Origin of the sequence: Curtobacterium sp. 22159, from assembly GCF_052045775.1 — a bacterium.
GTDB lineage: Bacteria > Actinomycetota > Actinomycetes > Actinomycetales > Microbacteriaceae > Curtobacterium.
On sequence record NZ_JBQEPN010000011.1, the window covers coordinates 56428 to 114098 of the forward strand.

The following is a 57671-nucleotide window of genomic DNA, read 5'->3' on the forward strand; positions in this document are numbered from 1 at the left end:
GAGGCCGCCCATCTGGGTGGCGTTCGCGCTCTCGGCGGCGTCGCCCACGGTCGCGCCGAGCAGGCCGTGCGTCGCGGACCCGTTGTCCTTGATCTCGTTCGCCACCCGCTTGACGAGGTTCGACGGGATCGAGAAGCCGACACCGATGCTGCCGGACTGGCTCGAGGATTCCGAGGAACTGCTCGCGCTCGCGATGGCGACGTTGATGCCGATCAGCTTGCCCTTGGAGTCCAGCAGCGCGCCGCCGGAGTTGCCGGGGTTGATGGACGCGTCCGTCTGGATCACGGGCAGCGACACGGTGCTGTTCGACGACGAGCTGCTGCCGTTGTCGCCGTTGCCCCAGAAGTCGAACGGACCGCCGCTCGAGCCGTTGCCGCCCTCGTTCGAGTCGCCGCCCTGGCTCGGGGCGCTCGACGTCACCTGGATGCTGCGGCTCAGGGTCGAGACGATGCCGTCGGTGACGGTGTTCGACAGGCCGAGCGGCGCACCGATCGCGACCGCGGTGTCACCGACGTTGAGGTCGGACGAGTCCGCGAACGTGATCGGCTTCATGTCGGTCGCGTCGATCTTGATGACCGCGAGGTCGACCGTCGGGTCCGTGCCGACGAGCTTGGCCGGGTAGATCTTGCCGTCCGAGGTCGTGACCGTGATCGTGCCGTTCGAGCTGTCGCCGTCGAGCGTGACCACGTGGGTGTTCGTGACGATGTAGCCGTCCTTGCTGAACACGACGCCCGAACCGGTGCCGGCCTCGCTGCTCGCGGAGACGTTGATCGTCACCACGGAGGGCGTGGCCTGCGCCGCGACCGCCGTGACGACGGTGGCGTTGTTGTAGTCGTTGACCGTGAGGTTGCCGCCGCTCTGCGAGGACGAGGAACCGACGACGGTGCTGCCGCCCTGCGAGGAGGCGGCGAGCCATCCCGCGCCACCGCCGACGAGCCCGGCGACGACGATCGCCGCGACGAGCGGGAGGACGAAGCGCCCACGGCCGTCCCGCGAACGGGTGGCCGTCGTGGTGCCGGCTCCCCCTGCCCCGCCGGCAGCGGCGGCGCCGAAGTAGTGGCCGTTGCGCTGGTTCGACCCGTCGACGTCGCCGAAGGCGCTCGTGGCGGAGCTCGGAGCCTGCGCCGAGGCCGGCGCGGACGCGGGCTGCGAGTACTCGCCGTAGCGGGGCTGCTGACCGTACCCGCTCGGGGTGCCGTACTGGGACGTCTGCGGCGACTGTCCGTACGGGGTGCCGTAGGGGTTCGCCTGCTCGCCACCGTGGGGCGTGGCGTGCTGGCCGTAGCCACCCGCGCTGGGTGCCTGGCCGTACTGGCCCTGGCCGTACTGGGAGGTCTGGCCCTGGCCGTACTGGTCCTGCTGGCTGTGGCCGTACTGGGAGGTGTGCCCGTACTGGTCCTGCTGGCTCTGGCCCTGCTGGCGCTGGCCGTACTGGTCCTGCTGGCCCTGGCCGTACTGGGAGGTCTGCCCGTACTGGGACGTCTGGCCCTGGCCACCCGTCGGGTAGGGGGCCGTGTACCGGTCCGTGGGGTGCTCGGCCGACGCGGCGATGACGTCGGTCTCGTTCTCGGGGGCGGCGTCGATCACGTCCGTGTGGTCGGCTCGCGCATCACTCCGGGGAGCGTCGTCCGTGTGCCGGGAGTCGTGCGACGTGGCGTCCCCGGATGCGGCCTGCTCGGCCGTGTCGTCCGGACGGAAGTCGTCGCCCTGCCCGTGGGGCGTGGTGTCGGTCATGCTGGACGTGCTCCTTTCAAGCTCGTGCAGTCTGTCGCACCCACCTGAGCGGTGCTCCTGGTGACGCTGCGAGCCACCTATGGCGATCTTATGCGTGCTCTGTGTCGGCGTCCCGCGCACGGCGTCGAGCGGACGCTAGGTTGGGTCCGTCCGACGCGCTCTCATGTGCCGTCGACACGCGGAGGGATGCACATGCGACGGTCAGGACCCTGGTTGCGAGCCGCCGAGGGAGCCATGCTCCTCAGCGCCGACGGCGTCCCGGCACCGACGGTGTTCGCCGAGATGAGCGCGCTCGCCGCCGCGACCGGGGCCGTCAACCTCGGACAGGGCTTCCCCGACGAGGACGGTCCCGCCGAGGTGCTCGAGGCCGCCGTCGCCGCCGTCCGGGACGGTGTCAACCAGTACCCGCCGGGCCGCGGCGTCCCCGACCTCCGAGCGGCGATCAGCGAGCACCAGGCGCGGTGGTACGGCCTCGCGGTCGACCCCGACCGTGAGGTCCTCGTCACCGCCGGCGCCACCGAGGCCCTCGCCGCCACGCTCCTCGCGTTGGTCGAACCGGGCGACGAGGTCGTCACGTTCGAACCGTTCTACGACGCGTACGGCGCGCTCGTCCGGCTCGCCGGCGGCACGCACGTCACCGTGCCCCTCACGGCGCCGGACTTCCTCCCGGACGAGGAGACGCTCCGCCGGGCGTTCTCGGACCGCACCCGCGCGGTGCTCGTGAACACGCCGCACAACCCCACCGGCCGCGTACTGCCCACCGACGTGCTCAGCACGATCGTGGAGCTCGCCGCACGGCACGACGCCGTCATCGTCACCGACGAGGTCTACGAGCACCTGACGTTCGACGTCCCCCACGTCCCCGTCGCCACGCTCCCGGGCGCCGCAGAGCGGACCGTGACGATCTCGAGCGCTGGGAAGACCTTCAGCACCACCGGCTGGAAGATCGGGTGGCTCACGGCTCCGGCGCCGCTCGTCGACGCGATCACAACCGTGAAGCAGTTCTTGACGTACGTGAACGGCGCCCCCTTCCAACCCGCGATCGCGACCGGGCTCCGACTGCCCAACGCGGTGTTCCGCGGCATCGCGGCGGACCTGTCCGCCAAGCACGACGTGCTGTCCGCGGGGCTCGAGGCGGCGGGGTTCGACGTCATGCGACCCGACGGCGGGTACTTCGTGATCGCCGACGTCGCACCGCTGGGACACGACGACGCGCGCGCGTTCTGCCTCGAGCTGCCGGAGCTCGCCGGGGTGGTCGGGGTACCGGTGTCCGCGTTCGTCCGCCCCGAGCACGCTGCCGGGTACCGGTCGCTCGTGCGGTTCGCGTTCTGCAAGCGCCGCTCCGTGCTCGAGGACGCCGCGGCACGGCTCGCGGGCCTCTCACTCGCCGGCTGATCGGCGCGGCGTCGCGGACGGGTCGGGCCGCGTACGGGGTCGGTCAGTCCCGACGGACGACGTCGTACCGCCGAGCGGCGAGCGACGGGTTCGTCCGTCGCACGGCCTCGGTCACCGCGGTGTCGACCGTCGCGACCACGGTCGTCGGCACCGATCCCCCAGCGGCCACCGCCACACCGGACGGGTCGAGCACGACCGTCCCGCCGATGCCGATCGGCGGCGTCTGCCCCACACCCGCCACCCAGACGGTGTTCTCGATCGCCCGCGCCGTCAGGAGCGTGCGCCAGTGGTGTTCCTTCCCCGGACCACGGACCCACTCGGCGGGGACCAGCACGAGGTCCGCGGCGCCGTGCTCGGGCGCGGCGAGACGGCGCGTGACCTCGGGGAACCGCAGGTCGTAGCACGTCTCGAGTCCCACCCGGAGTCCTCGGAGCTCGAAGACCGACAGCTGCTCGGGATCGCCCGGCTCGATCCGGTCCGACTCCCGGGACCCGAACGCGTCGTACAGGTGCACCTTCCGGTACGACGCAGCGATCGACCCGTCGGGCAGGACGGCCACGAGCGTGTTGCGGAAGCGACCGGGCACCGACGCGGCCTCGGCGACGCCCACCACCAGGGCGACGCCGGTCGTGCGGGCGACGTCCCGCAGGCCGGTGACGAACGGGCCGTCGAGCGGCTGGGCGGCCGCGACGAACCGGTCGTCGATGTCCGCGGTGAAGTAGGACGTGTACTCCGGCGTCACGAGGAGGTCAGCGCCCCGGCGGGCAGCGTCCTCCGCGGCAGCCCGCACGGTCTCGAGGTTGGCGACCGGGTCGTCCACGGGGGCGAACTGCGCTGCAGCGACGGTGAGGGAGCCCATCCGCCGAGCGTACCGGGGTGGGCCGCACACGACGAAGGCCCCGGTCCGACTGGACCGGGGCCTTCGCTGTGACGCGCGGACGTCATTGTTCGAATTCGTGGCAATCCCCAGGAGCGCCCGCTCCCACCGAGAAGCCCTGGATGGCGGATCACCTGCAGCCGCGCATCGCTTCCCAGTGTTTCGCATGGCTGCTCGCGCATCACGGGCAAGAGCGATGGTGCCTGGCATCCCTCTGACCCCGGACGTCGAGAACGAGATACTGAAACCAACGACCGTGCTGAGATCGCAGCGCTGGCTCGATGCGCGATGATCGGATCACAGGCTATTGCTGCCTGGCGTCTCGCCTTGAGCCTGCTCGGACAGAGCTTTGTGCGCATCCCATTCGGCCAGACGCTTCTGGTACTCGTCGTGGATCATCTCGTTGATGCCGCTGCCGAAGAGCATGCGCAGAGGAGGCTCCTTCATGTCGACGAGCTCTAGCATGACGGACGCCGTCGCAGTCGGATCACCAATCGAGGCAACGCTGTGTTCGCGAATCTGCGCCATGGAGTCGCGCAGTCGCCGATACGCCTCGAGCGGCTCCGCGTGGGCGGCGGACGCCGTCCCCCAGTCCGTGCTGTACCCACCAGGTTCGACGAGGGTCACTTTGATGCCGAAATCGCGGACCTCCTGACTCAACGACTGGCTCAGGCCTTCGAGGCCCCACTTGCTTGCGTGATACAGGCCGAGCCCCGGGAAGGCGTTCACGCCTCCGATCGAGGACACCTGGATGATGTGCCCTGCATGCTGTGCACGCATGGTAGGAAGTACGGCCTGCGTCACCCACAAGGCGCCGAACAGGTTCGTTTCAAGCTGTGCTCGCGCCTGCTCTTCGCTCACCTCCTCGACTGAACCGAACAGGCCGAAGCCAGCGTTGTTGATCAGCACGTCGATCCGGTCGAATCGTTCCTTGGCCTGCACGATCGCCCTACCTACAGCTTCCCGGTCGGTCACGTCAAGCGGGAGAGTCAGCGCATTCTCAGGGAAGGACTCTCTGAGCGACGCGAGGCTGTCCACCTTCCGAGCCGTCGCGACAACCCGGTCGCCCCGTTCGAGTGCTGCAAGCGCCCAAACTCGACCGAAGCCCTTGCTCGCCCCGGTGACCAACCATGTCTTCATTTCACTTCTCCTTGTACTCTTTGTTGATCTCAAGCGCAATGTCGAAGCTCTTCAGGCTTATGGCTTGGGCTTGTTCCGTATTTCCGCGCGCGATCGCACGCCAGTAAGCGACCTTCCCGTCGAGGTATTCGAGCTGACGTTGCAGTCTGGCCATCTGCCGTCGAAGTCGCGCTCCGTGATCCTCAAAAAGGTCAATCTGGCCCTGAGCAGCAACAGGGCTCGCGTCGGTTGCCCCGAGGTACTGACGCATCTGTTCAATTGACATTCCGGTGGCACGGAGACACGCGAGTGTGACGACCCTGTACACGTCCGATTCGTTGTAGTACCGGTGCCTGCTCGAGCTATCACGACCGATCCGGCTGAGCAGCCCGACTTTCTCGTAGTATCGGAGCGTGTGTTCACTGAGCCCTGAGCGCCGCACCATCTCTTTCATGGAAATGAATTCATCAGCACCTGAGGAGTCCACCTTCTGCATGTCGATCAGTATCGGAACCTAGAGCGCTCTAGGTCAAGGGGCGGTAGCGGCGAAATGTGAGGACATGCAGGAATCAATGGACTCATTCGAATGTCAATCGCATCACAAAAAGTGACGAACGCGGTGAGCCACGTGTGCTTCGAATTGTGATCCGAAACGCGAAACGTCACGCCTCTACGCCGAGAACCTTCGAGTGCCTCCGCCATCATGTCCCAATGGCGGAGGGAAACGGGTACCTCGACTGAGCACCCGCGGGAACCAGCGTCCAAAATCCAGAGAAGCAGTTCATCACTCCGCACCACCGCTATGGCACCGTGTCGTTCACTCGTCCCACGGTGAAGAACGACTGCACGCTCCCCGCCGCCCGCGCTGCGCTCCGTGGCGATGGTCGATTGTCACCTGGCCCGGTGGACTCCGGGATAGAGCAGTTCCGCCGCCGAGCGATCGGGGAGGTCGACAACGTCAGCCGAACCAGCGGCACAGGCGGAACCACGGTTCTGGCCGAGGAGGATCCCGTACCCAGCTCGATCATGGTTCAGAACCTCCTGGCGCCGATGCCGAACGGCGAGCCAGGGTGGCCTGGGGCAGATGCGCGTCATCGAGACGTCCGCAGCCCGATCCGCGATGTGGGCGCACTCCACCGAACAGGTTCCGAGCTGCGGAAGAGCTCGACCACGTGCGCTCGCTACTGACCAGCCCGAATCGACGCCACACCCATACAGGGGCGATGCGCGGCCGCAACATGGAGCGGAGCGCTTCGACTCGCATCTACACCGACGTCGCGACCGAGCCGTGCCGCCTCTTCCGGCTCGGATTGCCCGAGCTCGACCCGATACGCGAGCGGAAACGGATTCAGAGGCCGCTCGTGAGGACCGACGGTCTCGGAGGATGACGGATGTCCCTGACTTCACCCCGAAAGACTGTGCTCGTGGCAGGAAGCGGGCCGGGCTCGTCCCGAACGGCGTCTCACGTTGATGTCCGATCCAGAGCCCGTCCTCCGGCCTGCTTCCAGCAGAAACGAATGGGCCCCGGTCCGACTGGACCGGGGCCTTCGCTGTGACGCTTGGTTGCGGGGGCAGGATTTGAACCTACGACCTCTGGGTTATGAGCCCAGCGAGCTACCGAACTGCTCCACCCCGCGGCACGTTGAACAGCCTACACGCGGCCGTGGCGGGGCACAAATCGAGTGCCCCGCCACGGTGTGTCAGTTGTCGCCCTCGGCCTCGGTCGCGGCCTTGATCGCTTCCTGCAGGCGCTGGTCCGCTTCGGCGGCGGCGACCAGGTCGTTCTCCGCGTAGGCGTCCTGGCGGTCCTGCAGCGCCTGCTTCGCGTCGTTCAGGGCCTTCTGGAGCGCGGCGTTGTCGACGGCACCCGAACCGCTGGATGACCCGGAACCCGACGACGAGCCGGAGCCCGCGTCGGACGACCCGGAACCGCTCGACGAACCGGAGTCGGAGGACCCGGAGCCCGAGGACCCGGAGCTCGACCCGGCAGCGCCCTGGTCACCCGCCGTCGCGCCCGAGTCGCCGCCGAACAGGCTGTTGAGCGCTTCGTCGAGGGTGTCCTCGAACGCGATCTTGTCGCCGAAGGCCACGAGGACCTTCTGCAGCAGCGGGTACGACCCACTGGACGTCGACTGCACGTACACCGGCTGCACGTAGAGGAAGCCGCCACCCACGGGCAGGGTGAGCAGGTTGCCCTGCTTCACCGTCGAGTTCCCCCGCTTCAGGATGTTGAGCTCCTGGGAGACCGTGGTGTCCGAGTTGAACAGGTTCTGCACCTGGGCCGGCCCGGGGATGTTGTCCGTCTTCGGCATCGTCAACAGGGTGAGCTTGCCGTAGCCGGACGCCTTCTTCCCCTTGCCGGCGCCACCGGCGTCCGAGTCGACCGCGAGGTACCCGGTGAGCACGTTGCGGTTGTTCGACCCGGCCGACTGCTGGGGGATGTAGGTCGTGTACAGGGTGTAGGCGGTCCCCTGACCCGGCACCTTCATCGTGAGGTAGTACGGGTCCTGCAGGTTCGCGCGCGTCGTCGTCGTCGTGGTACCGAGCGCGTTCGCCCCGGAGTTCGTCGTCGTCGAGTCGGACGAGCCGGACGAGTCGGACGAGTCGTTCGTCCCCGAGGTGGGCTCCTGCGGCGTGTTCCACGCGTCGTCACCCGAGTAGAACGAGTTCGCGTTGGTCACGTGGTACGTGCCGAGGATCGAACGCTGCACCTTGAACAGGTCGGTCGGGTACCGCACGTGGTCGAGCAGCTGGGCGCTCATGGACGAGACCGGCTTCACCGCGGTGGGGAAGATCTTCTCCCACGTCTTGAGCACCGGGTCCTTCGTGTCCCACGAGTACAGGGTGACCTTGCCGGTGTACGCGTCGACGGTGGCCTTCACCGAGTTCCGGATGTAGTTCACCTGGTCCGTGCGGTAGGCGGAGGACTCCGAGCCGGCGATGCTGTCCGACAGGCTCTGGCTCTGCGAGTACGGGTAGGCGTCACTCGTCGTGTAGCCGTCGACGACCCACTGGATGCGGTGGTCGACGATCGCCGGGTACGCGTCGCTGTCGAGCGTCAGGAACGGCGCGACCTTCTGCACGCGCGTGAGCGGGTCGCGGTCGTAGAGGATCTGCGAGTCCTTGTTCACCGCGTTCGACAGCAGGATCTGCTCCGACTGGAACTTCGCGGCGTACACGAGCCGGTTGAAGAAGTTGCCGAGGCTCGGTCCGCCGTTGCCCGCGTACGTCGTGGTCGCGTTGCCGCCGTTGTCGTCGTCGGAACCGGACGGGTAGTCGAGTTCGACGTTCTTCGACCCCTTCGGCGCACCGACGATCGAGTAGGGCGGCGAGGTCTCGCCGAAGTACACACGCTGCTGGAAGTCGCCGAGTGCACCGCTCGACGGGATGCCGGACTCGAGGAACACCGGCTTGCCGTCGCTCGCACGCTGGTTGCCGTACGCGGCGGTCACGCCGTAGCCGTGGGTGTAGACGAACGCCCGGTTGTACTGGGTGTTCGCGGCGGCGCTGAGCCCGTTGAGGTCGATGTCACGAACGGCGATGACGGTGTCCTCCGTCTGCCCCTTGACGTCGTAGCGGTCGACGTCGAGCTCGTTCGGGAACTGGTAGTACTGCCGGTACTGCTGGAGCTGGCTGAACGTGTCCGAGACGATCTTCGGGTCGATCAGGCGGATGTTGGCGGTCGTCTGCGCGTCCTTGCCGAGCGCGCCGGAGGTCGCCTCGGTCGTCGCGTCGTAGTTCTGCTCCTTGACGTCCGAGACCCCGTAGGCGTCACGGGTCGCTGTGATGTTCCGCTCGATGTAGGCGGACTCGTAGCTGCGCTCCGAGGGCTTCACCTGCAGGCGCTGCACGATCCACGGGTAGATGCCGCCGATGACGATCGCGGCGACGAGCAGCAGGCCGGTGCCGACGATGGAGATGCGCCAGCGGCCGATCACGGCGGTGACGATGAAGAGGATCGCGACGATCGCCGCGATGCCCGCCATGATCTCGCGCCCGGGGATGACCGCGTTCACCTCGGTGTACTGCGCACCGGTGATGAGCGAGTTCGACTTGGTCAGGGCGGCGTACTGGTCGAGCCACAGGCTGACCGCCTGCAGGGCGATGTAGACCGCCGCGGTCACGGCGAGCTGGACCCGTGCGGCACGGGAGATGCGGACCTCACGCCCGCCGAAGCGCATCGCCCCGTAGAGGTAGCAGGCGGCGAGCGCGGCGAGACCCGAGATGAGCACGACCGCCGACGAGTACGCCACGATCGAGCGCCAGAACGGCAGCTCGAACACGTAGAAGCCGATGTCGAGGCCGAACTGCGGGTCGGTCTTGCCGAACGGCGTGCGGTTGAAGTACTCGAGCACCATGCTCCAGCGACCGGCGGTCGAGAGCCCGGCGAAGATGCCGAGCACCACGGGGATCCCGATCATGACGGCGCGACGCAACGGTTCGATGACCTGCTGGTACCGGTCGAGCTGCGAGTTGAGCTTCGCGTAGACCGGCCGGAACCGGAACGCGATCGCGATGCTCGCGTACACGGGTACGGCCATGCCGAGGAACCCGGCGAGGAACATCAGCGTGCCCGCGATCCACCGGGTGGTCAGCACCTGCTGGAAGCCGAGCTGCGCGAACCACGCGTAGTCGGTGTACAGGCTCGCGAAGATGAAGAAGCCGATCACCAGTGCGGCCAGCACGATGATCGTGACCACGATCGGGACCCGCGGCGAACGCCGCCCCGAGGTGGACGAGGTTGTCGTCACTTGATGTGCTCCAGACGTGTCGAACCGGCGGGCCCGGCGCGGCGGGCCGTCAGTGCATCGATCCTATGTGGCACGAGCACCCCTGAAGCTGTACGGACGATCAGGAAGTGCAGCGGGCGAGCTTCGCCGTGCTCCCGCCGGACGCGATGGTCTGCAGGTCGGTCACGGCCTGGTCGAGCGTCGAGACCTTGTAGACGTCGAGTCCGCCCGGCACGTGGCCGACGACCTCGTCGCAGTTGCCTGCGGGTGCGAGGAAGACCGTCGCCCCGGCGTCCTTCGCGCCGAACATCTTCTGGCGGATGCCCCCGATCGCGCCGACCTCGCCGTCGGCGCTGATCGTCCCGGTCCCGGCGACGTGCTTGCCGCCGTTCAGCTGGCCGGGCGTGATCTCGTCGATGATCCCGAGCGCGAACATCATCCCCGCCGACGGGCCGCCGACGTCCTGGAGCTTGATGGAGACGCGGAACGGGAAGTCGTAGTGCTCGACCACGCCGACACCGATGAGCGCGGTCCCCTGCTGCTCCCGCGGCGTCAGCTCGACGGTCTTCTCGGCGCCGCCACGCTCGACGACCACCTTCGCGGGGCTCGACGTCCCGTGCTTCGCGACGAGTTCGCGGAGCGAGGTCGCGTCGGCGTTGGTCGTGAGCTCGGTGCCGTCGAACGACCGGATGACGTCGCCCTTCTCGATGACGCCGTCCGCTGCCGACCCCTTCTGGACCGTGCCGACCTCGAGTTCGGTGGGGACGTCGTGGCCCTGCTGGATGAGCGCGGCGGCGACCGCCGACTGCTGCGACTGCTGCATGTCCGCGGTGTCCTGCTGGTTCACCTGGTCGGTCGTCGTGCCCGCGGGGTAGACGGCCTCGGCCGGGATCACGGCCTCGGACGGCGTGAAGAGGGCACGGATCACGCTCGTCCAGGACGGCCGGTGGGTGGCGTCGCCCTCGATCCCCACCGTGAGCATGTCGAGCGCGCCGGACGTCGGGTAGGTCGGGTGCCCGTCGATCTGGATGAGCTTGACGTCCTTCGCGTCCTTGCCGCTCCCCTGCTTCTGCGTGCCGATGGTGTTGTAGACCGGTCCGGGCACCTCGATGAGGTACGGACTCGGCAGCAGGCTGGCGAACAGGCCCAGCACGACGGCACCGATCACGAACGCCCACCCGATCGTCCTGGAGCGCGGACGTCGACGGGGTTCAGGGGCGAAGAGGGTCACGCAGCGTCCTTCCACGGTGGGCTGTTCGCCCTCGGCGCAGCGGTTGGGGCGTTCCCACGGGGGCGTCCCAGGCGCGGCCCCGTGAGCAGCGATTAGCGTAGTCGCCATGCCTGATGAACCGCAGCCGGGGCCGGACGACGACTTCCAGGAGATGCTCCGGAAGCTCCTCTCCGGAGAGGGCCAGATCGACCCGTCGCAGCTGGCGGGTGCCGCGGGTCTGCCGAACGACCCGGCATTCGTCGCGAACCTGATGAGCCAGCTGCAGCGCGCGGCCCGGTCGGGTGTCGACGGCATCGACTTCTCCGTCGCGGCCGAACGCGCCACCGCCATCGCTCGTGACGGCGGTCACCCGGTGGACCCGGTGACCTCCCAGGCGGCCGACCAGGCGTTCCAGGTCGCCGCACTGTGGCTGGACGAGGCCACCACGGTGGCCGAGCTCACCGCGACCCCGAGCCTGTACACGCGGGAGCAGTGGGCGAGGGCGACCACGCCGGTCTGGGCACAGATCGCCGAGCCCGTCGCGTTGAGCATCGCGAACGCGTTGACGGAGGCCATCGAACAGCGCGCGCCGGAGCAGCTGAAGGCCATGCTGGGCGACGTCTCGAAGGCGATGCGCGGCGTCGGTGGCGCCCTCTTCGCGATCCAGCTGGGCCAGGTCGTCGGACAGCTCTCGAAGGAGGTCGTGTCCGGCGGGGACGTCGGCGTGCCGCTGCTCGACGAGCAGGTCGCCGCGCTCCTCCCGCAGAACGTCGCCGAGTTCGCCGAGGGGCTCGACGTCCCCGAGAACGAGGTCCGCATCTACCTGGCCGTCCGCGAGCTCGCGCACGCTCGGCTCTTCCGGTCGGCGAGGTGGCTCCGGCTGCACATCATCTCGTCGATCACGGACTACGCGCGGGGCATCCACATCCCGTTCGACCGCGTCGAGGAACTCGCGTCCGAGATCGACCCGACGAACCAGGAACAGCTGCGCGACGCGCTCGCCTCCGGCGCGCTCATCCCGCCGCGGACGGAAGAGCAGGAGGCCGCGCTCGCCCGTCTCGAGACGATGCTCGCGCTCGTCGAGGGCTGGGTCGACACCGTGACCGCCGCCGCCACGGCCCGCCTGCCGAAGTCGGGCGCGATCGCCGAGATGGTCCGCCGCCGCCGCGCGGCGGGTGGTCCCGCGGAGTCCGCGTTCGCGACCCTGGTCGGCCTCGAACTCCGCCCCCGTCGTCTGCGCGAGGCCGCAGCGATGTGGCAGCGGGTGACCGACGAGCTCGGTGCCGAGCAGCGCGACGCCCTCTGGTCGCACTTCGACGCGGTCCCGACCTCGGAGGACATCGACGCGCCCGACGCGTTCGTGGCGCGGCTGCGGAACCCGGGCCGCTCCGCGGAGGACGACGAGTTCGACCGTGCACTCGAGGACCTGCTGAACGACACGACCGGCGATCGTCCCCGCGAGGACGAGTCCGGTCACGTCGACGAGGACCCCGGCGACGAGCCGCGGTGAGTTCTCCACAGATCCGCTGACCCGGCCCCGTGCGGCCGCCCCGTCGGCCAACGTTGGGGCATGGGCATCCGAATCGATCCGGCTCTCGAGTTCGTCTGGCGCGACCCGACGACCGTGCAGCTCGGCGTGGACCCGCCGCGCGCCGTCGTGCCCGTCCCGACGACGGCGGAGGAACGGTTCCTCGGCGCGCTGCGACGGGACACCGGGCGTTCGGCGCTGCCGGGACTCGCAGCGGCGACCGGGTGCACGCCCGCGGTCGCCGCACGCGTGCTCGGGGCGGCGTCGACGGCGCTCGTGGACGTCCTTCCCGGTCCCCTCGTGCGGGTCGAGGTGCACGGTCCCGGTGCCCTGGCGGACACGCTCGCGGACATGCTCGCGGGCGAGGGCGAGGGCGTGACCGTCGCCCGGACGACCGCACCGCCGGGCGGACCGATCGCCGTCCCCGACCCGGACCCCCGGCTCGCCGTCGCCGTCGCGGACCACGTGGTCGACCCGGCGCTCCGCGCCGCTTGGACGCGTCGCGGCGTGCCCCACCTGCCGGTCGTGGTGGGCGACGGCCGGGTGCGCGTCGGCCCGTTCGTGGTCCCGGGTGCCGGCCCGTGCCTCCAGTGCGTCGAGTACGCACGCGTCGACGACGACCCGGCGTGGCCCGCCGTCGCCGCGCAGGTGTGGGGCCGCCCAGCGGCACCGCTGTCGCCCTACCGGCGGGCGGCCGTCGCGGCGGCGGCCGCGCGACTGGTCCTCGAACGGCTGCCGTCCACGACGCAGCGCCCGCGGGACGAGCAGTTGGTCTTCGAGCGCGACGACCTGTCCGTCAGCGTGCGGGCGGTGGCGTTCCATCGGCGCTGCGCGTGCCGAGCGCTGCCAGGAACCGACTCGCCACCCGGGCGCCCCCACGCGTGGAACCCTGCCGTGACCACGTGACGGTCACCGAGCGCCGGGCGCGGGTGATCCCGACGTAGAACAGCCGACGTTCCTCGTCGATCTGCGCGTCGGTGGTCGCGTACGAGATCGGGAGCAGCCCCTCGGCTGCCCCGATCACGATCACGTGCGGCCACTCGAGCCCCTTCGACGAGTGCAGCGTCGCGAGCGTCACCGCGTCGAGTTCGGGCTCGTGGTGCGTCGCCGCGCGGTCGACGAGGTCCTGGGTGAACTGCTGCATGGTCGTGCCGGCGGGAGCGTCCTCGGCGAGCCCCATGATCGCCTGCAGTGCCTCCCACTGCTCACGGACGGCACCGGCCCCCTCCGGCGGCGTGGGGGTCCAGCCGCTCACCTGCAGGACGAGCCCCACCCGCCGTGTGAGCTCGTCGTCGGTCTGACGCACCGCTTCCCCGCGCATGTGGTGCACGGCGAGCTTCACCTCGGGCCGGTCGAAGAACCGCGTGCCGCCCTGCACCCGGTACGGGATCCCCGCGCGGCCGAGCGCCGACTCGATCGCCGCGGCCTGCGCACCGAGCCGGTACAGCACGGCGCAGTCGCCGTACGCCGCTCCGGCGGCGACCAGGTCGGCGATGCGGCGAGCGACCGCCTGCGCCTCGTCGCCGTCGTGGGCGGAGGCGATGACCTCGGGCTCCGGGCCCGGTTCGGCGGTCTGCGCGACGAGGTCGAGAGCGCCCGGCTGTCCGCGCATGAGCGCGTTGGCCGCGTGCACGACCTCGGGCGTGGAACGGTAGTTGCGCTCCAACCGCACGACCGAGCCGCGCGGGAACTCCGAGCCGAACCCGAGCAGGTACCGGCTCGACGCCCCCGCGAACGAGTAGATCGTCTGGCTCGCGTCCCCGACGACGCAGACGTCGTCACGCCCTCCGAGCCAGGCCCGCAGCAGGTCGTGCTGCACGGGCGAGACGTCCTGGTACTCGTCCACCACGAAGAAGCGGTACTGCTGGCGGACGTACGACGCCACGCGTGGCTCGGACTCCACCATGCCGAGCGTGGCGAGCAGGACGTCCTCGAAGTCGAGCTGCCGGCGGTCGTCCTTGAGCTGCTCGTACGCGCGCATGAGGTCGAGGACCCGACGGGGCGGCGTGTCCCGCGGCATCACCCGTTCGGCCGCCGCCGCCTCGTACTCGTCGTAGGAGAGCATCTGGACCTTGCGCCACTCGACCTCCGCGGCCAGGTCGCGCAGGGTCGGGGTGTCGACCTGCATGCCCACGGTGTCCGCGGCGTGCGCGATCATCCGGCCCTTCGACTCGACGATGCGCGGGGCGTGGCCGCCGACGGTGTCCGGCCAGAAGTAGCTCAGCTGCGCCATCGCCGCGGCGTGGAAGGTGCGGGCCTGCACGGTGCCGGCGCCGAGCGCGCGCAACCGTGACCGGAGTTCACCGGCCGCCCGGGTGGTGAACGTCAGGGCGAGGACGTGGTTCGGCGCGTAGGTGCCGGTGGCCACGCCGTAGGCGATGCGGTGCGTGATCGCGCGGGTCTTGCCGGTGCCGGCGCCCGCGAGCACGGCGACGGGACCGAGGAGGGTGCGGGCCACCGTGCGCTGCTCGGCGTCGAGCGCGGCGAGGAGTTCGTCCGGCGCCGGCGGCCGGGCGCCCGACGCCGACGGCGCCGCCCCGGAGGCGTTGCTCACGGCAGGTCCAGCGGGCCGCCGTACCACTCCTCGATGATGGCGCGGGCGATCGACGTCCGACCGGGCAGGAGCAGGGTGTCCCCGGCTCGTTCCCGGATCTCCTCGCGGGAGAACCAGCGCACGTCGAGGATCTCGACGCCGTCGGGCCGCGCGGTCGTCGGGTCGCCGTCCACCGCACGCGCGCGGAACCCGAGCATGAGCGACGCCGGGAAGGGCCACGGCTGCGACCCGAGGTACTCGGGTTCCTCGACCCGGACGCCGGACTCCTCCCACACCTCGCGACGGACGGCGTCCTCGAGCGACTCCCCCGGCTCCACGAAGCCGGCGAGCAGCGAGTACCGGTTCGCGTCCCACGCGGCGTTCGAGCCGAGCAGGATGCGGTCCTCGGCGTCCGTCACCCCGACGATGATGGCGGCGTCCGTGCGCGGGAAGTGCTCGTGACCCTCGGGGTCCCGCCGCACCCACCCGCCGCTCACGACGTCGGTCGCCGAGCCGGTCCGCGGCGAGAACCCGTGCACGGCGTGCCAGTTCGCCATGGCGACCGCCTCGACCGCGAGTCCCTGGTCACGCGGCGAGAGCTCGGTGCCGAACATCCGCAGGCTCTCCCACGCGTCGTCGGACGGCTCGATCGCGGCGGCGGTCACGGTGTCGACGAAGGCGGCCACGAACCGCGTGCCGACGGGGGCGTCGGAGGCGTCGGACACCGAGCGGCCGAGGTAGAGCGTCACGGTGCCCGCGGGCACAGCGTCGGCGGACACGAAGCGCAGCGTGCCGTCGGCGTTGCGGAGCATCTCCGACCCGCGCACGGGCAGGTACCGGGTCGACGGGTCCTCGCGGAGGACGCGGTCGATGTCCGCCGTCGTCCGGAACTCCGCGTCGCGGTCGAGGTCGTTGCGGGAGAGGGGCAGCCGGGCGGCGAACTCGACGGTCACGGCAGGGGGCTCCTCGGGTCGGATCGGGTCTGGGTGCAGGACGCCCGGGCTGCCCCGGGCCAGCGTGGCGCACGCTCGACCACCGGCTGCGGACCTACCCTGAGGGGCATGGCGGGATCCCAGTTCACTCTAGCCGCGTTGGCGACGACGGCCGTCCCAGGCCTGGTCGTCACGGGTACGCGCACGCTCGGCTCGGCAGCCTCCGGTGACTACGAGTCGGCCGTCCTCCGCGATGCCGACGGTCCCGAGATCGCGATCCGGCGACCGCGCAACCAGCGCGCCGAGGCACGCCAGTCCGCCGACCTCGTCGCGATCCGTGCGCTGAGCGCCGGGATCCGCACGCGCCTCCCGTTCGGCGTCGCGGAGTACCGCGGACAGGCGCCGATCGGGTCCACCCGCGCGATCGTCACCACCTACCTGCCGGGCACGCACCCGAGCCTCCGGACGCTCGTCGAGCGACCGGACCTGGCCACCAGCGTGGGCCGGGCGATCGCGGCGATCCACCAACTGCCGACGAGCTTCGTCACCGATGCCGGTCTGCCGTCGCTCACCCCCTTCGAGGTGCTGCGGTCCGCCGTCTCCGTGATGGACCGTGCCGTCGCCACGAAGCTCGTCCCGGCGGCGCTCAAGGAGCGGTGGGAGGGCGCGGCCCGCGACCAGCAGCTCTGGCAGTTCACGCCGACGGTCGTGCACGGGTCGCTCGGCACCGGCACGATCCTGGTCGACGGCGACGCCGTCACCGGCGTCATCGACTGGGGCGAGCTGCGGCTCGGCGACCCGGCGAAGGACCTCGCCTGGGTGCTCGCCGGCCGCCAGGACGCCTTCGACACCGTGCTCAGCGCCTACGAGGCGAACGGCGGCGGTCGGGACCGGCAGCTCGCGCAGCGCGCGCGGGTGCACCACGAGCTCGAGACCGCGCAGTGGCTGTTGCACGGGGTGCAGGTGAAGAGCACGGAGGTCGTCGACGACGCGGTCGCGATGATGCACCGGTTGGTGGACACGGTCCGGACGCCGAGTGCGGCGCCGCTGCAGTCCGTGTCGCCGGAGACGATGGAGATCGGCGAGGTCGAGGAGCTGCTGTCGTCGACCGAGCGTCGGCACGGCTGACCCGTCGGCCAGGAGGCGCGGTGCGGCTCCGCCACGTCGGCGCGCCTGGCGCGGGTGGTGGTGTCAACCGATCGCGTCGCGCCACGCGCGTTCCAGCCCGGCGCGGTCGAGCAGCTCCCGCGGCCGCACCTCGAGGTCGTCGGCCACGAAGTAGAACACCGCGTCGACCTCGTCGATGGGCCGCCCGGTGAACTCGGCGTACGCGACGCGGTACAGCGCGAGCTGCAACTGGCGCTTCGCCAGGTCGTCGTCGCCCGCCGGTGCCTTGCCCGTCTTCCAGTCGACGACCTCGGCCCGGCCGTCGATGTCGTAGACGGCGTCGAGCTTGCACACGACACTGTGCCCGAGGAACGGGATGTGGATCTCGCGCTCCACCTCGATCGGCGTCAGGTCCGCCCATCGTGACCGGGCGAAGGTCGCCTGGAACGTCGCGAGTCGGCGGGCGTCGTCGTCGGTGACCACGCCCTCCGTCGATGCGTCCACCAGGTCGTCCTGGTCGAGGTCGAGCTCACCGTCCCATGCGTCGAGCGTCTCGAGCGACCCGCCGCTGCGCGCACGCCGTTCGACCCACTGGTGGAACAGCGTGCCGAGGCGCGTCGCACGGTACGGCCGTTCCGGCATCGGCCGGCGCAGGCGCTCCGCGACGACGTCCGGTTCGGCGAGGTAGTCCTTGAACCCGGACGCGGGGACACGGTGCGGCACGACGACGGTGTGCCGGGCCTTCCGGTTCGCCGCGCGCTCGGCGAGCAGCAGGTCGATGTCGGCGCTGAAGCGTCCGGCCGCGCCGGGGTTGGCGTTCCGCACCCGTTCGGCCGCGGCGAGGACCCGACCGGCACGCTGTCCGAACGGCACGTGCGGCCAGCGCTGCGTCGCGCCGGCGTCCCCGAGGGGGTTCTCCTCGTGCTCGGTCGCGTCGGGCACCACTCCGGCTTCGACCACCCCGGCGTCGACCAGGTCGCGCAGGTACCGGCTCGGCTCCGTCGGTCGTACTCCGCCCGCCCAGAACGACCCCGACACCAGCAGGTCGTGCTTGGCGCGCGTGAGCGCCACGTAGGTCAGCCGTCGTTCCTCGTCCTCGTTGCGCGCCTTCACCTGCTCCTTGTAGGCGTCGATCGCGAGCGTGACGGACTTCTGGTCGTCGTGGCCCCGCCAGTCGAGTCGCGGGAGTTCGTCGGCGTCGCCCCGGAACTCGTAGGGCAGCCGGCCGAAGCCGATCCACCCCGACGAGCCCTCCTGGGCACGGGCGGGCAGCGAACCCTCGACGAGGCGCGGCACCGCGACCGCGTCCCACTCGAGCCCCTTCGAACCGTGGATGGTCAGGATCTGCACGGTGCCGGACTCGGGTTCCTCCGAGCGGGGCCCCATGTCGTCCCGGCGCGCCGCGGCGTCGATCCAGCCGAGGAACGCGCCGAGGTCGGCGCGGTCGTCGGTGGCCACGAACCCGGCCAGCTCGTCGATGAAGGCGTCGAGGAACGCCCCGCTCCCCTGCTCGTGCGCGGCGACCTCGATGTCGAGCCGCAGCTCCTGCACGACGAGGGTCACGAAGTCGACGAGGTCACCGCTCGCACGCGACCGCAGCGCCGCGAGCTGACGACCGAGTTCCCGCATCCGCGCACGACCGACGCTGCTGATGTCCGCGAGTGCGCCGTGCTCGTCGGGGGCGGTCGCGACGAAGTCGAGCGCGTCGACGATCGAGCCGTGCTCGCCCGCGGCGACCGATGCCCGGAACGCGGCGGTCAGGTCGTCGTCGAGCCGTTGCTGCGTGTGGTCGCGCCCGAACAGCCAGCGGGCGAGGGCGTGCAGCGCGGCGATGTCCGCTGCGCCGATCCGCCACCGTGCTCCGGCGAGCAGCCGGATGAGGTCGTTGCCCGCGGCGGGATCGTGGAGCACGCGCAGGCACGCCACGAGGTCGACGATCTCGGGTCGCTGCAGCAGACCGCCCGTGCCGAGCACGTGGAACGGCACCCGCTGCTCGCCGAGCGCGGCCGTGAAGGCCGCGAGGTCCTTCCGGGAGCGGAGCAGGAGCGCCATCGACTGCGTCGGATCGGCTGCACGACGTTCGGCGAACCAGCGAGCGACGGCCTCGGCCTCCTCCGGGAGCGTCTCGGGGAACACCGCGTCGACGGTGCCCGCGTCGGCGCCCGGCCGGGGTACCAGGCGTTCGACGTCGACCTCGGACGCCTCGGAGAGCGGTGCCACGACGGCGTTCGCGCCCACGAGCACGTCGACGGGGTTCCGCCAACTGGTGGACAGGGCGAAGGTCACCGGTCGCGTCGGTGCGGTGCCCGCGTCCGGGTCGGTGGGAGCCGCCGCGAAGTCCCGCGGGAACCGGGCGAGGTTCGCCGCGCTGGCCCCGCGGAACCCGTAGATCGACTGGTGCGGGTCCCCCACGGCCATCACCGGGTGCCCGCGGAACAGCCGCGCGAGGAAGCGCGTCTGCACCACCGAGGTGTCCTGGTACTCGTCGAGGAGCACGACGCCGTAACGCTGTCGCAGGTCCGACACGACACGCGGCGCCGACTCGGCCGCCGCCAGGGCGAGCGCGATCTGGTCGGAGAACTCGACGAAACCGCGGTCGACCTTCTGCCGCCGGAACTCCTCGACGAGGTCGACGAGCGGTTCGAGTGCGCCGATCGCGGCGACGGCGTCGGTGACGGCCTTGTACGGCGCCCCGCGGTTGTTGCCGGGCAGTTCGAGCAGACCGGCGAACTCGATCGCGAACCGTCGCAGCCGTGCGGGTTCGACGAGGTGCTCGGACACCGCCCCGGCGAGCGCCACGACCGCCGCGGTCACGGTGTCGACGTCGCGGTCGAGTCCGGCGAGCCGGTCGTCGCGGGCGCCCACCACGACCCGGCGCGCGAGTTGCCAGGCCGACGGTTCGGTGAGCACCTGGGACTCGCCGTCACGGCCGACGAGCAGGGCGTTCTCGCGGAAGACCGAGTTCGCGAAGGCGTTGTAGGTCGACACCGTCGGAGCCTCGAAGGCGTCACCGGCCTCGAGCAGACCCACGTCCTCGAGCGCACGGATGCGGTCGTTGATGCGGACGGAGAGTTCCCCCGCGGCCTTCCGGGTGAAGGTCAGGCCGAGGATGCCGTCCGGTCGGACCATGCCGTTCGCGAGCAGCCAGACGACCCGCGAGGCCATCGTCTCCGTCTTGCCGCTGCCGGCACCCGCGACCACGAGCGCGGGCGCGAGGGGCGATTCGATCACGGCGCGCTGCTGGGGGGTCGGCCGGGGCCGTCCGAGGGCGTCCGCGATCGCGTCCGCGTCGTGCCGCGGCGCGTCGACGGCGTCACCGTGCGCGGTGTCGAGCAGCCGTTCCCCGGTCACCAGGTCACCTCTCCCACGACGTGGATGCGGCACTCCACGCCGGTCCGGGCCTTCTCGCAGTGGTCGTCGACGTTGGCCAGGAACGTTCGCCCCGCCATGCCCTCGGCGACCGCGTGCAGCCGCTGACGGTAGGCGTCACGGGCGTCGTCGTCGAACGCCTGCTGCGTCCGTTCCGAGTAGGCACGGCCGCCACGCGGGTTCTGCACGAACACCAGGCGCGCGTCGGCCATCCTCGCCCCGGCGGGGACGCCGTCGACGGCGCCGTCCTCGACCGCGAGCTGGTACGCGCCGAGCTGCGGGTGCCCGGGCATGTCGTTCTTCTCGCTCGGCATCGAGCGTCCGGTCTTGAGGTCGACGACGCTGACCCGTCCGTCGGGGTCGACCTCGATCCGGTCGATGCTGCCGCGCATGCGTGCCGGGCCGGTCACCAGGGCGAAGGAGGTCTCCGCGCCGAGCAGCCGTCGTCCTGCGCTCGCGAAGGTGCGCAGGTAGTCGCTGAGCCCCTCGATCATGCGGCGGGTCCGGGCGCGCTCGCGGTCGGCGATCCACGGCGACTCGAAGGTCAGCTCGTCCCACCGGCCCTCGACGTGCTGCCACAGCGACTCGACGTCGATCTCTGTGGCGTGCTCCATGGCCTCGTGCACGATCGTCCCGATGCCCATGGCGGGACTCGGGGCACCGCCGCCGAACGTCTGCACGAACCAGTGCACCGGGCACTCCTCGAAGGTCCCGATGCGTGACGGCGAGACCGAGACGGTCGGCGCGACGGGCTCGCCGCCCTCGTGCTCGGGTGCCGGATCGGCGGTGAGGTCGACGAGCGGCTCGTCGGTGGACGGCTCGGCGAGCCCGTACCAGTCGTCCGGCGCGGCGCCCGGCACCTCCGCCGCGGCGAGGCGGGCGAGGGCCGAGGCGGCCTCGGGATCCCCCGCCGAGACGACGCGGCGCCGGAGGGACCCCGCCAGCCCCCGGAGCGAGAGCGGGTGCACGGTCGGTTGCCGGTCCGGCGGGACGGGCACGAGCCGGACGAACGGCGAGGGCGCCTCGTCGTCGTTCGCCACCGTCCCGATCACGACCTGCGTGGTGGCACGGGACACGGCGCGGGCGAACAGCCGGAGCTCGTCGGCGATCACGGCGGCGCGGTCGTCGACCGCTGCGTGCGGGACGCCGGCAGCGGCACGGACGAGTCCGTCCGGGTCGAGCAGGCTCCCCCGGACCCGGGTGTTCGGCCAGACGCCGTCCTGCAGCCCGAGGACGACGACCACGTCGCACTCGAGGCCGATGGTGGCGGACGGGGTGAGCACGCGGACCCGACCGGCCGTCCGGTCCGGGCCGATGGAGTCCTCGGGCAGATCCGAGCCGAGCAGGTCGTCGACGAAGACCCGGGCCGGGGCGTCGGGGGTGCGCTCGACGAACCGCTTCGCCGCGGTGAACAGTCCGACCACCGCGTCGAGGTGCCGGTCCGCTTCGGCCGCGCCGACACCGCCCGCCGCGGACTGTGCACCCCAGGTGGCCGCGAGTCCGCTGCGTTCCCAGAGGCCCCAGAGGATCTCCTCGATGCTGGCACCCCCGTCGGCGTCCGTCCGGGCCTGGACCAGGCTCCGGGCGAGCCGCGTCGCGCGGCGTGCGAAGCCGGCGTCGACGGTCGCCAACCGCTCCGGAGCGCCGAGCGCGTCCACCAGGAGTTCGTCGGCGGTGCGTGTGCCGCCGCCGGCGAGTTCTTCACGTCGGAGTGCGAGCCGGAGCCGCCGGATCGCGAGGGTGTCGAGCCCGCCGAGCGGTCCGGTGGCGAAGGACGTGGCGAGCGCCGCGTCGAGCGGGAGCACGCCGAGCGAGACCGCCGCCGCGTCGAGGAGCGCTCGGGCAGCGGTGTCGTCGCGCGGCCGGACGGGTGCGGCCCCGGCGGTGGCGGGGACCTCGGCGACGGAGAGCGCGCGGACGAGTTCGGGGATCGCCGCACCGCTGCGGGTGACCACGGCCATCCGGTGCCACGGCACGCCGTCCAGCAGCCGGTGCTCGCGGAGTCTGCGTGCCACCGCCACCACGAGCGCAGCGCGACTGGCGCCCTCGAGGTGGACGACGGCGTCGGGGCGGGCGTCGTCCGCGGTGGCCGTCGCGGTCCGCTGTCGACCGGCCGCTGCGGCGCCGATGCGCGCGGTGACGCTCGAGACGAGTTCCCGGATCGGGGCGGGGTGCCGGTGCACGGTGGTGAGCACCAGTTCGTCCACGTGGTCGACACCGAGCCGCGACCCGAGCCGCCCGAGCACGTCGGGTTCGGCGCCGCGGAACGCGGAGGCGGCGATGTCCGGGTCGCCGAACGCCACGACCTGGACGCCGGAGCGGGCGAGCGCCCCGAGCAGGGCGATCTCCCCCTCGACCAGCTCCTGCGTGTCGTCGACCACCACGAGCTGGAGCGCGGCGACGCTCGCCGGGACCTGTCCGCGGAGCACCGCGGCCGTGGCGTACGCGACGAGTTCGGCAGCGTCGAGCCCGGTCTCGCGGAACGCGGTCACGGCGGCGCGGTACTCGTCGACGAAGTCCCCGACGGCCCGCCACTCCGGCCGCCCGGAGTCGTCGCCGAGCTCGCGCATGTCGTCCGGCTCGACCCCGGCCGCGACGGCCCGCATCATCACGTCGCGCAGCGCCGTGCGGAAGCCTGCGCGTTCGCGCACCACGCTCGTGATGGGCTCGGGCCACTCCGGACCGGTGCCGTCCAGTTCGTGCCCTTCGAGCAGGTCGGCGATGATGCGGTCCTGCTCACCACCGGTGAGCAGGGTGGGCGGTTCCTGCCCCTGCACGGCCGCCGCGTGGGCGACGATCTGGAACGCGAGCGAGTTCACGGTGCGGGCGAGGGCGCCCGGCACCACCCGCCCGACGGCGGCGGCGAGGCGGTCGCGGAGGGCGGTGGCAGCGGCACGCGCGGACGTCAGGGCGAGCACGGTCGTGTGGCCGTCGGTCGAGATCGCGTCGCCGCGGCTGAGCCGGGCGGCGACGAGTCGCGACAGGGTGGTGGTCTTCCCGGTGCCGGGCGCACCGAGCACCGCCGCGTGCCGTCCGTCGGGCAGGGACAGGACCGCTGCCTGCGACGCGTCCGCCGCGAGCGCCCGCAGGACCCCGGTGTCCGCGGGGGCGGGCGTCAACGTCGTCTGGGGCACCCTCGTACGGTAACCGGAGCGACCGACACCGCACGGCAGCCGCGGCCGGGCGAGGCAGTGCGCCTGCGGCGAACGTCCGATGGTCCCCGCAGCCGCTCGGATACGCTGTGCTCGTGGACATCAAGATCGGCATCATGAACAGCCCGCGCGAGATCGCGTTCGAGACCGCACACACCGCGGACGAGATCGAGAAGGCCGTGTCGGAGGCCCTCGCCGCAAAGTCGACGCACCTGTCGCTGCAGGACGAGAAGGGACGTCGGTTCATCGTCCCCGTCGCCGCGCTCGCCTACGTCGAGGTCGGCGCGGAGGAGTCCCGCCGCATCGGCTTCGTCGCCTGACGACGTGGAACTGCTGTTCGCGGTCCTCGGTGGCGTGATCGTCGGGGCCGTCGCGCACGCGGTCCTGCCGTGGCGCTCCACCCGGGGCTCACTGCTCGGACCGGCGGTCGGCGGCATCGTCGCCGCGGTGCTGTGGGAAGCGCTGACCTGGGCCGGCTGGGCGTACGACGCGACGTGGATCTGGGTCGTCGCGCTGGCCGGTGCGGCCGTGGTGGCGCTCGTCACCGAGTGGCTGCTCGGGCGACGCCGCACCGCAGCCGACACCGCGTACTACGAGCGCGTCAAGGCGCAGGGGGCCTGAGCCTCCCCGCGCGGGCGCCCTTCGAGCGTCAGGCCGTCAGGCCGAGCGCGTCCATGCGTCGGGTGTGCGCGGCGATGAGTTCCGTCCAGACCGGCTCGAGCCGTTCCTGGTCCTCGCGCGCGTGGGACGCCAACGCAGAACGCGCGACGAGCAGGGTGTCCCCGACGAGCCGCCGGCCCCACATCGCGAGCCGTGAGCCGACCCGGGGTTCCTCCTCGATGCGGGCGGTGAGTTCCTCGACCACGGCGGCTTCCTCACGCGAGTCGAACACCGTGCGCAGCCGCTGACGGACGTCCGCCGGGAGCGAGCGGAGCAGGCTGCCGAACAGGTCGTTGAGGATCCCCGCGGTGACGTAGCCCGTGAGCATCGACTCGTACCAGTCCGCGCCGCTCGTGCGCTCGAGGAAGCGGTCGATCGCCTCGCGGTGGGGCGCCATCAGGGCTGCGGGATCACCGCCGGTGCGTTCGATCTCGCCGACGATGGTCCGGTGCCGCTCGAGCGCGGTCGTCGCGAGCACGCCGGTGACCAGGCGGCCCGACAGGGTGGGGGCACCGGCCCCGGCGCGGCCCATCGTCTCGTAGAACGACAGCTGGAGGTACGCGGCCTGGCCGAGGTAGACGTCGAGCTCGGGGCTGACGTCGTCGAGCTGCAGACGTTCGACGGGCGACGCGTTCCGCGGGTTCCGCGACGCGAGCCACGCTGCGGCGAGCTGCGCCGCGCGCTTCCGGTTCCACCACGACACCACCCGACGAGCATAGCGGGAACCGCCCCGCGCCCCGTCCGTCCGGGCCCGTCGGTAGACTGGTCCGGACTTCCACCAGAACTAAGGTGATCCTTTGACTTTCGCAGACCTCTCCATCGAGCAGGACATCGTCGACGCGCTCGCGACGAAGGGCATCCTCGAGCCCTTCCCGATCCAGCAGCAGACGATCCCGCTCGCCCTCACCGGCCAGGACATCATCGGCCAGGCCAAGACGGGTACCGGCAAGACCCTCGGCTTCGGCCTCCCGCTCGTCCAGCGCCTCGGCGCCGACCCCGCGCCCGGCGTGAAGGCCCTCGTGGTCGTCCCCACCCGTGAGCTCGCGGTGCAGGTGACCGAGGACCTCGAACTGGCCACCTCGAACCGTTCCACGACGATCGTGTCGATCTACGGCGGCAAGGCGTACGAGGGCCAGATCGAGCAGCTCAAGGCCGGCGCCCAGATCGTCGTCGGCACCCCCGGGCGCCTCATCGACCTGCAGCGGCAGCGCCTGCTCGACCTCTCGCACGTGCAGGAAGTCGTGCTCGACGAGGCCGACCGCATGCTCGACCTCGGCTTCCTGTCGGACGTCGAGCGGATCTTCCAGGCCGTACCCGCCGTGCGGCACACGATGCTGTTCTCCGCGACGATGCCCGCACCGATCGTGGCACTGGCCCGTCGCTTCATGACGCGTCCCGTCCACATCCGCGCGACCGATCCGGACGAGGGCCTCACCCAGGCCAACATCAAGCACGTCATCTACCGCGCGCACTCGCTCGACAAGGACGAGGTCATCGCCCGGATCCTCCAGGCGGAAGGGCGCGGCAAGACCGTCATCTTCACCCGGACGAAGCGTGCCGCGGCGAAGCTCGTCGAGGAGCTGAAGGACCGCGGGTTCAACGCCGCGGCCGTGCACGGCGACCTCAACCAGGAACAGCGCGAGCGCGCCATGGCCGCCTTCAAGGCCGGCAAGCGCGACGTGCTCATCGCGACCGACGTCGCGGCCCGGGGCATCGACGTCGACGACGTCACGCACGTGATCAACCACACGATCCCGGACGACCCGGACACCTACCTGCACCGCGCGGGCCGCACCGGTCGCGCGGGCAAGACCGGCATCGCGGTCACGTTCGTGGACTGGGACGACCTGCACAAGTGGACGCTGATCGACAAGGCGCTCCAGTTCGGCATCCCCGAGCCGGTCGAGACCTACTCGTCGTCGCCGCACCTCTTCGAGGACCTCGACATCCCGAAGGGCACCAAGGGCCGCCTCCCCGGCGCCTCCGCGCATGCGGCCTCCGCCGGTGGTCCCGCCGACAAGAAGACGAGCGACCGGCCGCGCAGCAGCGGCTCCCGGTCACGCACCCGCACCCGCACAGGAGGCTCGGAGCAGTCCGCCTCTCAGGCATCGGGCGCGCAGTCCCCGGCCGCCGACGGCGCGGCCGGCACCTCGGGCGCCGAGGGCTCGACCGACGGTGCCGCGAAGCGCCGCCGTCGGCGCCGCCGTCGCGGGAGCGGCAGCGGGTCGACCGATGCGACCGCCTCGGCGCCGCAGGGTTCGTCGGACGGCGAGTAGCGCCTCCAGGACGAAGGGTCCGTCGCGTTCCGCGACGGACCCTTCGTCGTCCGTGCCCGCCGTGCCGACTGCCGAGACTCGGGCTGAGCGACGTTCCTCGCGCTGCCGAGCACGAGTCCGGTCGCCCAGCCCGAGTCTCGCGGGACGCGCGGCGAGACTCGGGCGCCGCGTCGCGAGACTCGACGTGGGCGACGTTCCTCGCGCTGCCGAGCCCGAGTCCGGTCGCGCAGCCCGAGTCTCGCGGAGCCCAGCCCGAGTCTCGGGGGCCGGCGCCCGGTCAGGCCAGGCGGGACCCGGCGCCGACGACCGGCACGCTGCCGGTGGCCTCGGAGCGGATCGCGTCGAACGCGGCCAGGGACGTCCGGTGCTCCCCGAGCCGGTTCGGCTTGCCGGTGCCGTGGTAGTCGCTCGACCCGGTGACGAACAGGCCGTACCGCACCGCCCAGTCGAGCAGGGTGCGCTTGCCGTGCGCGAGGTTCTCGCGGTGGTCGACCTCGAGCCCGCCGAGCCCGGCGTCGACGAGTTCGCGGAGCATCGGCTCGTCGATCACGATGCCGCGCGAGGACGCCGCCGGGTGCGCGATGACGGGCACGCCGCCGGCCTGCCGGATGAGTTCGACCCCGCGCAGGGGCGACGGCGCTTCGTGCGGTTCGTAGTAACCCGACGCCGGGTGCAGGATCCCGCGGAACGCCGCACTGCGGTCGGACTCGAGCCCGCGGGCGACCAGCGCGTCGGCGATGTGCGGGCGTCCGATCGTCGCGCCGTCGCTCGACTGTGCGAGGACGTCGTCCCAGGTGATCGGGTGGTCGCGTCCGATGCGCTCCACCATGCGGCGCGCCCGGGACAGCCGTCCGTCGCGGATGCGGGTGGTCTCGGCGACGAGACCGGGGTCGTCGGGGTCGACGAGGTAGCCGAGCACGTGGACGCTGCGGTGGCCGACCCGGGTGCTCAGCTCGAGGCCCGGGAGGAGCGTGAGGGGGAGGTCACGTGCGGTCGCGGTGGCCTCGGCCCAGCCCGCGGTGGTGTCGTGGTCCGTCAGGGCGACGCCGTCGAGTCCGGCAGCGGCAGCCGCCCGGACGAGGTCCGCGGGGCGCTCGGTGCCGTCGGAGACGCTCGAGTGCGCGTGCAGGTCGATGAACGGATCGGGCACGACGTCAATGCTATCCACAGGTGAGTGGGCGCACAGGCCGGCGGACCCGCGCGGTGCGATGATGGGTGCATGTCCGACACCACTCCCCGCGCGACGAGCAACCGATCGACGACTCCCGGGTCGTCGACCTTCAAGGACTACATCGGTTCCCAGTGGGCCGATCGTGACCGCCCCCTGCCCGCCCCGCGCGAGCAGGCAGCGTTCGCAGCGGAGCGTCGGGCCCGCATCTCCGAGCTGCACCCGGGCCGGACGATCGTCGTGCCCGCGGGGCAGGCGAAGGTCCGGTCGAACGACTGCGACTACCCCTTCCGCCCGCACTCCGCGTTCGCGCACCTGACCGGCTGGGGCACCGACACCGTCGTCGGCTCCGTGCTCGTCATGACGCCGAACGGCTCCGGGCACGACGCCACGCTCTACTTCCGCGCGACCGCCGGCCGCGACTCCGAGGAGTTCTACGCCAACCCGGAGATCGGTGAGTTCTGGGTCGGCCCGCGCCCCTCCCTCGACGAGGTCGCCGCCGACCTCGGGCTCGCGACGGCCGACCTCGGGGCGTTCGACTCGGTCAGCGCCGGGTTCGACGCGTCGGTGCTCGTCGTGCGTGACGCCGACACCGACCTCACGCGCCTCCTCGACGACCGCCTGGGCAGCGCCGTCGGCGGGGCCCCCGAGACCGACGGCGTGCCCGCGACCGACGACGTCCTGGCACGCGACCTCTCCGAGCTGCGCCTCGTCAAGGACGCGTACGAGGTGCACGAGCTCCGCGAGGCGGTGGCCGCGACGAAGGCCGGCTTCGACGACGTCATCGCCGACTTCGACCAGGTGCTCGCCCACCCCCGCGGGGAGCGCATCGTCGAGGGGACCTTCAACCGTCGCGCGCGTGCCGACGGCAACACGGTGGGCTACGACACGATCGCCGCCTCGGGGCACCACGCCTGCATCCTGCACTGGACCCGGAACGACGGCGCCGTGCAGCCCGGTGACCTCATCCTCATCGACGCCGGTGTCGAGGTCGACTCCTTCTACACGGCGGACATCACGCGCACGCTGCCGGTGAGCGGCCGGTTCTCCGACGTGCAGCGCCTCGTCTACGAAGCCGTGCTCGAAGCGGCCGACGCTGCGTTCGCGATCGTCAAGCCGGGCATCACCTTCCGCCAGGTGCACGCCACCGCGATGGAGGTCATCGCGCGCAAGACCGCCGAGTGGGGGTTCCTGCCCGGCACCGCCGAGGAATCCCTCCAGCAGGACAACCAGTTCCACCGCCGCTACATGGTGCACGGCACGAGCCACCACCTCGGGCTCGACGTCCACGACTGCGCGAAGGCCCGGCGTGAGATGTACATCGACGGCATCGTGCAGCCCGGGATGGTCTTCACGATCGAGCCCGGGCTCTACTTCCAGCAGGACGACCTGACCGTCCCCGAGGAGTTCCGCGGCATCGGCGTGCGCATCGAGGACGACATCCTCGTGACCGAGGACGGCGCCGAGAACCTGTCCGTCGGGATCCCCCGGACCCCCTCGGAAGTGGAGGGGTGGATCGCCCGCTCCGGCCGCTAGCCTGAGCGGGTGACGACGCCCGAGGTCTCCCCCAGCACGCCCGCAGCCCCCAGCGAGAGCACGTTCTCGATCGATGTCGAGCACTTCGACTCCCCGGACGCACAGCGGCTCCGAGCCGCCCAGCGTCTCGAGATCGACCGCGCCTACGGCGGCGACACCGAGCCCGGCGAGAAGCCCACGGCGGAGTCGATCGCGGTCTTCTTCGTCGCGCGTGACGAGGCGGGCACACCGCTCGGCTGCGGTGGGCTGCGCGTGGTCGACGACGGCATCACGGAGATCAAGCGGATGTACGTGCGGCCCGAGTCCCGCGGCAGTGGGGTCTCGGCGGCGCTGTTGCGACGGCTGGAGGAAGCCGCGCTCGACCTCGGCTCACCGGCGCTCGTGCTCGAGACCGGGACGGAGCAGAAGCGTGCGATCGGGTTCTACGAGCGCGAGGGGTTCTCGCGCATCGCGAACTTCGGGCCGTACGTCGGCGCTCCCCTGTCGATCTGCTACTCCAAGGTCCTCTGACCTCAGCGGGTCTCGCCGTCCTCCGGGCGCTCGGGCGCGGACCCCTGCGGTGACGACGGCGCCGACGTGGGCGTCCCGCCGGTGACCCGCTCGCCGTAGCGCGGCGGGTCCTCGGGCCGGGGCTGTGACGCAGGCGACCCCTGCGTCCCCGAACCCTGCGTACCCGACCCAGGCGTCCCCGGAGCCTGCGCACCCGCCCCCTGCCCGGGCGCCCCCGTCGGGTTCTCCCTGTACCGCGGCCCTTCGTTCGTGCCGTAGCGCGGTCGCTCCGCCTGCCCGCCCGCGGCCGGCCCACCGGGCTGCTGCGCGCCTCCAGGCTGCTGGTGCGGCGTGGCCTGCCCGCCGTACGGCGCCGGACCACCGACACCGCCACCGACCCCGCTGCCGCCACCCGCGCCGCCCTGCGGGCCCGGCCGCCACGGCTGCTGCCCGTGCAGCCCCGGACCGGCGGCACCGGGAGCGCCGGGCGTGCCCGGGTTCCAGTGCGTGGCGGGCGCGACCCCGGCCTCGCCGAGGATGCGTCGCGCCTGCCCGGTCAGCTGCGGGTCGACCACGATCTGGTAGTTCGTGGCGAGCACCTGGTGCACGCTCGTGAAGTCCCGCTGGCGCTTCGTGATCGCGAACGACACGATGCCGTAGAGCATGCCGAACGTGGCGCCGATGATGGCGGCGGCGAGGATGAGCCCGCCGGCGCTCGGCGAGAACAGCGTGAGCACGATGCCGAAGAAGATGCCGAGCCAGAGCCCGGACAGCGCACCCGCGATCGCGGCACGGCCGTAGGTCATCTTGCCGGTGACCCGCTCGACGGTCTTGAGGTCGTTGCCGACGATCGAGAGCTGGTTGACGGGGAAGTCGGCCTCGGCGAGCTTGGCCACCACGCGCTGGGCGTCGGGGTAGCTGTCGTACGTGCCGAGGACGTCGCCCTTGGGCAGCGTCGGGAAGGCCTGGGCGGTCCGGCCGGCGAACGGGCTCTGATTGCTCACTCAGCCATCATTCACCCGACACCTTGCGATCGCACGTGCGCGAACGGAGAGGCGGCTGGTGCACAGCGACTACGCTGGGTCGGGTGAGCGCCACGAAGGTCTTCGTCGCCCGCCTCGCCGGGTGCTCCGTCTTCGACCCCGCGGGCGACCGTGTCGGCAGGGTGCGGGACGTGCTCGTCGTGTACCGGCGGGTCGATGCGCCGCGCGTGGTGGGTCTCATCGTCGAGGTGCCGGGCAAACGCCGCATCTTCGTGAGCATCGGCCGCATCACGTCGATCGGAGCCGGGCAGGTCATCACGACCGGCCTGGTGAACATGCGCCGCTTCGAGCAGCGCGGCGGCGAGGTCCGGGTGATCGCCGAGATGCTCGGCCGCAAGGTCCTCATCAAGAAGGAACGCATCCGAGCGTCGATCGAGGACGTCGCGATCGAGGACCGCGGTCAGGGCGATTGGGAGGTGTCGCAGCTCTTCCTCCGCAAGCCGAAGACGACGCCGTCCCCGTTCGGGAAGGGCCCGACGACGTTCGCGACCTGGAACGAGGTGACGGAGGACGAGCTCCCGGGCGAGGCACAGTCCGCCGAGCACGTCATCGCCGCGTACTCCGACCTGCTGCCGGCAGACCTCGCGTCGACGCTGCTCGACCTGCCCGAGGAACGCCGGTTCGAGGTCGCCGAGGAACTCCCCGACGACCGTCTCGCCGACGTGCTCGAGGAGATGCCCGACCAGGAGCGCATCGAGATCCTCACCCGGCTCGAGGACGCCCGGGCCGCCGACGTCCTCGACCACATGCAGCCCGACGACGCTGCCGACGTCCTCGCGCAGTTCTCCGACGAGCGGAGCGAGGCGCTCCTCGAGCTCATGGAGCCCGAGGAAGCGCAGGACGTGCGCATGCTCCTCGAGTACGAGCCGGACACGGCCGGCGGTCTCATGACGACCGAGCCGGTGATCGTCTCGGCGGACGCGACGGTGGCCGAGGGCCTCGCCCTGGTCCGCCGCCACGAGCTCGCCCCGGTGCTCGGCGCAGCGGTGTGCGTCACCCTGCCGCCGTACGAGCCGCCGACCGGACGCTTCCTCGGTCTCGTGCACTTCCAGCGCATGCTGCGGTACCCGCCGAACGAGCGGCTCGGCACGCTCATCGACCAGCAGACCGAACCGGTCCGGGTCGATGCGAGCGCCGCCGAGGTGACCCGCATCATGGCGACCTACAACCTGCTGTCCGTGCCCGTGGTCGACGACGCCCACCGACTCGTCGGGGTGGTGACGATCGACGATGTCCTCGACCACGTCCTGCCGGACGACTGGCGAAGTCAGGGCGAGGGGGAACCCTCACCGCTTCCACGCCAACGCCCGCGCAAGACGCCCGTGACGACGGGAAGGAGGACCACCCGTGGCCCGAACGGATGAGAACCGCCAGGAACGCCTCGACTCGCCGAAGGGCATGCGGACGAGGGTCCTCCCGACCCGCCGCCGATCCGGCCGTGGTGACGCCTTCGGCCGCGCGACCGAGGGGATCGCGCGTGCGATGGGCACGCCGTGGTTCCTCGTCGGACTGACCCTGTTCTGCCTCGTCTGGATGGGCTACAACACGCTCGCTCCGAAGGCGTGGCAGTTCGACTCCGCGTCGATCGGCTTCACGGCGCTCACCCTCGTGCTGTCGCTGCAGGCGTCGTACGCGGCACCGCTCATCCTGCTCGCGCAGAACCGGCAGGACGACCGTGACCGCGTGCAGTTCGAGCAGGACCGGCAGCGCGCCGAGCGCAACCTGGCGGACACCGAGTACCTCGCGCGTGAGGTGGTCGCACTCCGCCTGGCGATGCGGGACATGGCGTCGAAGGACTTCATCCGCGCCGAGATCCGTGCGCTGCTCGAGGAGCTCGACCGCCGCGAAGCCGACGACGCGGGCTTCGCGGACGAGCCCGGCACCGCCACCCGTGGCTGAGGACCGCGACGAGCTGCTCGGATCCGCGGTCCTCGCTGCGCTCGGCCGGGTGATCGACCCCGAGATCCGCCGTCCGGTCACGGAGCTCGACATGATCCGCGGGGTGGACGTGCAGCCGGGAGGCGCGGTGCGGGTCGACCTGCAGCTCACGATCGTGGGGTGCCCGGCCGCCGACACGATCGAGCGCGACGTCCGCGCGGCCGCCGCGTCGGTCGACGGCGTGACGGCGGTGGACGTCGACGTGTCGGTGATGTCCCCCGCCACCCGCGCCGCCCTCACCGAACGCCTCCGCGCCGGCCGTCCGCGCGGCGTGCAGTTCACGCCGGACTCCCTGACCCGGGTCATCGCGGTGACGAGCGGGAAGGGCGGGGTCGGCAAGTCGACCGTCACGGTCAACCTCGCCGTCGCGCTCGCCGCCCGTGGGCAGCGCGTGGGCGTCGTGGACGTCGACGTGCACGGCTTCAGCGTCCCGGGGCTGATGGGCCTCACCGACGAGCACGGCGTCGCACCCAGGCCGACCCGTGTCGACAGCATGATCCTGCCGCCGGTCGCCCACGACGTGAAGGTCGTGTCGATCGGCATGTTCGTCGACGACGTCTCGACGGCGGTGTCCTGGCGCGGACCGATGCTGCACCGGACGGTGAACCAGTTCCTCTCCGACGTGTGGTTCGGCGACCTCGACGTCCTGCTCCTCGACCTCCCGCCGGGCACCGGGGACGTGGCCATCTCGGTCGGCCAGCTGCTCCCGCACGCCGAGGTGCTCGTCGTGACCACGCCCCAGGCGGCCGCGGCCGACGTGGCCGAACGCAGCGGGATCGTCGCTCGCCAGACCGGGCAGCGGGTGATCGGCGTCGTCGAGAACATGGCGGGGCTGGTCCAGGCCGACGGGTCCGTCCTGCACCTGTTCGGCGAGGGCGGCGGCGCCGAGACCGCGCGTCGGCTCTCCCGCGACCAGGACGTCCCCGTCCCGGTGCTCGGGAGCGTGCCGCTCTCGGTGCCGCTGCGCGAGGGCGGCGACGCCGGCGTCCCCGTGGTCCTCGGCGTGCCGGACGACCCCGCCGCGGTCGCCCTGACGGCCGTCGCGGACCGGATCACGACGATGGGGCGCGGCCTTGCAGGACGGAAGCTCGGCCTGACGCTGTCCTAGGCTCGGTCGCATGAGCACCGACCACGTCAGCGTCGACTGGGAGCACGCCCGCGACACGAACCGCGCCAACTGGGACGACCGGGTCCCCATCCACGAGGGCGCGTACGAGGTCGACGCACTGTCCGACCCCGACCACCGCTCCACCGTGGTCCGCGACGACCTGCCCGTCCTCGCGCCGTGGTTGCCCGAGGGTTCCCTGGCCGGCCTCGACGTGTGCCACCTGCAGTGCCACATCGGCACGGACACGGTGTCGCTCGCACGGGAGGGCGCGCGGGTCACGGGCGTCGACTTCTCCCCCGCCGCGCTCGCCTCGGCCGCCCGGCTGTCGGAGCGACTCGGCCTCGACGTCACATGGGTCGAGAGCGACGTCCTCGACGCCCGGGCCGCGGTCGTCGGCGACTTCGACGTCGTCTACACGAGCATCGGCACGATCTGCTGGCTCGACGACCTCGACCGGTGGGCGGCGCAGATCACCGCGCTGCTCCGGCCGGGAGGCGTGTTCTTCATCCGCGACGGCCACCCCGCGCTGTACGCCCTCGACGAGTCCGCCGACGAGCTCGTCACCCGCCACCGGTACTTCCCGGACGGGACGGCGCAGCAGTGGGACGACGCCGGGACCTACGCCGGCGACGGCACGGTCGCGAACAGCCGCACCTTCGAGTGGCCGCACCCGCTCTCCGAGGTCGTGAACGCCCTGCTCGGGGCCGGACTCCGACTCCGCCGGCTCGACGAGGGCCGGACCCTGCCGTGGCGGTTCAGCCCGCGGATGGTCGACACGGGCGACGGCTCGTGGGCGTGGCCGGAGGCCGACCGGGAGCGCCTGCCGACGACCTTCACGATCATCGCCACGAAGGACTGATCCCAGAGCCATGACGCGCATCCTGTACGTCCTTTCATGGACAGGTCGTTCCACCCGAGAGCAATATGCAGGGGTATTCCACAATGCTCCTGCGAAATCAGGTCGCGGGAGTCCCACCCGTCGGACGACGACGTCCGGCCGAGGACAGGAGAACCGTGTGAAGAACCAGATCAGGGTGCGGATCGGCCTCGTGGCCGCCGTCGCGGCAGCGATCGCAGGGGGATCGCTCGCCGCGGCACCAGCACTCGCCGCGACACCGTCGTGTGCGACCGCCTGGAACGCGGGCACCGCCTACACGGGCGGAGCCACGGTCAGCGAGAACGGCACGAACTACACCGCCAACTGGTGGACGCAGGGCGACGACCCCGCGACCCACTCCGGCGCCACCGGCAGCGGACAACCGTGGACCTCGACGGGCGCCTGCACCGGATCCGGCGGCGGCACGACGACCCCGCCCGGCGGCGGGACGACGAACCCGGGCACCGGAACGGGCGGCAGCGGCGGCACCGCGAGCGGCCTCGTGTTCAGCCCGTACAAGGACGTCACCGTGAACCTCGACTGGAACACGAACGTGATGAACACCGCGGTGACCGGGTCGCGGATCCCGGTGGTAGGCGCGAGCAACAGCCTCGTGTCCACCCGCGAACCCGGACTCAAGGCCATCACGCTCGCCTTCGCCACCGGCACCTGCGGCAGCGAGAACTGGGGCGGAGTCGCCGCGGACGCGTTCGCGAGCGCCAACATCCCGAAGCTCGACGCGGCCGGCGTGAACTACATCGTCAGCACCGGCGGCGCCGCGGGCTCCTTCACGTGCTCCGGGACGGCGTTGCAGTCCTTCATCGCCCGCTACGCGACCCCGCACATGATCGGCGTCGACTTCGACATCGAGAGCGGCCAGTCCGCTGCCGACGTGCAGAACCTCGTGAACGCGGCGGCGCTCGCCCAGGCGAAGTACCCGGGCATGCGGTTCTCGTTCACGCTGGCGACCCTGGCCGCCAGCGACGGGAGCTACGGCGGCCTCAACAGCACGGGTGACGCGGTGGTCAAGGCGATCAAGGCCTCCAGCCTGACGCACTACACGGTCAACCTCATGACGATGGACTTCGGTCGTGCGAGCGCGGCGAACTGCGTCCTCTCCGGCTCGACCTGCGAGATGGGGCAGTCGTCGATCCAGGCCGTGACCAACCTCGAGCACACCTACGGGATCGCCCCGTCGAAGATCGAGGTCACCCCGATGATCGGCGTGAACGACGCCTCGGACGAGGTGTTCACGCTCGCGGACGTCGACACGCTGTCCGCCTACGCGAAGGCGAACGGCCTCGCCGGCGTCCACTTCTGGTCGCTCGACCGGGACACCCCGTGCGCCTCGACGACGGCGTCGTCCACGTGCAGCTCGGTGCCGAGCGCGCCGGCGCTCGCCTGGACGGACCGGTTCATCGCGGACCTGAAGTAGTCGCCACCACGTGACGGACGGGAGGCACGGTGCCGGCTGGCACCGTGCCTCCCGTCCGTCGGCTGGTCACGCGCCGGTCGTCAGGTCGCCTCGGTGTCGAAGGGAGCGGCCTCGCCGGCGGCGAGCGGCACGACGGGTGCTGTCGCCCGCACCTTCGACGCGGTCACCTGCGCCGTCTGCACGGCGGCCGCGCTGCCGCCGGAGTCGAGCAGGGCGTCACGGATGATCCGACGCGGGTCGTACTGGCGGGGGTCGAGCTTCTGCCAGTCGACCTCGTCGAACTCCGGTCCCATCTCCTCACGCATCCGGTCCTTCGCGGTGTCGGCGAAGCGACGGACGGCCTTGACGAACTCGGCGAGCTTCTGGGCGTACATCGGGAGACGCTGCGGTCCGAGCAGGAGGACACCGATGATCCCGATCACCAGGAACTTCTCGAAGCCGTCGAACACGGTACGAGCGTAACCCGTCCGCACCGCGCCGCACCCGTAGAGTTGTCACCCGAACGGAGTGTGCGTGTCAGAGAAAGAGTCGAACTGGAAGTTCGCCGAGGACATCGTCTCGGAGTCCGAGGTGATCGCCCGAGCGCGGGAGCACTCCCTCGAACTCGGGGTCGAAGCGATCTCGCCCGCCATCGGCGCACAGATCGGCGTCGTCGCCGCAGCCTCGCGCGCGACGAGCATCATCGAGATCGGCACCGGGCTCGGGGTCTCCGGCCTGTACCTGCTCGGCGGCGCCCCGACGGCGACCCTGACGACGATCGACGTCGAGGTCGACCACCAGCAGTACGCCCGTGACGCGTACATCGCGGCGGGCACGGCGCCCGCACGCATCCGACTGATCCCCGGCCGGGCGAACCAGGTCCTGCCCCGGATGAACGAAGCCTCGTACGACGTCGTCCTCGTCGACGCCGACCCCGAGCACGTCATCGAGTACGTCGAGCACGGCCTGCGGCTCGCGCGCCTCGGCGGGACCGTCCTCGTGCCGCACGCGCTCTGGCGCGGGCGGGTGGCCGACCCCGTGAAGCGGGACCGTGCGACCACGGACTTCCGGCTCCTGCTCACCGAGGTCTCGACGTCCGGAGCGGTCATCAGCGCACTCTCGCCGGCCGGCGACGGCCTGCTGCAGATGACGAAGGTCTCCGCGTAGCGCGCACCGTTCAGCCGAGGTGCCGGAGGTAGCGCTCCGGAGCGTCGAGGAACGCGCGCTGGTTGCGCACCATGTCGAGGTCTCCCCACGACGTCCGGCGGAGGCCCCACTCCCCCAGCTCGTGGACCGTGGCACCGGGGAACGCGGCGAGCACGGGTGAGTGCGTCGACAGCAGGACCTGGCCGACGCCGCTCTCGACGATCGACTGCAGCAACCCGATGAGCGCCAGGCAGCCGGAGAACGACAGCGCGGACTCGGGCTCGTCGAGGATCCAGAGCCCGGGCCACTGCGACCGGTCGATCACGAAGTCGAGGAAGGACTCGCCGTGACTGCGCTCGTGGAAGACCGGCTCGGGACGGGCGCCCGGGTGCTGTTCCAGGAACGTGAACAGGCCGTGCATGGTCTCCGCGCGCAGGAAGAACCCGCTCCGGGCGGCACCGGCGTCGCGCACGAGGACGAGGTGCTCCCACAGCGACGACTCCGTCGGGCGTGTGGAGTGCCCGGACATCGTCGAGCCGCCCTCGGGCCCCATGCCGAAGGCCAGCGCGACCGCTTCGACGAGCGTGCTCTTGCCGACGCCGTTGTCGCCGACGAGCACCGTGACGGGATCGAGGTCGAGGCCGTCGTCGAGCAGCTGGCGCACCGGGGCGAGCGTGGCGGGCCAGCGGTCACGCGCGAGTGGGTCCGGCGCGTACTCCTCGACGCGGCGGATCGGCAGGCGGGTCCGTGGCACGCGCCCATCCTGCCCGGGTGCACCGACATGCGCGGTGCCGGGACGCGGCAGGGCCCGGAGCGTACGCGCTCCGGGCCCTGCCGTTCGGTGCGTCGACGTACTAGGCCGAGACGACCTCAGCGAGTGCGTCGTGGAGTTCCTTGGCCTCGGCGTCGTTGACCGAGACGACCAGGCGGCCTCCACCTTCGAGCGGAACCCGCACGATGATGAGTCGACCCTCCTTAACAGCCTCCATCGGCCCGTCACCGGTCCTCGGCTTCATGGCTGCCATCAGATGTCCCCTTTCGTGCAGTACATGCCTGCCCATTATCTCGTATCAGTGGGGGAACTGCGAAACCGCCCAGGTTGGGGGTGGCGGATCGCGACGTTCTCGCGGCTCGGAGTGGTCACCTTGGGGAATGCCGAACGACCGCTCAACGCCCCGCCCACCCCTCGACCCCGCCGTCGAGGCCGTTCCCGTCGGCGTCCGCGTCGCCGGGGCGTTCTCGTGGCGGCTGCTCGTCGTGGTCGGTGCGCTGGCCGTCGTCGTCGCGCTCGTGGTCCTGCTGCAGGAGATCGTGGTGCCGTTCCTGATCGGGCTCCTCGTCTGCGCCCTGCTCGCACCGATGTCGGCGTTCCTGCAACGCCACGGCTGGCCGAAGTGGACCGCGGTGCTGTCGTGCTTCCTCGCGGTCGTGGTCGTGATCGGCGTCCTCGCGCTCGTCGTCACGGCACAGATCCGCTACGACCTCCCGTCGCTCGAACACCGCCTCAACCACAACGTGCAGTCGCTGCAGAGCCTGCTGGCGACCGAGCCGTTCGGGATCACCTCGAAGCAGGTCACGACGTGGCTGTCCGACGGCGCGAAGTACCTGCAGTCGCACGCGTCGTCGGTCCTCTCCGGGTTCCAGGAGGCCGGGTCCGGGCTCGTGCACGCCCTCGAGGGACTGTTCATCATCGTCTTCACCACGCTCTTCGTCCTCATCGACGGCGGGCGCATCTGGGCGTGGGTCGTCCGGCTCTTCCCCCGGCGGGCACGACCGCGGCTCGAGGTCGCCGGACGAGCGGGCTGGCACACCCTCACGAGCTTCATCCGGGTGCAGCTCGTGGTCGCCGTCACCGACGCCCTCGGCGTCGTCATCGGCGCGCTCGCGCTCCAGATCCCGCTGGCGATCCCGATCGGCGTGATCGTGTTCCTCGGCGCCTTCGTCCCCGTCGTCGGTGCGATCGTCGCCGGCTGCGTGGCGGTGCTCGTCGCGCTCGTGTTCAACGGGTGGGTGCCGGCACTCGCGATGCTCGGGGTGGTCGTGGTCGTGCAGCAGCTCGAGAGCCACGTGCTGCACCCGTTCCTCACCGGGAGCGCGGTGAAGGTGCACCCGCTCGGCGTCGTGCTCGGCGTGACCGCCGGCACCACGATCGCCGGGGTCGTCGGCGCGTTCTTCGCGGTCCCGTTCATCGCCACCGTCAACGCCATGGTCACGGCAGCGGCGGCCCACCCCGCGGGAGCGTCAGCGCCAGACGGCCCGGCGGACGTCCCGCCCCGGCCCGATCACGGCGGCGTCCAGTCGTAGCCGTCCACCCACCAGCAGGAGTACAGCCACGCCCACTGCGCCGCGAGGCACACCACGACGAGCGCGACGCGGTACACGCGCGACCGCGGCAGCGCGACGACCCCGAGGAGCGGCGCCATCGGCAGCAGGATGCGCCACGTGCTCGACTGGGGGAAGAACACCGCCAGCAGGTACACGGCGTAGGCGACCGCCCACAGGCGCAGCTCGAGGCCGATCCGCCGCGCGGCCGGCATGAACACGAACGCGGCGAACCCGACGACCACCACCGCGAGCAGGATCGCGCCGGCCGGCTGCCGGAACCACCACCCGAAGCCCTGGACCCACGGCGCGAAGGGCACGAGCTCCTTCCAGCCGATGTACGACGACCGCCACGCGAGTTCGGTGTCGGTGTACGCCTTCGGCACCCCGGTCGCGGCCCAGGCGATCACGGGCCACGCCAGTCCGACGAGCGCCGACACGACCGCCACGACGGCCGGCGGCACGGACCTCCGCACGGTGAGCGGCGAGGCCTCGCGGACCCACGAGGGACGGACCACCCATGCCCCGAGGAACAGCACGATCAGCAGGGCGAAGGCCAGACCGGTCGGGCGGGTCATGCCGAGCAGCAGCACGACGGGCAGCATCGCCCACCAGCGCCGGTCGAGCAGGAGCAGCAGCGCGACGAGGAGCAGGAACACGCCCATCGACTCGGCGTAGGCCACCTGGAACATCACGGAGACCGGTGCGACGCAGAACAGGACCGTCGCGAAGGTCGCGCGGGACGGGTCGAGGAAGCGGCCCGTCAACCGCCGGAACACGAGCGCTGCGCCCCAACCGAACAGCAGCGACACCGACACCGCGACGAACTCGAAGGACGCACCGGTGACGATCATCAGGCCGCGGACGAGGAAGGGGTACGCCGGCATGAACGCCCACGCGTTCTCGGTCACGTGGCCCGCGGTGTCCACCGGCAGCGTCGACGGGTAGCCGGCGGTGGCGATCACCCGGTACCACGCGCCGTCCCAGATCGACGAGAACGACAGCAGCCCGGGGTGCTGGGCCGTGAACGAGTTCGCCGCCTGCACGCTCGCGAACGCGCTGAGCATGACCGCCGTGACGATCCGCGCGAGGACGTAGACGATCGTGGTCCGCGCCCACCACGGGACCAGCCGGTAGCGGGCGCGCCACCGCGCTCGGGCAGGGTGCGGCCGGGTGGCCCCGGCCGTCGTCAGGCCGTCAGCCACCGACGCAGGCCGTCCTCGACCGAGGTGATCTGGTCGACGGGGACCTGCTCGTCGTCGTGGTGCGCGTAGACCGGCTCGCCGGGGCCGTAGTTGACCGCCGGCACGCCGAGCGCGGAGAACCGGGCGACGTCCGTCCAACCGTACTTCGGCCGCGGTGCCGGGCCGCCGACCGCGGCGACGAAGTCCTGCGCCAGCGGAGCGTCGAGCCCGGGGCGCGCACCGGCCGCGAGGTCGACGATCTGCACGTCGTACCCGTCGAAGAGCTCGCGGATGTGGGCGACGGCCTCGTCCGCGCTGCGGGAGGGTGCGAACCGGTAGTTCACGTGCACCATGACCTCGTCGGGGATGACGTTGCCGGCGATCCCGCCCGTGATCCCGACGGCGTTGAGTCCTTCGCGGTACTCGAGTCCGTCGACCGTCACGGTGCGGGGCTCGTAGGCGGCGAGGATCGCCAGGATCGGTGCCGCCTTGTGGATCGCGTTGTCGCCGATCCAACTCCGGGCGCTGTGCGAACGCTTGCCGTACGCGCGGATCTCGGCGCGGAGGTTCCCGTTGCAGCCGCCCTCGATCTGCGCACCCGACGGCTCCCCGAGGATCGCGAAGTCCCCGGCGAGGAGTTCCGGCCGGGTACGGGCGAGCCGTCCGAGGCCGTTCAGGGCGTCGCTGACCTCCTCGTGGTCGTAGAAGACCCAGGTGACGTCGACGTTCGGCTCGGCGAGGTCGTGCGCGAGCTTGAGCTGCACACCGACGCCGGCCTTCATGTCGACGGTGCCCCGGCCCCAGAGGACCTCGGTGCCGTCCTCGGCGGTGCGGAACTCGGTCGGCAGGTTGTCGTTCAGCGGAACGGTGTCGATGTGGCCGGCGATGACGACCCGACGATCGCGCCCCAGGTTCGTCCGGGCAACGATCGCGTCGCCGTCACGGACGACCTCGAGGTGTTCCAGCGGCTCGAGCGCCGCCTCGATCGCGTCGGCCAGCGGCCCTTCGTCCCCCGACACCGACTCGATGTCGCAGACGGCGCGGGTGATGTCGATGGACGAGGCGGTGAGGTCGAGCTGCTCCGGCATGTGGGTCACCCTATCGGCAGCCCCTTGCCCCCGGCTGGCCCTGTGGACGGACCGGAGGCGCGGTGCGGTCCTCCACAGCCGTCCGGCCGGTCGGTCGGTCCCGTCCGGCGCCTCGGTACCCTGGTGCGGTGACCGACACGACCGCTGCCACCGCCCGCCCGACCTCCGCCTGGGGCCACGGCCTCGCGACGATCGCCGCCGACGGCACGACCCTCGACACCTGGTACCCGGAGACGCACCTCGGAGCGCTGCCCGCCGACGCGGTGTTCCCCGCCGAGCTGCGTGCGCACGTCGGCGACGACCCACGCCGCGCGGTCACGATCGAGGCCGTCACCACCGAGATCCGCATCGACGAGCCGCCGGTGAGCACCCCCGACGCGTACCTGCGGCTGCACCTCCTCAGCCACCTGCACGTGCGCCCGAACGAGATCGACCTCGACGGCGTCTTCGCCCACCTGCCGATCGTCGCGTGGACGAACGCGGGTCCGGTCGCCCCCGCGGACCTCACCCGGTTGCGTCCGTCGCTGCAGCGCGCCGGCATCGCCGTGCACGCCATCGACAAGTTCCCCCGTCTGGTGGACTACGTCGTGCCGGACCGCGTGCGCATCGGTGATGCCGACCGTGTGCGGCTCGGCGCGCACCTCGCGCCCGGCACCACGGTCATGCACGAGGGCTTCGTCAACTTCAACGCCGGCACCCTCGGCGACGCGATGATCGAGGGGCGCGTCTCGCAGGGCGTCGTCGTCGGCAACGGCACCGACATCGGCGGTGGGGCGTCCATCATGGGCACGCTGTCCGGTGGCGGAACCCACCGGGTGTCGCTCGGCGAACGGGCGCTGCTCGGGGCGAACGCCGGTCTCGGCATCTCGCTCGGCGACGACTCCGTGGTCGAGGCCGGGCTCTACGTGACCGCCGGTACGAAGGTCGTCCTCGTCGGCGCTGCCCCGAACCCCGACGGCACCCCGAGGACGGTCAAGGCGGCCGAGCTCTCGGGCACCCCGAACATCCTGTTCCGCCGCAACTCCCTCACCGGCGCGGTCGAGGCACTCCAGCGCACGGGCCAGGGCATCCAGCTCAACACGGCCCTGCACGCGTAGTCGCTCCCCCGCTGCCGCACGTGCCGGAGACGATCGACGGCCCCCACGGCCCGGTGCCCGTCCGCCGGTACGGATCCACCGGCGCACGCACGCTGGTCTGGTTGCACGGCGGCGGGTTCTTCCGGGGCGACCTCGACCTGCCGGAGGCCCACGAGGTCGCCGGGGCGCTCGCCACGGCCGGGCTCGCCGTCGTCACCGTCGACTACCGCCTGGCGCCGCTGCCCGGGCTGCCCGCCGTCGGCAGACGAGGCCCACGGGGACGCCGACGGCACCCGGTGCCGAACGACGACGTGGTCGCGGTGCTCAGGGCCGTCCGACACGCGGCGGACGGCACCGTCCTGCTCGGGGGTGCGAGCGCCGGAGCCTGCCTCGCCGCCGCGGTCACCCGAGCGCTGTCGGCACCCCAGCGGCCAGACGGACTCGTACTCGCCTACGGGTTCTTCCACGCTCGGACGCCACGGGACCCCTCCGTGACGCGGACCGTGCGGGGCCACCGTCGGCTCACGCACCACCCGACGCTCCTCGACCGGGCGAACCACAACCACGTCGGGCGCGGATCCCCGACGGAGACCGCGTTCGCCGGCGGCCAGGACCTGACCGGCTTCCCGCCCACGCTCATGGTCGACGCGGAGTGCGACTCGATGCGTGCGTCCGGCGATCGCTTCGCGGAGGAACTGTCGGCGGCAGGGGTCCCCGTGGAACGCCACGTCCTGCCGTCAGCGCGTCACGCGTTCCTCAACCAACCCGGGTCGCACGACTTCACCGTGGCGATCGAACGGATCGTCGACTGGACCACCGGCTGACCCGCCGTCCCACTGGTCAGCGCGCGGGCAGGTCCCGCTGCGGGTGCCCGACGTAGAGCTGCTGCGGGCGACCGATCTTGTTGAGCGGGTCGTTGTTGAGCTCGCGCCACTGGGCGATCCACCCGGGCAGACGGCCGATCGCGAACAGCACGGTGAACATCCGCGGCGGGAAGCCCATCGCCTTGTAGATGATGCCGGTGTAGAAGTCGACGTTCGGGTAGAGCTTGCGGCTGACGAAGTAGTCGTCCTCGAGCGCGATGCCCTCGAGCTCCATCGCGATGTCGAGCAGGTCGTCCTGCACGCCGAGCGCTTCGAGCACCTCGTGCGCGGACTCCTTCACGAGCTTGGCGCGCGGGTCGTAGTTCTTGTAGACGCGGTGCCCGAAGCCCATGAGCTTCACACCGCGCTCCTTGTTCTTCACCCGCTCGACGAAGCGCGACACGGGCTCACCGGAGTCCTTGATCTGCTGGAGCATCTCGAGCACGGCCTCGTTCGCACCGCCGTGCAGCGGGCCGTACAGCGCGTTGATGCCGGCGGAGATCGAGGCGAACATGTTCGCCTTCGTCGACCCCACCAGGCGGACGGTCGCCGTCGATGCGTTCTGCTCGTGGTCCTCGTGCAGGATGAGGAGCCGCTCGAGCGCCTTCGACAGCACCGGGTTCGGCTCGTACGTCTCGGCCATGGTGCCGAAGTTGAGACGGAGGAAGTTGTCGACGAACGACAGCGAGTTGTCCGGGTACAGGAACGCCTGCCCGATGGACTTCTTGTGCGCGTACGCGGCGATGACGGGCAGCTTCGCGAGGAGTCGGACGGTCTGCAGCTCGACCTTCTCCGGGTCGTCGACGTCCATGTCGTCCTCGTAGTAGGTCGACAGGGCGCTCACGGCGCTGGAGAGGACGGACATCGGGTGCGCCGAGTGCGGCAGCGCGTCGAACAGGCGACGGAGGTCCTCGTGCAGCAGGGTGTGCCGGCGGATCCGCGCGTCGAAGCCGGCGAGCTCGGACTCGGACGGCAGCTCGCCGTAGATGAGCAGCCAGGCGACCTCGAGGAAGGTGCAGTTCGATGCGACCTGGTCGATCGGGTACCCGCGGTACCGCAGGATGCCCTGGTCGCCGTCGATGTACGTGATGGCGCTCTTGGTCGAGCCGGTGTTCACGAACCCGTAGTCGAGCGTGTTCATCCCGGTCTGCTTCTTGAGCGTCGAGATGTCGATCGTGGACGCGCCGTCGACGCTCGGCAGGATCGGGAACTCCGCGGTGCCGCCCGGGAACGTCAGCGTCGCGGTCTCCGTCGCCTGCTCGGCGGAGGGACTCACGGGGACGGGGGTGGTAGGCGGTGTGGCCGTCTTCTGAGCGTCGTTGGCAGTGTCAGTCACGATGACAGCCTAATCGCGGGTTCTGTCACTCGCGCACACACCGGGCCTCGGCATTTGGTGGGAACCACGGATTGCGCTCCGGGCGCGAGCCGTCCCGCTGCCTCAGCCCGCGGACAGTCGGCTGCCGCTGGCGAGACGCTGGGCGGCCGCAGCGATGCGTTCGTCGGTCGCGGTGATCGCCACGCGGACGTGCTGGGAGCCCGCGGCACCGTAGAACGTGCCGGGTGCGACGAGGATCCCGTGTTCGGCGAGCCGGGCGACGGTGTCGAGCGCGGGTTCACCGCGGGTCGCCCAGAGGTACAGGCCGGCCTCGCTGTGGTCGACGCGGAAGCCCGCGCCGTCGAGTGCCCGGCGGAGCATGTTCCGACGAGCGCGGTACCGGGCCTTCTGCTGCTGCACGTGGGTGTCGTCCGCGAGGGCGACGATCATCGCGTGCTGCACGGGCAGCGGCGGCATCATGCCCGTGTGCTTCCGGACCGCGAGGACGTCGGCGAGGATCGACGCGTCGCCGGCGACGAACGCCGCACGGTACCCGGCGAGGTTCGACTGCTTCGAGAGCGAGTAGACGCTCAGCACGCCGTCGAGCGAGTCCCCCACGACACGGGGGTCGAGGATGGTCGGGGTCGGCGCGGTGTCGTACGGCGCTTCCCACCCGAGTTCGGCGTAGCACTCGTCTCCGACGATCACCGCACCGAGCTCTCGCGCGCGAGCGACGGCGGCCCGCAGGTCGTCGAGGGAGAGCACCCGCCCGTCCGGGTTGCCCGGCGAGTTCAGCCACACGAGCTTCGTGGTCGCCGGCCACGACGACGGGTCGTCCGAGGCGAGCGCATCGGCACCGACGAGCGCGGCGCCGAGCTCGTAGGTCGGGTAGGCCGCCTCGGGGAACACCACGGTGTCGCCGCGTCCGATGCCGAGCCAGAGCGCCAACCCGGCGATGAACTCCTTCGACCCGATCGTCGGGAGCGTGTTCGCCTCGGTCAGCTCGACGCCGTGGCGCCGGCCGTACCAGGCGGCGATCGCCGCGCGGAGGTCCGGGGTGCCGGCGACCTGCGGGTACGCGTGCGCGTCCGTGGCCTCGGCCAGGGCTGCACGGACGACGGCCGGCGTCGGGTCGACGGGCGAGCCGACGCTGAGGTCGACGATGCCGCCCTCGTGGGCCGCGGCCTGCTGCTTGAACGGGACGAGCTGGTCCCAGGGGAAGTCGGGGAGGTCGAGCGCCACGTGTCCGCTCCGGCTCAGCCGCGCGGGGGTTCGGCCATGACGACGGGGTGGTCCTTGTGGATCACACCGACCTTCGCGGCACCGCCGGGCGAGCCGACTTCCTCGAAGAACTCGACGTTGGCCTTGTAGTAGTCCGCCCACTCCTCGGGGAGGTCGTCCTCGTAGTAGATCGCCTCGACCGGGCAGACCGGCTCGCACGCACCGCAGTCCACGCACTCGTCGGGGTGGATGTACAGCGACCGGTCGCCCTCGTAGATGCAGTCGACCGGGCACTCGTCGATGCAGGCGCGGTCCTTGACGTCCACACAGGGCTGGGCGATCACGTACGTCACGGTTGGGGTGCTCCCTTCGGACTGAGCGCTTCCCAGTCTACTCGCGCGGGGTCGTCGCCCCTGACCGCAGGCCGGACAGGTCGGGCCACGCGAGCACGAGCGCCGCGACCACGGCGGGACCGAACGTCCAGACGTACCCGGCGGTGTTGGCCAGCACGAGCGGGGAGCTCTGACCGCCCACCGACGACAGGATCTGCGTGGCCGCGATCACCCCGATCCCCACCGCAGCGACCATCGCCCGCGACCGGTAGAGCAGGCGGATGCCGACGGTGAGACCGACCACGATGAGGGTCGTGAGGACGATCCCGATCGGGAACGCCCCGAGGGTCTGCTGGTGCGTGACCGTTCCGAGCCCGCCGGCGACCAGGCCGAGCAGGAGGGCGACGACGACCGCCGTGACCCGCGACGGCGCGGACATCTCGGCGTAGGTCTGCGGCGCCGGGGCGGCGGGGGCCTCGGCGTGGCGGAAGGCCTCGACCGCCGGCGCGTGCTGCCGGACGCCGTGCGGCATCACCCACGAGAGCGCCGTCGGGTCCTCGGGGTCGACGGGATCGACGGTCACCTGCGACCGGTACTGCTCGACGGCCGCCCGGACCTTCGCCCGGACCGGCAGGACGTCGACGGTCAGGTCGGCCTCGGTCGCCCCGGGGTCCACGATCATCGAGAACGGGCGGTCCTCCGCCTTGGCGGCGTACCGCGCGGCGTGGTGCACGCGCACGTGGTCGGGGTGCCCGTACCCGCCGTCGTCCGCGTAGCTCACCACGGCGTCGGCGTCGGTCGACCGGATCGCGGCCCGGATGTCGTCGACGACCTCGCCGAGGTCCGCCGCGGTCAGGGAGTCGGCGGGGGCGTCGTCCGCGGCGACGGCGCGCCCGTCGGCACCCCAGCGCATGCCCGAGTCGGTGTAGCGCCGCTCGGGGAGGTCGGTGGGGCGGGCGCCGGCTCCGCCGAGCCACAGGTGGTCGGGTCCGCCGAGGGCCGCGAGTGCGCCGGCGATCTCGGTCTCGCGGTGGCGCGCCACACGGGCACCGTCGCCGAGCAGGGGCGCGAGCTCCGGCGTGAGCATCTCGCCCCGTTCCCCGCGCGTCGCCGTGAGCACGGTGACGTGGGCACCGAGCTCGAGCAGGGTGGCGATCGTCCCGCCGGACGACAGTGTCTCGTCGTCGGGGTGGGCGTGCACGAACAGGACGCGCTCGGGGCGCGTGACGGGGGCCTTGGACATCGGCACCAGCGTACGGGACCAGGGGTTGCGGTTCGTCGACCGCGCGATAAAGTAAGCGCACTTACTACTTGGAGGAACCATGTGGACGACCACCCACGAAGCGAGCACGACGGCAGCACCGGGATCGGTCTGGGCGGCGCTCGAGCGCCTGCACTCCGGCACCCCGCTCGGACCGGGCTCGGACGCGTTCGAACTGCACGGCCCGTTCCGGGTCGGCACCACGCTCACGGTCACACCGCAGGGGCAGGAACCGATGACCTCGACGATCGTGGCGCTCGAACCCGGCTCGGTCTACGCCGACCAGACCGTCTTCGGCGACCTGACGCTCACGTTCCGCCACGACCTGGCGCCCGACGGCACGGGCGGGACCCGCGTGGCGCACACCCTCGTGATCGACGGTCCCGGCTCGGACGAGGTCGGTCCGGAGCTCGGCCCGCAGATCAGCACCGACTTCCCGGACGCGATGCGAGAGCTGCTCGCCGCTGCGGAGGACGCACGGAGCCGCGCGTGAACGACCTGCACACGGACCACCCGGACGCGGTGTCGAGTCCGGGCCTCGCCCTCTGGCGCGTCACCAACGCCTGGCAGCGCCGGATCCGCACAGCGCTCGCACCCCACGACCTCACCCACGTGCAGTACGTGCTGCTGGCGTCCCTCACCTGGATGGACCGGACCGAACCCGTGACGCAGCGAGACCTCGCACGGCATGCCGGCCTGGACGTGATGATGACCTCGCAGGTCGTCCGCGCGCTCGAGGCCAAGGGGTTCGTGGTGCGCGAGCGGCACCCCACCGACCGACGTGCGGTGGCGCTCGAGCCCACGCCGAGCGGGACGGGACTCGCGAACCGCGCGACCCGCGACGTCGAGGCCGCGGACCACGCGTACTTCGCCGGGATGGACCCGAGCATCGCGGAGGCGTTCCTCACCGGGCTCCGGGGTCTGGCGGCCCGCGTGGACGACGAGGACTAGCGGGGGGTGACGATGTACGTCGCGGTGACGCCCGAGTCGTTCTTCGAGAACGTCACGACCACGCGGTAGCCGTCGCTCCGGAAGAGTCCGAACGCACTCGTCGCGTCGGCACGCTTCGCCGACTCGGTGTACCCGGCCGCGGTCAGCCGATCCGTCGCCGTGGCGAAGTCGTCGACCGATCCCGCCCGGACCTGCGCGACCCAGCCGGAACCGTTCGGCCCGGCGCCGCCACCGAGGACGGTGCCGTCGACGAGCGGGACGTCCTTCGCGGGGAACCCGTCCGGCAGCTTGCCGTCCGAGGTGACGTTCGCCCCCTTGAGCGCGGTGTCGAGCGCACCGTCGATCCCGCCCGCCACCGAGGCCATGCCGTCCTGGATCGCCTTGCCGTCGATGCCCTTGACCGTCTCGGAGACGTTCGAGGCGACGGACGAACCGAGGTCGGTCGCCTGACGGACGGCGTCGGCGGAGCAGCCGCTCAGGCCGGCCAGGGTGATGCCGGCGGCGACGGCGGCGATCAGGGTGCGGGTCGGGGTGCGCATGGCCAGCACCATAGAGGGCCAGCCGGGAGGCGCGGCGCGAGTTCCCTGGGAAAGCCCCGTCCGGCGGTCAGGCCAGGTAGGCGCGGGCCGCCGCCACCGCAGCGTCCACGCCGACCGGGATCGACGTCTCCGCCTGCGGCGCGTAGAAGGGCGAGTGGTTGCTCGGGATCTCCTGCCCGGTGCGGAACAGCTCGGGATCGGTGATCCCGGTGAACCAGTACACGATCGGCACGCCCGCCGCGGTCGCGAGCTGACCGACGTCCTCCGACGCCATCGCGAGGCCGGACTCGAGGTCGATCGTCCCCGGCACCACCTGCCGCACGGCCTCGCGCACCTTCGCCGCCTGCTCCGGGTCGTTCACGAGCACGTCCGCGCCGGGAGCCCGCTCGATCGTCGGCTCCGGCAGCCCGCCGGCGTCGCTCTCGGCACGGACGATCCGTTCGATCGACGCGATGATCCCCGCGCGGGTCTCCTCGTTGCGTGCCCGCGTCGAGATCTCGATGAGGGCCTGGTCGGGGATGATGTTCGGGCGGGTGCCCGCGTGGAACGACCCGACCGTGACGACACCGGCGTCGCTCGGCCCGACCTCGCGCGAGACGATCGTCTGGAGGCGCACGACCGCGGACGCCGCGGTGACGATCGGGTCGAGGGAGGCCTGGGGTGCCGAGCCGTGCGCGCCGCGACCGTTGAACGTGACGGTGAGGCGGTCGCTGGAGGCCATCACCGGCCCGCTGCCGACCGCGACGACGCCGACCGGGGCCGGCGCGGAGTGCTGACCGAGGACGACGTCGGGCTTCGGGAACCGCTCGACGAGACCGTCGTCGATCATCGCGCGGGCGCCGGAGATCACCTCTTCCGCGGGCTGGAAGACGCCCACGACGGTACCGTGCCACTCCCCCGTCGTGGCGACCAGGCGTTCGAGGGTGCCGAGCAGCCAGGTCACGTGGATGTCGTGGCCGCACGCGTGCATGGTCGGCACAGTGGCGCCGGACTCGTCCTCCCCGGTGTGCTCGCTCGCGTACGGCAGCCCGGTGCGCTCCTGCACGGGGAGGCCGTCCATGTCCGCCCGGAGCCAGATCGTCGGGCCCTCGCCGTTCGCCAGGACGGCGACGACGCCCGTCCCGCCGACGCCCGTCGTGACCTCGACGCCGGGCAGCTCCGCGAGTCGCTCGGCGATCACGCCGGCCGTCCGGGTCTCCTGGAAGCCGAGCTCCGGGTGTGCGTGCAGGTCCTGGTAGATGGAGAGCAGATCGAACGTCACGCGACCACCGTACAACCGGCGCGGCCCGGCCACCTCGACGAGGTGACCGGGCCGACGGACGGAGGCCGTGCCTCCTGGCTGGTGGTGCTCAGGCGTCCTGACGCTTGAGGCGGGCGTACGCACGCTGGCGTGCCTGCGCGTCGAGCTCGACCTTGCGGATGCGGACGGCGTCCGGGGTGACCTCGACGCACTCGTCCTCGCGCGCGAACTCGAGGCACTCCTCGAGCGAGAGCTGGCGCGACGGGGTCATCGACTCGAAGGTGTCGGCCGTCGACGAACGCATGTTCGTCAGCTTCTTCTCCTTCGTGATGTTCACGTCCATGTCGTCAGCGCGGGAGTTCTCGCCGATGACCATGCCCTCGTAGACCTCTTCCGTCGGGTTCACGAAGAACGTCATGCGCTCCTGCAGGTTCGTGATCGCGAACGGGGTGACCACGCCGGCGCGGTCGGAGACGATCGAGCCGTTGATGCGGGTCTGGATCGGACCGGCCCACTCGCCGTAGCCGTGCGAGATCGCGTTCGCGATGCCGGTGCCGCGGGTCTCGGTGAGGAACGACGTGCGGAAGCCGATGAGGCCACGCGACGGCACGATGAACTCCATGCGGATCCACCCGGTGCCGTGGTTCACCATGTTCTCCATGCGGCCCTTGCGGGCGGCCATGAGCTGGGTGATGGCGCCGAGGTACTCCTCCGGCGTGTCGATCGTCATGTGCTCGTACGGCTCGAGCGTCTTGCCGTTCTCGTCCTTCTTCGTGACGACCTGCGGCTTGCCGACGGTCAGCTCGTAGCCTTCACGCCGCATCTGCTCGACGAGGATGGCGAGGGCGAGCTCACCGCGGCCCTGGACCTCCCACGCGTCGGGGCGGCCGATGTCCTGCACGCGGAGCGAGACGTTGCCGACGAGCTCGCGGTCGAGGCGGTCCTTCACCATGCGGGCGGTGAGCTTGTGGCCCTTGACCTTGCCGACCAGCGGCGAGGTGTTCGTGCCGATCGTCATCGAGATCGCCGGGTCGTCGACCGTGATGGTCGGCAGCGGACGGACGTCCTCGGGGTCGGTCAGGGTCTCACCGATGGTGATGTCCTCGAAGCCCGCGACGGCGACGATGTCACCCGGGCCCGCCGACTCCGCCGGGTAGCGGTCGAGGGCCTTGGTGATGAGGAGCTCGGTGATGCGGGCGTTCTGGACGGAGCCGTCGTGCTTGACCCACGCGACCGTCTGCCCCTTCTTCATCGTGCCGTGGAAGATGCGCAGCAGCGCGAGGCGGCCGAGGAACGGCGAGGCGTCGAGGTTGGTGACGTGCGCCTGCAGCGGGTGCTCGTCGTCGTAGGTCGGGGCCGGGACGTGCTGCAGGATCGCCTCGAACAGCGGCTCGAGGTCGTCGTTGTCGGGCAGCTCGCCGTCGTTCGGCTTGTTGCGGCTCGCGGCGCCGTTGCGGCCGGACGCGTAGACGACGGGGACGTCGAGGATCGCGTCGAGGTCGAGGTCGTCCACTTCGTCCGCGAGGTCGGACGCGAGGCCGAGGAGGAGGTCCTGGGACTCGGAGACGACCTCGTCGATGCGGGAGTCGGGGCGGTCCGTCTTGTTGACGAGCAGGATCACCGGGAGCTTCGCGGCGAGGGCCTTGCGGAGCACGAAGCGGGTCTGGGGCAGCGGGCCCTCGGACGCGTCGACGAGCAGGACGACACCGTCGACCATGGAGAGGCCGCGCTCGACCTCGCCACCGAAGTCGGCGTGGCCGGGGGTGTCGATCACGTTGATCGTGATGCGACCGCCCGGGTTGAACTCCTCCGCGTGCTTCCCGTTGTAGAGCACCGAGGTGTTCTTCGCGAGGATGGTGATGCCCTTCTCGCGCTCGAGGTCGTTCGAGTCCATCATCCGGTCCTCGCCCTCGAAGTGGGCGTCGAACGAGTTGGTCTGCGTGAGCATCGCGTCGACGAGGGTGGTCTTGCCGTGGTCGACGTGTGCCACGATGGCGACGTTGCGCAGGTCGGACCGGGTGGCGAGCGCCATACAGGACATCCTTCGAGTTCTTGGAGAGGGTCGGGGCTGCAGCCTTCCGGCGCCACACCCGCGGGCAGAACGCCCGACACGCCAGTCTACCGGTAGTTCGCAACAGACAGGAGTACAGCGCATGAGCCGTCGGCGAACGTGGATCGAGGTCACGATCGTCCTCATGCTGTCGCTCGGCGGCAGCGCGCTCTACTCGATCCTCCAGATCATCGACGACCTGTCGCAGACGACGCCGCTCGGGCAGCAGTCCACCGCGCTCAACAGCTCGACGACGACGGTGCAGTACGTCGACCTCGCGCGGCAGCTGGTCGGCATCGCCGTCGACCTGGCCCCGGTCGCGCTCGTCTGCTACCTGCTGTGGAGCACGACGCGCCCGCACCTCGGCCGGCTCGGGATCGACCGGTTCCGCGTGCGGCCGGACCTCGGCGGTGCCGCACTCATCGCCCTCTGCATCGGCATCCCCGGGCTCGGGCTCTACTTCGCGGGCCGGGCGCTCGGCTTCACGGTGAACGTGAACCCGGCGGCGCTCGACTCGTACTGGTGGACGATCCCCGTCCTGCTCCTCTCGGCCGTCCGCTCCGGGCTGCAGGAGGAGGTGATCGTCGTCGGCTACCTCTACGAACGCCTGGGCGGACTCGGGTGGGGCCGCTGGCAGGTCATCCTGTCCACGGCGGTCCTCCGCGGCAGCTACCACCTGTACCAGGGGTTCGGCGCATTCGTCGGGAACGCCGTGATGGGCATCGTCTTCGGCTGGATCTACACGAAGTGGGGACGGCTCCTGCCACTCGTGATCACGCACTGCCTGCTCGACGCGGCGGTCTTCGTGGGCTACCCGTGGGTCGCGCACGCCTTCCCCCAGCTCTTCCGCTGACCCGGGCACCCCCGTTCGGGCGTCGGCGATCCGGCGGACCCGTGCGACCCCACCGCGCCGTTCCCACAGTGAACCCACAGCGCGGCACGGCACCACGACCACCGCGCACCCCTACCGTGTGCTCATGAGCATCCCCGAGGTCGGCGACCCCGCGCCGGACTTCACCCTGCCCGGCATGATCGTGCGCGACGGGACCCACACCGACGACGAGTACGCGCTGTCCGCCGAGATCGGACGGACGCTCGTGCTCGCCTTCTACCCCGGCGACGCGACACCGGTGTGCACCGCGCAGCTGTGCAGCTACCAGGAGGAGCTCGACGACTTCGGAGACCTCGGCGCCGTGGTCTGGGGCGTCAGCCCGCAGGCACTCGACTCGCACGAGGCGTTCGCCCGCGACTCCTCCCTGACGTTCCCGCTGCTCAGCGACACGACCGGGGACGTCATCCGCGCCTACGGCCTCCAGGCGCCCGGCATCGGCCTGCGCCGGTCCGTGTTCGTCATCGGTCCGGACGGCGTCGTGCGGTGGCGGCACGTCGGCTTGGTCGGCCTGCGCTTCCCGAAGGCGGAGACGATCCGCGCGCAGATCGAGCTCCTCGTCGCGTGAGCGCTCCCTGCATGCGGTTGCATGCAGATAACGCGGATACGGCGTGTCGACTCCCGGAGATTCTCCGGCTGGGGTATTGACACCCGAACAGGGGGCCGGGACCATTGGTGGAACGAGAGGTCCACAGGGCCTGCCTCCCCGGGGAATCGGGTCGTCCGGAGATACGCGCCGGTGTGTCACACCCGCTCCCCGGATGTCCCCGGGGAGGCATCTCGTGACCCGGCCCTTGTACGCTCGTGCGGTGACCACGATCACCGCTCCGGGCATGCGCCTGCTCGCCGTCGTCCTGTGGGTCGCGGCCGTCGTCCTGGTCCCGGTCGCACTGGTCAGCGGCGGCAGCGGCTGGCTCGCCCCGGTCCCGAGCGTGTTCATCGCGTTCGTCGCCTGGGCGGTGCTGTGGCGTCCCCGGTTCGAGCTCACGCCGGACCACCTGCGCATCGTCGACGTGCGCCGCACCAGCACCTACGCCTGGCGTCGCATCACGGACGTCCGCACCAAGTACGGCATCGAGGTCGTCACGAGTGAGGGCGTCCGCCGCACCTGGCTCGCCACCCGTCCGTCGGCTCGCCTGGCCGTCGTCACCGCGGGTCAGCCGGGAGGCCCGGATCGCCTCGACGCCGAGGGCGCAGCCGAGCGGATCCGCGCGTTCGTCCCGGCGCCCGTCGCGCAGGACGGGCCGCCCCCGGCGACGGTGACCGCCGCACCCATCACGCACCGCGCCCACGGGTGGACGATCGTCGCGATGATCGTCCTCGGCGTCGGCGCGACCATGGCCGCCGCGCAGCTCTGACCGCAGCGGGCGGGGCGGGGCCGAGCCGCGCCTCCCGTCCGGACCATCCCGACCGTCCGCGGCGCGCCGACGACCCGGAACGACATCCCCGACGTCGTGCGACGTCGGGGATGTCGTGTGGAACCGATCGAGCGGCGGCTACTCGTCCGCGCCGGCGGCGAGGATCTGTCGACGGAGCTCGCGCCGCTCGCGCTGGACGTCCGGGTCCGGCAGCGGCACCGCGGCGATGAGGCGCTGCGTGTACGGGTCCTGCGGGTCACGGAGGATCTGGTCGCGCGTGCCGACCTCGGCGAGGTGGCCGTGGTGGAGCACCGCGATCCGGTCCGCCAGCACGTCGATGACGGCGAGGTCGTGCGTGACGAACAGGCAGGCGAACGCGAACTCGCGCTGCAGGTCCTTCAGGAGTTCCAGCACCGTTGCCTGCACCGAGACGTCGAGCGCCGAGGTCGGCTCGTCGGCGATGAGCAGCTTCGGACGCAGCGCCAGCGCGCGGGCGATGCCGATGCGCTGCTTCTGACCACCGGACAGCTCGTGCGGGAACCGGGTGGCGTAGGCGGTGGGGAGCCGGACCGCCTCGAGGAGGGACTCGACCTCCCGCTCGAGCTCGCGACCCTTCAGGCCCTTGCCGAGCAGCAGCGGCTCACCGATGGACTGGCCGATCGTCATGCGCGGGTTGAGCGACGACGACGGGTCCTGGAACACGATGCCGGCGTTCTGGTGCACCTGGCGGACGAGCGACCGGGTCGGCTTCGACAGGTCGACACCCGTGACCTCGAGGCCACCCGAGGTGATCGGGAGGAGACCGATCGCGGCGCGCCCGAGCGTCGACTTGCCGGAACCCGACTCGCCCACGAGCCCGACGACCTCGCCCTCGTGCACCGTCAGGTCGACGCCGTCGATGGCCCGGAAGGCCTTGACGCGGCCGCGGCCCGGGTACTCGATCACGACGTTGCTGAACTCGAGCACCGCCGGGCCGAGCGTCTGCACGACATCGGTGTGGGTGAGCGTCTCCCCCACCTGGACGGGCGCCTCGTGCTCGACCACGGACTCGAGCGTCTCGGTGAGGTCGATCACCGTGTCGCCGGCCTGGCCCAGACGGGGCACCGCGTCGAGGAGCGTGCGCGTGTACTCGTGCTTCGGCGCGGCGAACACCTCGCGGACGGTGCCGGTCTCGACCGCGACGCCCTGCTTCATGACGACGATCCGGTCGGCGAGGTCCGCGACGACGCCCATGTCGTGCGTGATGAGGAGCACGGCGCTGCCGAGCTTGCCCGCCAGGTCGCGGATGAGGTCGAGGATCTCCGCCTGCACGGTCACGTCGAGCGCGGTCGTGGGCTCGTCGGCGATGAGGAGCTTCGGGTCGCAGGAGATCGACTGCGCGATCATCGCGCGCTGCCGCTGACCGCCGGACAGCTGGTGGGGGTAGGAGTCGAACGCCTTCTGCGGGTCCGGCATCTCCACGAGGGTGAGGAGCTCGATCGCGCGGGCCTGCGCCTCGCTCGGCGAGATGCCGTAGTGGATGCGCAGGGTCTCGACGATCTGCGAACCGACGGTGAAGACCGGGTTCAGTGCGGTCATCGGCTCCTGGAAGATGACCGCGATCTCCTTGCCGCGGTACTCACGGAGCTGCGCCGAGCGGAGGCCGAGGAGCTCGGTGCCGTTGAACTCGATCGACCCGTTCACGCGGGCGTTGCGCGGCAGGAGGCCGAGGATCGACATCGAGCTGACGGACTTGCCCGAGCCGGACTCGCCCACGAGCGCGAGGACCTCACCGGACCGGATCTCGTAGGACAGCTTCTTGACCGCGGGGGTCCAGACGTCGTCGACCGCGAAGTCGACGTCGAGCCCGGAGACCTTGACGACGGGGGTGCTGGTGGCGGCCGGGGTGGTGGCCGCGGAGGCGGGCGTGCTCAACGACGTCCGGTCCTTTCCCGGCCGCTCGTGGCGACCGCGTGGGTGGTGATGGAGGAGCGCTGACGTCGGGAGGGCAGGCGTCCGGAGCCGTGGCTCCGACCTGCGACGATGGAGGCATGCCTGCCTCCCCGACGACGCGCGACGTGTTCGTGTCCAAGTTCAACCGCGGTCTCGCGATCGCGCTCTGGCTGATGGTGGCGCTGCTGTTCGTCACGACCGTCCTGAACGACACGACCTGGGCGGACCGTGCGCTGGCGCTCGTGCCCACGGCCTTCGGCGTGCTGCTCGGCTGGGTCGCCCTGTGGCGACCGCGCCTGACGATCGATGACGACGGGATCGAGGTCGTGAACGTCTTCCACACCGTGCACGTTCCCTGGGCGGCGCTCGTGCACGTCGACACGCGGTTCGCCCTGGCGCTCGTCACGCCGAACCGGCGGGTGAGCGTGTGGGCCGCTCCGGCGCCGGGTCGCGCGGGTGTCGCGCTCGCCCGCCGACAGAACCAGCGTCACGGCCGGGTCGTGCCGGAGGGAGCGGACGGGAACCGGCGCGCCGGTGACCTGCTGTCCACCGCCTCCGGCGACGCCGCGTACCTCGTCCGGCACCGCTGGGAGGAGCTGCGCGAACGCGGCGCCATCGAGCTCGGCACCGCCGACAGCGTGCGGGTGCCGGTCAGCGTGCACTGGGTGTCGATCGTGCTGCTCGCGGCGACGGCCGTCGGTGGCTGGTT

The 57671-nt window shown here is 71.4% G+C and carries 50 protein-coding genes and 1 tRNA gene (2 of these 51 only partly in view); 24 read left to right on the forward strand and 27 right to left on the reverse strand.

The window, feature by feature from the left end; all coding sequences use genetic code 11:
- Positions 1–1734 carry the 5' portion of a S1C family serine protease gene (locus ACTJKO_RS13315; protein WP_440689467.1) on the reverse strand. 213 nt of this gene lie to the left of the window's left edge, so 1734 of the gene's 1947 nt are visible here — the first part of the coding sequence; its start codon is at positions 1732–1734; its stop codon lies off the left edge, out of view.
- A 192-nt stretch (positions 1735–1926) separates the two neighbouring features.
- On the opposite strand from ACTJKO_RS13315, the gene ACTJKO_RS13320 reads away from it, so the two are divergent.
- Positions 1927–3129 carry an aminotransferase class I/II-fold pyridoxal phosphate-dependent enzyme gene (locus ACTJKO_RS13320; protein ID WP_440689469.1) on the forward strand — a complete coding sequence of 401 codons (1203 nt, stop codon included), beginning with the start codon at positions 1927–1929 and terminating at the stop codon, positions 3127–3129.
- Between the two features lie 43 nt (positions 3130–3172).
- On the opposite strand, the gene ACTJKO_RS13325 is transcribed toward ACTJKO_RS13320, so the two are convergent.
- The 6 genes from ACTJKO_RS13325 to ACTJKO_RS13350 form a co-directional block, all read right to left on the reverse strand.
- Positions 3173–3988 (reverse strand): carbon-nitrogen hydrolase family protein, encoded by an 816-nt coding sequence (locus ACTJKO_RS13325; RefSeq protein ID WP_440689471.1) that lies wholly within the window; start codon positions 3986–3988, stop codon positions 3173–3175.
- A 315-nt stretch (positions 3989–4303) separates the two neighbouring features.
- Positions 4304–5146, reverse strand: a complete 843-nt coding sequence (locus tag ACTJKO_RS13330) for an SDR family NAD(P)-dependent oxidoreductase (RefSeq protein ID WP_440689473.1) — start codon at positions 5144–5146, stop codon at positions 4304–4306.
- A 1-nt stretch (position 5147) separates the two neighbouring features.
- Positions 5148–5621: a MerR family transcriptional regulator gene (locus ACTJKO_RS13335; RefSeq protein ID WP_440689475.1), complete on the reverse strand. Its 474-nt coding sequence runs from the start codon at positions 5619–5621 to the stop codon at positions 5148–5150.
- Between the two features lie 1064 nt (positions 5622–6685).
- Positions 6686–6762: transfer RNA gene (locus tag ACTJKO_RS13340), tRNA-Met, on the reverse strand.
- A 63-nt stretch (positions 6763–6825) separates the two neighbouring features.
- Positions 6826–9825, reverse strand: a complete 3000-nt coding sequence (locus ACTJKO_RS13345) for a UPF0182 family membrane protein (protein ID WP_440689477.1) — start codon at positions 9823–9825, stop codon at positions 6826–6828.
- 151 nt (positions 9826–9976) lie between these two features.
- Positions 9977–11086: a YlbL family protein gene (locus tag ACTJKO_RS13350; protein ID WP_440689479.1), complete on the reverse strand. Its 1110-nt coding sequence runs from the start codon at positions 11084–11086 to the stop codon at positions 9977–9979.
- 106 nt (positions 11087–11192) lie between these two features.
- Between ACTJKO_RS13350 and ACTJKO_RS13355 the strand changes: the two genes are divergently transcribed.
- Together ACTJKO_RS13355 and ACTJKO_RS13360 are read left to right on the forward strand one after the other, a co-directional pair.
- On the forward strand, positions 11193–12575 hold the full coding sequence (locus ACTJKO_RS13355) for a zinc-dependent metalloprotease (RefSeq protein ID WP_440689481.1): 1383 nt from the start codon (positions 11193–11195) through the stop codon (positions 12573–12575).
- Positions 12576–12635: 60 nt separating this feature from the next.
- Positions 12636–13499: a TOMM precursor leader peptide-binding protein gene (locus ACTJKO_RS13360; protein WP_440689483.1), complete on the forward strand. Its 864-nt coding sequence runs from the start codon at positions 12636–12638 to the stop codon at positions 13497–13499.
- On the opposite strand, the gene ACTJKO_RS13365 is transcribed toward ACTJKO_RS13360, so the two are convergent.
- Together ACTJKO_RS13365 and nudC are read right to left on the reverse strand one after the other, a co-directional pair.
- Complete coding sequence (locus tag ACTJKO_RS13365; RefSeq protein WP_440689485.1) at positions 13390–15147, reverse strand: ATP-dependent helicase; 1758 nt, start codon at positions 15145–15147, stop codon at positions 13390–13392. The genes ACTJKO_RS13360 and ACTJKO_RS13365 overlap by 110 nt on opposite strands.
- Entirely contained in the window at positions 15144–16079 is a 936-nt protein-coding gene (gene nudC, locus ACTJKO_RS13370) for an NAD(+) diphosphatase (RefSeq protein ID WP_440689487.1), read from the reverse strand. Before nudC ends, ACTJKO_RS13365 begins: the two co-directional genes overlap by 4 nt.
- A 108-nt stretch (positions 16080–16187) precedes the next feature.
- On the opposite strand from nudC, the gene ACTJKO_RS13375 reads away from it, so the two are divergent.
- Complete coding sequence (locus ACTJKO_RS13375; RefSeq protein ID WP_440689489.1) at positions 16188–17186, forward strand: phosphotransferase; 999 nt, start codon at positions 16188–16190, stop codon at positions 17184–17186.
- Positions 17187–17249: 63 nt separating this feature from the next.
- Here the strand turns inward: ACTJKO_RS13375 and ACTJKO_RS13380 are convergent, their stop codons facing one another.
- Entirely contained in the window at positions 17250–20516 is a 3267-nt protein-coding gene (locus ACTJKO_RS13380) for an ATP-dependent DNA helicase (RefSeq protein ID WP_440689491.1), read from the reverse strand.
- Complete coding sequence (locus ACTJKO_RS13385) at positions 20513–23668, reverse strand: PD-(D/E)XK nuclease family protein (protein WP_440689493.1); 3156 nt, start codon at positions 23666–23668, stop codon at positions 20513–20515. The genes ACTJKO_RS13380 and ACTJKO_RS13385 overlap by 4 nt, the downstream gene beginning before the upstream one ends.
- A 113-nt stretch (positions 23669–23781) precedes the next feature.
- Between ACTJKO_RS13385 and ACTJKO_RS13390 the strand changes: the two genes are divergently transcribed.
- Together ACTJKO_RS13390 and ACTJKO_RS13395 are read left to right on the forward strand one after the other, a co-directional pair.
- On the forward strand, positions 23782–24006 hold the full coding sequence (locus ACTJKO_RS13390; RefSeq protein ID WP_440689495.1) for a DUF3107 domain-containing protein: 225 nt from the start codon (positions 23782–23784) through the stop codon (positions 24004–24006).
- Positions 24007–24010: 4 nt separating this feature from the next.
- Positions 24011–24307 carry a hypothetical protein gene (locus ACTJKO_RS13395; protein ID WP_440689497.1) on the forward strand — a complete coding sequence of 99 codons (297 nt, stop codon included), beginning with the start codon at positions 24011–24013 and terminating at the stop codon, positions 24305–24307.
- Between the two features lie 28 nt (positions 24308–24335).
- On the opposite strand, the gene ACTJKO_RS13400 is transcribed toward ACTJKO_RS13395, so the two are convergent.
- Positions 24336–25052: a ferritin-like fold-containing protein gene (locus tag ACTJKO_RS13400; protein WP_440689499.1), complete on the reverse strand. Its 717-nt coding sequence runs from the start codon at positions 25050–25052 to the stop codon at positions 24336–24338.
- A 91-nt stretch (positions 25053–25143) separates the two neighbouring features.
- On the opposite strand from ACTJKO_RS13400, the gene ACTJKO_RS13405 reads away from it, so the two are divergent.
- Positions 25144–26622 (forward strand): DEAD/DEAH box helicase, encoded by a 1479-nt coding sequence (locus ACTJKO_RS13405; protein ID WP_440689501.1) that lies wholly within the window; start codon positions 25144–25146, stop codon positions 26620–26622.
- Between the two features lie 277 nt (positions 26623–26899).
- Here the strand turns inward: ACTJKO_RS13405 and ACTJKO_RS13410 are convergent, their stop codons facing one another.
- On the reverse strand, positions 26900–27772 hold the full coding sequence (locus ACTJKO_RS13410; RefSeq protein ID WP_440689503.1) for a PHP domain-containing protein: 873 nt from the start codon (positions 27770–27772) through the stop codon (positions 26900–26902).
- Between the two features lie 69 nt (positions 27773–27841).
- Here ACTJKO_RS13410 and ACTJKO_RS13415 point away from each other — a divergent pair, with 69 nt between their 5' ends.
- Together ACTJKO_RS13415 and ACTJKO_RS13420 are read left to right on the forward strand one after the other, a co-directional pair.
- Positions 27842–29326, forward strand: a complete 1485-nt coding sequence (locus ACTJKO_RS13415; protein ID WP_440689505.1) for an aminopeptidase P family protein — start codon at positions 27842–27844, stop codon at positions 29324–29326.
- 9 nt (positions 29327–29335) lie between these two features.
- Positions 29336–29836, forward strand: coding sequence for a GNAT family N-acetyltransferase (locus ACTJKO_RS13420; RefSeq protein WP_440689507.1), 501 nt, complete (start codon positions 29336–29338; stop codon positions 29834–29836).
- A 2-nt stretch (positions 29837–29838) separates the two neighbouring features.
- Here ACTJKO_RS13420 and ACTJKO_RS13425 read toward each other — a convergent pair whose 3' ends face one another.
- Positions 29839–30819, reverse strand: coding sequence for a general stress protein (locus ACTJKO_RS13425; protein ID WP_440689509.1), 981 nt, complete (start codon positions 30817–30819; stop codon positions 29839–29841).
- 83 nt (positions 30820–30902) lie between these two features.
- Here ACTJKO_RS13425 and ACTJKO_RS13430 point away from each other — a divergent pair, with 83 nt between their 5' ends.
- From ACTJKO_RS13430 to ACTJKO_RS13450, 5 genes are all read left to right on the forward strand, one after another.
- The gene (locus ACTJKO_RS13430; protein WP_440689511.1) at positions 30903–32222 is read left to right on the forward strand and encodes a magnesium transporter MgtE N-terminal domain-containing protein; all 1320 of its coding nucleotides are present in this window, start codon (positions 30903–30905) and stop codon (positions 32220–32222) included.
- A 34-nt stretch (positions 32223–32256) separates the two neighbouring features.
- On the forward strand, positions 32257–32757 hold the full coding sequence (locus ACTJKO_RS13435) for a DUF1003 domain-containing protein (RefSeq protein ID WP_440689656.1): 501 nt from the start codon (positions 32257–32259) through the stop codon (positions 32755–32757).
- Positions 32750–33904, forward strand: a complete 1155-nt coding sequence (locus ACTJKO_RS13440) for a P-loop NTPase (protein WP_440689513.1) — start codon at positions 32750–32752, stop codon at positions 33902–33904. Before ACTJKO_RS13435 ends, ACTJKO_RS13440 begins: the two co-directional genes overlap by 8 nt.
- Positions 33905–33914: 10 nt before the next feature.
- Positions 33915–34763 carry a class I SAM-dependent methyltransferase gene (locus tag ACTJKO_RS13445; RefSeq protein ID WP_440689515.1) on the forward strand — a complete coding sequence of 283 codons (849 nt, stop codon included), beginning with the start codon at positions 33915–33917 and terminating at the stop codon, positions 34761–34763.
- A gap of 157 nt (positions 34764–34920) precedes the next feature.
- On the forward strand, positions 34921–36216 hold the full coding sequence (locus tag ACTJKO_RS13450) for a carbohydrate-binding protein (protein WP_440689517.1): 1296 nt from the start codon (positions 34921–34923) through the stop codon (positions 36214–36216).
- A gap of 80 nt (positions 36217–36296) precedes the next feature.
- Here ACTJKO_RS13450 and ACTJKO_RS13455 read toward each other — a convergent pair whose 3' ends face one another.
- Complete coding sequence (locus tag ACTJKO_RS13455) at positions 36297–36665, reverse strand: Sec-independent protein translocase TatB (protein WP_440689519.1); 369 nt, start codon at positions 36663–36665, stop codon at positions 36297–36299.
- 64 nt (positions 36666–36729) lie between these two features.
- Here ACTJKO_RS13455 and ACTJKO_RS13460 point away from each other — a divergent pair, with 64 nt between their 5' ends.
- Entirely contained in the window at positions 36730–37362 is a 633-nt protein-coding gene (locus ACTJKO_RS13460) for an O-methyltransferase (RefSeq protein WP_079238436.1), read from the forward strand.
- A gap of 10 nt (positions 37363–37372) precedes the next feature.
- Here the strand turns inward: ACTJKO_RS13460 and ACTJKO_RS13465 are convergent, their stop codons facing one another.
- A complete protein-coding gene (locus ACTJKO_RS13465; RefSeq protein ID WP_440689521.1) occupies positions 37373–38095 on the reverse strand; it encodes an AAA family ATPase in 723 nt (240 codons plus the stop codon).
- Between the two features lie 100 nt (positions 38096–38195).
- Positions 38196–38366 carry a DUF3117 domain-containing protein gene (locus ACTJKO_RS13470; protein ID WP_017887054.1) on the reverse strand — a complete coding sequence of 57 codons (171 nt, stop codon included), beginning with the start codon at positions 38364–38366 and terminating at the stop codon, positions 38196–38198.
- Positions 38367–38493: 127 nt separating this feature from the next.
- Here ACTJKO_RS13470 and ACTJKO_RS13475 point away from each other — a divergent pair, with 127 nt between their 5' ends.
- Positions 38494–39645 (forward strand): AI-2E family transporter, encoded by a 1152-nt coding sequence (locus ACTJKO_RS13475; protein WP_440689523.1) that lies wholly within the window; start codon positions 38494–38496, stop codon positions 39643–39645.
- Here ACTJKO_RS13475 and ACTJKO_RS13480 read toward each other — a convergent pair.
- Complete coding sequence (locus ACTJKO_RS13480) at positions 39624–40868, reverse strand: hypothetical protein (protein ID WP_440689525.1); 1245 nt, start codon at positions 40866–40868, stop codon at positions 39624–39626. The two genes, ACTJKO_RS13475 and ACTJKO_RS13480, sit on opposite strands and share 22 nt — an antisense overlap.
- Entirely contained in the window at positions 40853–41935 is a 1083-nt protein-coding gene (gene dapE, locus ACTJKO_RS13485) for a succinyl-diaminopimelate desuccinylase (RefSeq protein ID WP_440689527.1), read from the reverse strand. Before dapE ends, ACTJKO_RS13480 begins: the two co-directional genes overlap by 16 nt.
- A 128-nt stretch (positions 41936–42063) precedes the next feature.
- Here dapE and dapD point away from each other — a divergent pair, with 128 nt between their 5' ends.
- Together dapD and ACTJKO_RS13495 are read left to right on the forward strand one after the other, a co-directional pair.
- Positions 42064–43032 (forward strand): 2,3,4,5-tetrahydropyridine-2,6-dicarboxylate N-succinyltransferase, encoded by a 969-nt coding sequence (gene dapD / locus ACTJKO_RS13490; protein ID WP_440689529.1) that lies wholly within the window; start codon positions 42064–42066, stop codon positions 43030–43032.
- Between the two features lie 20 nt (positions 43033–43052).
- Positions 43053–43835 carry an alpha/beta hydrolase gene (locus ACTJKO_RS13495; RefSeq protein ID WP_440689531.1) on the forward strand — a complete coding sequence of 261 codons (783 nt, stop codon included), beginning with the start codon at positions 43053–43055 and terminating at the stop codon, positions 43833–43835.
- 16 nt (positions 43836–43851) lie between these two features.
- Here the strand turns inward: ACTJKO_RS13495 and ACTJKO_RS13500 are convergent, their stop codons facing one another.
- The 4 genes from ACTJKO_RS13500 to ACTJKO_RS13515 all read right to left on the reverse strand — a co-directional run bounded on the left by ACTJKO_RS13500 (position 43852) and on the right by ACTJKO_RS13515 (position 47985).
- On the reverse strand, positions 43852–45150 hold the full coding sequence (locus ACTJKO_RS13500) for a citrate synthase (protein WP_440689658.1): 1299 nt from the start codon (positions 45148–45150) through the stop codon (positions 43852–43854).
- Between the two features lie 162 nt (positions 45151–45312).
- Positions 45313–46431 (reverse strand): succinyldiaminopimelate transaminase, encoded by a 1119-nt coding sequence (gene dapC / locus ACTJKO_RS13505; RefSeq protein WP_440689533.1) that lies wholly within the window; start codon positions 46429–46431, stop codon positions 45313–45315.
- A gap of 14 nt (positions 46432–46445) precedes the next feature.
- Positions 46446–46763: a ferredoxin gene (fdxA, locus tag ACTJKO_RS13510; protein ID WP_022908292.1), complete on the reverse strand. Its 318-nt coding sequence runs from the start codon at positions 46761–46763 to the stop codon at positions 46446–46448.
- A 37-nt stretch (positions 46764–46800) separates the two neighbouring features.
- Positions 46801–47985: a PIG-L family deacetylase gene (locus ACTJKO_RS13515; protein WP_440689535.1), complete on the reverse strand. Its 1185-nt coding sequence runs from the start codon at positions 47983–47985 to the stop codon at positions 46801–46803.
- 79 nt (positions 47986–48064) lie between these two features.
- On the opposite strand from ACTJKO_RS13515, the gene ACTJKO_RS13520 reads away from it, so the two are divergent.
- Both ACTJKO_RS13520 and ACTJKO_RS13525 read left to right on the forward strand, forming a co-directional pair.
- Positions 48065–48496: a polyketide cyclase gene (locus tag ACTJKO_RS13520; RefSeq protein WP_440689537.1), complete on the forward strand. Its 432-nt coding sequence runs from the start codon at positions 48065–48067 to the stop codon at positions 48494–48496.
- Positions 48493–48954, forward strand: coding sequence for a MarR family winged helix-turn-helix transcriptional regulator (locus ACTJKO_RS13525; protein ID WP_440689539.1), 462 nt, complete (start codon positions 48493–48495; stop codon positions 48952–48954). Before ACTJKO_RS13520 ends, ACTJKO_RS13525 begins: the two co-directional genes overlap by 4 nt.
- Here the strand turns inward: ACTJKO_RS13525 and ACTJKO_RS13530 are convergent.
- The 3 genes from ACTJKO_RS13530 to typA form a co-directional block, all read right to left on the reverse strand.
- The gene (locus tag ACTJKO_RS13530) at positions 48951–49493 is read right to left on the reverse strand and encodes a hypothetical protein (protein WP_440689541.1); all 543 of its coding nucleotides are present in this window, start codon (positions 49491–49493) and stop codon (positions 48951–48953) included. The genes ACTJKO_RS13525 and ACTJKO_RS13530 overlap by 4 nt on opposite strands.
- A gap of 67 nt (positions 49494–49560) precedes the next feature.
- The gene (locus tag ACTJKO_RS13535) at positions 49561–50754 is read right to left on the reverse strand and encodes an amidohydrolase (RefSeq protein WP_440689543.1); all 1194 of its coding nucleotides are present in this window, start codon (positions 50752–50754) and stop codon (positions 49561–49563) included.
- Positions 50755–50842: 88 nt separating this feature from the next.
- On the reverse strand, positions 50843–52765 hold the full coding sequence (gene typA, locus ACTJKO_RS13540) for a translational GTPase TypA (RefSeq protein WP_440689545.1): 1923 nt from the start codon (positions 52763–52765) through the stop codon (positions 50843–50845).
- Positions 52766–52886: 121 nt separating this feature from the next.
- Here typA and ACTJKO_RS13545 point away from each other — a divergent pair, with 121 nt between their 5' ends.
- The 3 genes from ACTJKO_RS13545 (at position 52887) to ACTJKO_RS13555 (ending at position 55030) form a co-directional block, all read left to right on the forward strand.
- Positions 52887–53636, forward strand: a complete 750-nt coding sequence (locus ACTJKO_RS13545; protein WP_440689547.1) for a CPBP family intramembrane glutamic endopeptidase — start codon at positions 52887–52889, stop codon at positions 53634–53636.
- Positions 53637–53760: 124 nt separating this feature from the next.
- On the forward strand, positions 53761–54240 hold the full coding sequence (locus tag ACTJKO_RS13550; protein WP_440689549.1) for a peroxiredoxin: 480 nt from the start codon (positions 53761–53763) through the stop codon (positions 54238–54240).
- A 241-nt stretch (positions 54241–54481) separates the two neighbouring features.
- Positions 54482–55030, forward strand: a complete 549-nt coding sequence (locus ACTJKO_RS13555; protein WP_440689551.1) for a hypothetical protein — start codon at positions 54482–54484, stop codon at positions 55028–55030.
- Between the two features lie 138 nt (positions 55031–55168).
- Here the strand turns inward: ACTJKO_RS13555 and ACTJKO_RS13560 are convergent, their stop codons facing one another.
- Complete coding sequence (locus tag ACTJKO_RS13560; RefSeq protein ID WP_440689553.1) at positions 55169–56944, reverse strand: ABC transporter ATP-binding protein; 1776 nt, start codon at positions 56942–56944, stop codon at positions 55169–55171.
- Positions 56945–57060: 116 nt separating this feature from the next.
- Between ACTJKO_RS13560 and ACTJKO_RS13565 the strand changes: the two genes are divergently transcribed.
- Positions 57061–57671, forward strand: partial view of a PH domain-containing protein gene (locus ACTJKO_RS13565; protein ID WP_440689555.1) — the 5' portion only. 19 nt of this gene lie beyond the right edge of the window; only the first 611 of its 630 coding nucleotides appear in the window; the start codon lies at positions 57061–57063; the stop codon falls past the right edge of the window.

Excerpts from the sequence above, each read along its gene's own strand:
- typA (WP_440689545.1), bottom strand. The coding sequence starts at position 52,765 with ATGGCGCTCGCCACCCGGTCCGACCTGCGCAACGTCGCCATCGTGGCA.
- ACTJKO_RS13470 (WP_017887054.1), bottom strand. The coding sequence starts at position 38,366 with ATGGCAGCCATGAAGCCGAGGACCGGTGACGGGCCGATGGAGGCTGTT.
- ACTJKO_RS13325 (WP_440689471.1), bottom strand. The coding sequence starts at position 3,988 with ATGGGCTCCCTCACCGTCGCTGCAGCGCAGTTCGCCCCCGTGGACGAC.
- ACTJKO_RS13320 (WP_440689469.1), top strand. The coding sequence starts at position 1,927 with ATGCGACGGTCAGGACCCTGGTTGCGAGCCGCCGAGGGAGCCATGCTC.
- ACTJKO_RS13335 (WP_440689475.1), bottom strand. The coding sequence starts at position 5,621 with ATGCAGAAGGTGGACTCCTCAGGTGCTGATGAATTCATTTCCATGAAA.
- ACTJKO_RS13330 (WP_440689473.1), bottom strand. The coding sequence starts at position 5,146 with ATGAAGACATGGTTGGTCACCGGGGCGAGCAAGGGCTTCGGTCGAGTT.
- ACTJKO_RS13520 (WP_440689537.1), top strand. The coding sequence starts at position 48,065 with ATGTGGACGACCACCCACGAAGCGAGCACGACGGCAGCACCGGGATCG.
- ACTJKO_RS13545 (WP_440689547.1), top strand. The coding sequence starts at position 52,887 with ATGAGCCGTCGGCGAACGTGGATCGAGGTCACGATCGTCCTCATGCTG.
- ACTJKO_RS13515 (WP_440689535.1), bottom strand. The coding sequence starts at position 47,985 with ATGTCCAAGGCCCCCGTCACGCGCCCCGAGCGCGTCCTGTTCGTGCAC.
- ACTJKO_RS13355 (WP_440689481.1), top strand. The coding sequence starts at position 11,193 with ATGCCTGATGAACCGCAGCCGGGGCCGGACGACGACTTCCAGGAGATG.
- ACTJKO_RS13530 (WP_440689541.1), bottom strand. The coding sequence starts at position 49,493 with ATGCGCACCCCGACCCGCACCCTGATCGCCGCCGTCGCCGCCGGCATC.
- ACTJKO_RS13475 (WP_440689523.1), top strand. The coding sequence starts at position 38,494 with ATGCCGAACGACCGCTCAACGCCCCGCCCACCCCTCGACCCCGCCGTC.
- ACTJKO_RS13435 (WP_440689656.1), top strand. The coding sequence starts at position 32,257 with ATGCGGACGAGGGTCCTCCCGACCCGCCGCCGATCCGGCCGTGGTGAC.
- ACTJKO_RS13360 (WP_440689483.1), top strand. The coding sequence starts at position 12,636 with ATGGGCATCCGAATCGATCCGGCTCTCGAGTTCGTCTGGCGCGACCCG.
- ACTJKO_RS13415 (WP_440689505.1), top strand. The coding sequence starts at position 27,842 with ATGTCCGACACCACTCCCCGCGCGACGAGCAACCGATCGACGACTCCC.
- ACTJKO_RS13375 (WP_440689489.1), top strand. The coding sequence starts at position 16,188 with ATGGCGGGATCCCAGTTCACTCTAGCCGCGTTGGCGACGACGGCCGTC.
- ACTJKO_RS13550 (WP_440689549.1), top strand. The coding sequence starts at position 53,761 with ATGAGCATCCCCGAGGTCGGCGACCCCGCGCCGGACTTCACCCTGCCC.
- dapE (WP_440689527.1), bottom strand. The coding sequence starts at position 41,935 with ATGCCGGAGCAGCTCGACCTCACCGCCTCGTCCATCGACATCACCCGC.
- ACTJKO_RS13445 (WP_440689515.1), top strand. The coding sequence starts at position 33,915 with ATGAGCACCGACCACGTCAGCGTCGACTGGGAGCACGCCCGCGACACG.